Origin of the sequence: Dryocola clanedunensis subsp. sulfonylureivorans (genome assembly GCF_016756775.1) — a bacterium.
Lineage (GTDB): Bacteria > Pseudomonadota > Gammaproteobacteria > Enterobacterales > Enterobacteriaceae > Dryocola > Dryocola clanedunensis.
On sequence record NZ_JAERMU010000018.1, the window covers coordinates 56,276 to 100,568 of the forward strand.

Genomic DNA, 44,293 nt, shown 5'->3' on the forward strand with positions numbered 1-44,293 from the left:
CATGAGGCGATAACAATACACAGGCCAATCGGGGCGCTCATCGCCAGCAGGATGACAAAAACCGCAATCAGCATGCAGGAAGCTAAGACTGGATCAATCATGGTGATTCTCCACTGGCAGCGCCGCCGGGGATGAGAGGGAACGCAGAGTTTGCATAATGTTGAGCGCGCTATAGACGATAATCAACACGCCTGAGACGGGCAGGGCGTAATAGATTTTCCCCATCGGAATGCCCAGCGCGGGGGAGATTTGCAGCATAGATATCGAGGATATTTTCAGGCCGCCGATGATAAGCACCCACGCGGAGAAGGCGATAAACACCAGCTGCAGGCAAACTGTCCACCACGCCCGCACGGTGGGTGGAACTTTGTCGACCAGAATCGTCAGGCTGATATGCTGCTGTTTTCCGGCGACATAGGCCATGCCCAGCATGGAAAGCCAGACCAGCGAAAAGCGCAGCAGCTCTTCGGTAACGGTGCTGGGAACGCCCACCACATAACGGCTGATGACCTGCCAGCAGGAGACGACCACCATCATCGTCAGTACAAAACAGCAGACGCCTTCGAGCAGCCTGTCGAGTCCCTTTCTAATTGTTTCCATAAATTTTTCCCGTATCCGTTTATTTTGCGGCCTGAATGGTTTGATACAGCGCGTCCAGCTGCGGCGAGTTTTTCAGTTCTGCGTAAATAGGCTGCACGGCCTGCTGGAACGGCCTTTTGTCGATGTCGAAAAACTCGACGTTAAATTTGTCGACCGCCTCCCGCTTCGTTTTTTCTATTTCGGCATCCCAGGCGGCCTTTTCAAATTCGATGGAGGCTTTGACCGCCTCGCCGACTGCTTTTTGCTGGCCGGACGTGAGCTTTTCGAGGGCCAGCGAGCTCATCAGGAGAATGTCAGGGATGCGGGTGTGCATATCGTAGGTGTAAAAGTGGGCGACCTCGCCGTGGCGGGCGATGGTCAGTGCAAATTCGTTATTCTCTGCGCCGTCAAGGATGCCCTGCTGCAGAGAGGTGTAAACCTCGGCCTGGCTCATGGCGATGGGAGAAGCGCCGAGCAGCTTCAGCGTGCGGATTGCCGTCTCGCTTTGCATCACGCGGATTTTCTTGCCCTGCAGATCCTCAATGCGGCGAATGGGGGCTTTGCTCATATAAAAGCTGCGTGCGCCAGAATCGTACCAGCCGACGCCGATAAACCCCTGCGCGGCGGTAGAGTGATAAACCGGCCCCATGACCTTCTCGTTATCCATCACCCGGTAGTATTCATCTTTATCCGCAAAGAGATAGGGCAGCGAAAACACGCCGTACAGCGGTGAGAAGCTTTCCATTAAGCCTGACGAGACTTTGGTGATGTCTACCACCCCGGCTTGCGTCAGTTCAACCAGCTCGCGCTCACCGCCAAGCTGGCCGTCCGGGAAATAGACAACCTTAACCTCGCCGGCAGTCTTTTCTTCTATCTGGCGGCCCAAAAAGCGCAGCGCATCTTTAACCGGTTGGCTATTTTCAGCATAGGCGAGACGTAAAACGGTGGCAGCGGAGGTAGTCAAAGGAATAAAGGTAAGACAAAGCAAAAAAAGTAAGACTGTCCTTATTATTTTCATACGAGCCTCATCATGAGTTAGTTTCACGAGGAAACTACGGGAGATGGGCCTGATAAACCTTTGAGCTTTTGCCACCGGAAAGGCAAACGTGGCAGTGGGAAGAACATATCAAAAGGCCGGCTCACAAATTCAGTACTCTTTCTGAATGGGCTACATTTGTTCAATAATTATGCAGGCAGTGGTTTCAGGCAGGATTAATTAGAAATGAATTATCGCTTGATGGTCCGAAAGAGGTTGCATAATCCCCGGCTGGAGGCGAGCCTGAGCTATCACACTGCTATGACCGCTATCGGCAATCAAGGAGGGGCAGATGCACTATCCGCTACAGGTTTATATCGGCAAAATTCGTGAATATGAAGGCAGCAGGCCGAGCGCTATCGGCAAATATCAGGTCGACGGCGAGCTAAAACTGACCGAGCTGGGGCTGGAAGGCGATCAGCAGGCCGAAAAGGTCATTCACGGCGGCCCTGACCGTGCCCTGTGCCACTATCCTCGCGAACATTATGCCCACTGGGTACAAGAGTTCCCCGAGCAGGCAGAGCTGTTTACAGCGCCAGCGTTTGGCGAGAATTTTTCAACGGTTGGGCTGACGGAACAAAATGTATTTATCGGCGATATCTTTCGCTGGGGCGACACGCTGATTCAGGTCACACAGCCTCGCTCACCCTGCTTTAAGCTAAATTATCATTTTGGTGTTAGCGATATGGCATCGCAGATGCAGGCGTCAGGCTATTGTGGTTGGCTGTATCGCGTGGTCATGGCGGGTAAGGCATCGACGGAAACGCCGCTTGAGCTGGTTTCCCGTGTCAGTGACGTCAGCGTAGCGGAGGCTATCGGCATCGCCTGGCACATGCCGTTTGATGATGAGCAGTTTCACCGCCTGCTGTCGGCGGCAGGGCTTTCAACAAGCTGGACGCGCACCATGCAGAAACGACGACTTTCCGGAAGGATTGAGGATAATTCGCGGCGGCTGGTGGGCAAGTAGCGCTTAGCGAAAACGCCAGTCCCAGAAACGAAAAAACCCGCCAGAAGGCGGGTTTTAGAATTTTTATTGCTTAAGTAGCAATTACAGGCTGGTTACGTTACCAGCTGCTGGACCTTTAGCACCACTTTCGATGGTGAAAGATACTTTCTGACCTTCGTCCAGGGACTTGTAGCCATCGTTCTGGATAGCAGAGAAGTGTACGAACACATCTTTAGAGCCATCGTCAGGAGTGATGAAGCCGAAGCCTTTGTCAGAGTTGAACCACTTAACCAGACCAGTCATTTTAGCAGACATTGATATTACCTTTTAAATAGAGTTTGCCTTACGGCGTATTGGTATGCTTTACAGATTTTTGAAGCGGTAAGGAGAAACTCACTTTGAAAGGTATCTACGATAACTTCGGATGGAGGACTGCTTTGCTTGAAAGGTCTGTACGTCAAACCGATGAAGGCATTAACGCACATTTAACCAGCCACTGACAAGTACTATTTCAGCCATCCACATGGCCAGAGGTCAGGAGGGCTGAAAATTCCCCGCCGGGAGGCGGGGAAATCACATCATTGCATGCTGTTTTGCGCGCTTGAATAAGCCTGCATAAACGCCTGATGCTGTGATGCCAGAGGGCCGATCAGCGAGTTGTACTGGCTGGCCTGCTGGGAGGTCGGGAACTGGATGCCGCCGGCGGTGAAGCCCACCTGAGTACCCTGCTGCTGAATGAAATCGCCTACCTGAACCAGCTGCTGGGTAAAGGTCTGAGCTGCCGGTATCAGCGGAGCCATAGCGTTTGCCGGTGTGGTCACCACTTTCTGGAAGACCTGGTCATAAACGGTTTTCAGATCGTCCGGCTGCTTCAGCGCAGAATGCGCACCATCGGCCTGCATTTTTGCGTTCTGCACCTGCTGGCCCAGCACGTTAAGAGACCCGTTCGCCTGACGCAGCGGATCGCGCTGGGTCAGGTAATCCTGCGGCACACGAATGCTGTTCACGCTGTCGACAACAGGCTTCATGCCTTCGTCCATCGCCTGGCTAATCTGCTGCGAGAAGCCGTAGAGAATCGCATAGTCAGACACCAGTGGACCAAACTGTTTTTTCTGATCGGTCGTCAGCGTCGGCAGACGTTCACCGCTGCGCATCACCGTGTTCTGCAGAAAATCGATAAATGCCTTACGCTGATCGCCTTCTTTATCGAAGCAACCGCTCAGACTGACCACCATCAATAACGCCGCGAACGACGCAATCCAGCGAGAGCAGGACTTACCTGTCGCCATCTTTCTACTCCTTCAACCAAACAATACAAATGCGCAAATGCGTACCCGATAATGCTGCTAAGGATAGTCCAAGCCGTGCCCGCAAGATACCCTTTAACAACAATCTCTTCAGACAAAGCCCCTGCTGATTATCAGCCATCGTGATAGCGGATGTTAAGCATTTGTTATCCCCCTCACAAATCCGATGGCTGTTTGTCACCCGCAAACTCTCTCCAGTCTATTAATATTTAAGAACTAATTTTGGACAGGCACGGCGTCTCTCTGTGTGCCGTACGATAATCGCACACATACACCTGACGGATGATTGCCGTAACGGTCGTGGAGTGGTTTGCTTTAACGAACGATTAACGAATTTTCGTTCGATAATCGCACATTTCCGTTATCCGCCAGGGCATGTCTTATGACACAAACAACGACTGATATTCAGACATTTATTAATGAAAGCCGCTTCTCCAGGTTCCAGTGGCTGATTCTTGTCCTTTGTTTTATCACCGTCGCGCTGGACGGTTTCGACACGGCCATCATTGGCTTTATCGCCTCCGATCTGGTGCAGGAGTGGGGCGTGCAGAAATCCGATCTCGGCCCGGTGATGAGCGCTGCCCTCGTCGGACTTGCGTTTGGCGCATTGACCGCAGGCCCGATGGCCGACCGCATCGGCCGCAAAAAAGTGCTGGTGCTGTCCATTCTGGTCTTTGGCGGCTTCAGCCTGCTGACGGCATTCGCCAACAGCCTGACGACGCTCGCGCTGCTGCGTTTTCTTACCGGGCTTGGCCTTGGCGCAGCCATGCCAAACGCGGCGACGCTGATGTCCGAGTACGCGCCGGAGCGCAAACGCGCGCTGCTGGTGAACCTGATGTTTGTCGGCTTCCCGATTGGCTCGTCGATGGGCGGATTTATCTCCGCCTGGATGATCCCGCATCTGGGCTGGCAGAGCGTATTGGTGCTGGGGGGCGTGATGCCTTTAATTCTCAGCGTTGTGCTGATGATCTGGCTGCCTGAATCCGCTCGTTACATGGTGGTGAAGAAGAAACCGCAACAAGAGATCGCTGATATCCTCAAACGCATAGCACCCTTGCCGGCAGGGGAAAACGTTCGCTTTGTGCTTAACGAAGCAGGCGGCCACATCAAAGACAAAACGGCGCTGGGCGTGATTTTCTCTCCGCGTTATCTGGTCGGCACGCTGATGCTGTGCCTGACCTATTTCATGGGCCTGCTTATTTTCTATCTCCTGACAAGTTGGCTGCCGCTGCTGATCCGTGAAACGGGTGCGACGCTTAGCCAGGCGTCAATCGTTACCGCGCTGTTCCCGCTGGGGGGCGGCATTGGGGTACTGGTTATCGGTGCGCTGATGGACAAGCTGAATCCGAACAAGGTTGTGGCGGTGGGCTATCTGCTGACGGGGCTGTTCGTCTGTCTGGTGGGCTTCTCGACATCAAGCCTGGTCTTGATGGGGGTGATGGTGTTTATCGCCGGCACCATCATGAACGGCGCGCAATCTTCCATGCCGGCGCTGGCGGCAGGCTTTTATCCGACGCAGGGACGGGCGACAGGCGTGGCGTGGATGCTTGGGCTTGGGCGCTTCGGCGGTATTCTCGGTGCCTTCAGCGGGGCATTTTTGATGCAGGCGGAGCTCTCTTTTAAAACCATCTTTATGCTGCTCGCCATTCCAGCCGTGCTGTCCGCAATCGCTCTGCTGGTAAAATCCTGGGTCGGTTTACGCGCGCCGCACGTGAACGAAGCGGCTAATCACGATCTGGATAAAGCTACGCAGAAAGCATGATGGCAAAACCCGCGACCAGCGCCGGGCGTTGGTCGCGAATTGCATAACCATTTACAAATTTATACTAAGTACCCCGGCTTGCCTGCTTTTCAATCTCTTACACCGCTTAATCTTTCAGCTGAAACGCATAAGCAGCGTGCCGCGCAAAAATAGTTTTTCCCTCAATCATCAGCACGCTTTTTTTCGGGCTACTCTTAAAAGGCTTCTTACCCTTCACGAGGTCAATGTGTGATTTATGAGGAGTTCTCAATGGAATATAAAGATCCAATGTTTGAACTGCTGAGTAACCTTGAGCAGATAGTTTTTAAGAACGAACAGACAGTATCAACACGGCAAAAACCTAACGCCTTTTCCGAATTCGAGCAGCTCCGCAAGAGTACGGGTCTAAAAATAGACGATTTTGCTCGCGTGATGGGGGTTAGCGTGACGATGGTACAGGAGTGGGAATCAAAACGAATCAGACCCTCCAGTACCGAGCTGAAGCTGATGCGCCTGATTCAGGCGAATCCAATGCTTAGCAAACAGCTGATGGAATAATTTTGTACGTTTTAGTCCGACCGCTTGACTCAAAACCCCGCTAAGTGATGCGGGGTTTTAGATTGCTGACAAAGAAGGAAAAAGCGTGGTTTTTCCTTCTTTGTGATAAGCAGGCGAAAACCAATGAATTGATTTTCCTTGTTATTTATTCGGTGAGATCTTTGCGAAACGCATTCGCTTCAGGTTTGTCATCCGTCTGAAACCCGCTTAAGGATGCGGGTTTGTTGTTTTTAGCCCCTGCAATTTTCCCGCCATGTGACGGGAAACCCTGATCCAGATCAATTTTATAAGCATTTAATTTACAAATGAACAACATATATTTACAAAGCTAATTTTAAATTTAAATATTTAAAATCAATTGGATGGTGTGCTTTTGTTGCTGTAATGTTACCGATAACGCCAAAAACCTCGCGATCTTATCCGCACTTTTCTGCATTGCATTCAGCTCAAAAAAGGTTAGTTTCTTTTGTATAACAAAAGAACCCTTAGCAGGGTAACTAATTTGAGTTACCCCTTTGGTACAAGCTGACAGGAAGCGTTATGAGCAACAATGGAAACGAGGATGTCCCCTCAAGACGTCGTTTTTTACAACAAACCCTCTCACTGATCCCACTGGCTGCGGCTGGTAGCGGTCTGGTGTCACTGAGCAGCGCGGCTGCGCCTGGTAAAACAGAAGGCGTGAGCGCGCACTATGTGCCGACCTTCTTCAACAATGACGAATGGGCGTTCGTGCTTGCGGTAACTGACCGTTTGATCCCTGAAGATGAAAATGGGCCCGGTGCGGTCAGTGAAGGCGTGCCGGTATTTATCGATAAGCAGATGGAACTCCCTTACGGCTACGGTCATCTGTGGTACATGCAGGGGCCGTTTGCCACTGCGGAACCCGAGCTTGGCTATCAGTCCAGCCTGGTGCCACGCGAAACATGGCGACGCGGCATCAAGGCGGTGAACGCCTGGTGCAAAAAAGAGTTTCAGAAAAGCTTTGCTGAACTCAGCCATCAGCAGCAGGAAGATGTCCTGCATCAGCTCGAAGGCGGCAAACTGACCTTTGAAGAGGTGCCGGGTGGCCTGTTCTTCACGCAGATGCTGGAGAACACCAAAGAAGGCTATCTGGCCGATCCGCTCCACGGCGGCAACCAGACGCTGGCATCGTGGAAAATGATTGGTTTCCCGGGCGCTCGCGCCGATTACCAGCAGGTGATGGATAACCCTAATAAACCGTATCCGCTCGGGCCGGTCAGTATTTCAGGGAAGAGGAGCGTATAACCGTGGCGATTAAAAAAGAACCCGTAGATGTGGTGATCGTTGGCTTCGGCTGGACCGGATCGCTGATGGCGATGGAGCTGGCCGATACAGGGCTTAAAATTCTGGCACTGGAGCGCGGAGAAGCGCGCGACACCTACCCTGACTTCGCTTACCCTCGTATTGCTGATGAGCTGACCTACGGCATTCGTCTGAAGCTATTCCAGAATGCTTCTAAAGAGACGGTCACCGTGCGTCACAAACAATCCGACACCGCGATGCCGTACCGTCGTTTTGGCTCTTTCCTGCCAGGCGACGGCGTCGGCGGTGCGGGTTCGCACTGGAACGGCATGTTGTGGCGTCCGCTAAAAGCGGATATCAAAATGCGCAGCACGGTGATTGAAAAATATGGCGCGGATTTCATCCCCGCGGATATGACGGTGCAGGATTATCCCTTCAGCTATGAAGAGATGGAGCCTTTCTTCGATAAATTCGAGAAAATTTGCGGCACGGCGGGCCAGGCAGGGAACGTGCAGGGCAAAATCCTCGAAGGCGGTAACCCGTTCGAGGCCGAACGCCAGAATGCCTATCCAACCAAAGCGCTCAAGCAGCAGTATGCAGGCATGTTATTCAGCAAGGCGGCAAAAGAGCTGGGTTACCATCCTTTCCCGGTGCCGGCTGCTAACTGTAGCGAACCCTGGACCAACCCGTACGGCGTCCAGCTTGGCGTCTGCAACTACTGTGGTTTCTGCGAGCGCTTCGGCTGCTTTAACTCATCCAAAGCGTCGCCGCAATCCTGTGTTATCCCCGCGCTTAAGCGACACGATAATTTCGAGCTGCGTACCCAGTCGCATGTGCTGCGTGTTAACACTGACTCCACGGGTACCAAAGCCACAGGTGTGACCTACATCGACGCCAACGGGCAGGAGGTCGAGCAGCCGGCGAATCTGGTCGTGCTGAGCGCCTTCCAGCTGCACAACGTCCGTTTGCTGCTGCTGTCACAGATCGGCAAGCCTTACGATCCCGTCACGGGTGAGGGTGTGGTAGGGCGTAACTACGCCTATCAAATGAACGGCGGTATCTCGCTCTATTTTGGTAAAGACACTGACTTCAACCCGTTCGCCGCGACCGGCACCACCGGCATGTATATCGACGAATTTAACGCCGAGAATTTCGACCACTCCGCGCTTGGCTTTATCGGCGGGTCGACCATTTCCGCCACCACGACCGGCGGACGCCCGATTCAGCAGATGAATACGCCAGCGGATGCGCCGAAGTGGGGTTCAGGCTGGAAAAAGGCCATCAAAGACAGCTACCTGCATACCATGAGCGTCGGCGCTTCCGGGTCGGTCATGCCGTACAAGCAGTGTTACCTTGACCTCGATCCGACCTATAAGGATCTGCATGGCCAGCCCCTGCTGCGAATGACCTTCGACTGGCAGCCAAACGAACTGAAAATGACCCACTTCACCGGGATGAAAGCGGAGGAAATCGTTAAACAGATTAACCCGCCGCGCTACCAGATGGGCTTTAAATGGATGGATGCGCATTACGATGTGCGGCCTTATCAGTCCACGCACACCACCGGCGGTGCGGTCATGGGGGACAATCCAAAAACCAGCGTCGTGAACAAATATATGCAGAGCTGGGACGTGCCGAACGTCTTTGTTCTGGGGGCATGCTGTTTCCCTCAGAACCTTGCGTACAACCCAACCGGGATTGTCGGCGCCACCGCACTGTTTGCCGCTCACGCGATTCGCACGCAGTATTTAGCTAATCCTGGACCATTGGTTCAGGCCTGACAGGGAAGGATGCAGATGAAATTTCAATGGAAAACGCGACTTTCTTTGTTGGCTCTGGCTACGCTTTGCAGCGCAGCGGCACACAGTGAAGCGCCCGCCACCGGGCAGCAGCTGGCGGCAGCAGGTGACTGTATTGCCTGTCACACGGCCACCGGCGGTCAACCATTTGCCGGGGGGCTGAAAATGTCCACGCCGGTAGGGGCGGTTTACTCTACCAACATCACGCCGGACAAGCCGACCGGTATCGGTGAATACAGCTATGACGATTTTGTGAAAGCTGTGCGGGGCGGCGTGGCGAAAGATGGTCATAACCTTTATCCGGCAATGCCGTACACATCGTTTTCGAAAATATCCGATGAGGATATGCACTTGCTGTATGACTACTTTATGAACCAGGTTAAGCCAGTGAACCAGGCCAATAAAGACAGTGATATCCCGTGGCCGCTGAACATGCGCTGGCCGCTGTCGATGTGGAATCTGGTCTTCCATAACGACGATGCGTTCCAGCCTGAGAAAGGGCAAAGCGCACAGTGGAATCGCGGGGCCTATCTGGTGCAGGGGCTGGGGCACTGTGGTTCCTGCCATACGCCGCGCGGCATCGGTTTCCAGGAAAAAGCGCTCGATCAGCACGATGATGCCTGGCTGACAGGCGGTACGCTGGAAGACTGGCATGCGCCGGATCTGACGGGTAACGTTAAAGATGGGCTGGGCCGCTGGTCTGAACAAGAGATAGTTGAGTTCCTGAAAACCGGCCACACGGATGGCAGTATGGCGTTTGGTTCGATGAGTGATGTGGTGGTCGACAGCACTCAGCATCTGAGCGATGAGGATCTTAAAGCGATAGCGGTCTACCTGAAGTCGCTTAAGTCTTCCGATCCGAAAGCAGTGGCGCCGCAGGCGGACACCGCGACGGCCATGGCGCTGACGAAAGGAGACATGAGCAAGCCGGGGGCGCAGGAATATATGGATAACTGTGCCGCCTGCCACCGTATCGACGGCAAGGGCTATGCCAAAACCTTCCCGGCGCTGGCGCACAACTCCGCCGTGCTCAGCGATGACCCGTCATCTCTGATTAGCGTAGTGCTGCGCGGCGGTAAGGCACCAGTAACCGAAGGGGCGGTAACCGGTCTGGCGATGCCTGATTTTGCCTGGCGTCTGGATGACAAGCAGATGGCAAATCTTTTAACCTTCGTGCGCAGTGGCTGGGGTAACAATGCACCAGCGGTGACCGCAGAACAGGTTAAAGATATCCGTAAAAATCTGCCGGCGGTGGAAGACAAAGGTGTAGCGAAAGCGCAGTAACTCGCCTGAATCAGCGACTTTGACTAACAACAAACCCCACATCGCGTGGGGTTTATTTTTTTAGGAGCTGCAGATTTGTAACACGGAGGGTTATTCACACGACGAGTGTGATTATTATTTTACTTTGATGGAAAAAATACGCTTAATTATTAACGTATTGATAACGTAAAGGGCGGGAGAATAGATGAAAAATATTATTGTCAGATAAAATAATTAAAAAAATCTGATCGGCTAGAGTTCCCTTCTTAATCATGCTGTACTTCCGCCATCATTTCCTTTGCTGTCCGCTCTCTAATGTTCCAGTATTATCTCATAAACGACACCGTTGAATTCTGGCCTGAACGACATCAGCTTATTGTCAAAGCTCCTGTGCCCAGGACGCTGAACCTGAATGTACCGACAAGCCGCTGCCTGCTGCTCCTTATCGAGCAGAGACCGCAGGCTGTCATGCAGCGAGATTTTTACAGCTATGTGTGGGGAGAGCAGGGGCGAAAAGTATCGGTAAACGCGCTATATCAAAACATAGCCTTACTCAGGAAGCACTTCCGACTCCTTGATATCGCCCTGGAAAATATTGTCGTCACCTTACCTAAGCAGGGTTTCCAGTTAAATGAAACGCTGGAAATAGAAGAAATCACGATTGTTGAAGAAGACATATCAACGGCGCTGTTGGACCACGTTAATGACGCTGTTCAATCACCCGTATTGGAAAAGGTTGAACGCTTTCCTGGACGCCAGATTGCTTATGTCATCGCTATACTGCTGCTGATTCTTCTGCTGAGCGTAACGTTCATTTTGGGTAACAAAATTGGCTTCGAAATTTCTACGCCGCGCTACCATACTGAATATTTTAATTTGACGACAAAAAATGGCTGCCATTACTTTATTAACAAAAAAGACGGCTCATTTGACCTGAACAGTATTAATAAAAGCATCGAAGCGCAATGCAATACCAATCCATATGTTTATATATCGTTAAATGAATACAGCGCTGCGAGTTCTGTTCTGGTATGTAAAAATTCAATCAATGATGATGAACCTGATTGCAGCATCTATACATTTATCAAAAGGTAACGCGTGATGAAGAAGAGGGTGTTTATTACGGTCGTTATTTTTAACGTTATCTTGATGGCATATATTGCATTACTTTCACTTCATCAGTATCGAAGTACCCATTTGTCATGTCAGGGCGAGTTTTCAGGTTTTAATGATGGCGACTTTATTAAAAACAAATTGTATCTTAACTTCTTTGGCGATAGAGGGAGCAACTTCCTGGATGGCGAACTGACCAATGGGGCTGGCGAAAAAAAGAAAGTCCGTCTGTATTATAAGTTTCAACTAATCCGTAAAGGGAATAATTACTCTGTCATTAAGCAGACACCGGCATCTCTTGCGGGTAACGAAGTTAACGAAGCTTCTCTCAAACCTCTTTTCCCGGAGTATATGACCGGAGAGGATAAGGATGGAATTATCACGCTGTATCGCGTTTCAGCGTCATCTTTTATCATCAGTAACTCCTATTTACCGGTATTCTATTGTCATATCACTGAATAGCATAGCTGACATGTGCCTTGCGCTATACCTTCCTGTGTCATACCACGGCTGTCTGTAGCAATGTGGATGCTGCGTTGTCAGCTTCGCTATAGGTGGTCAATATTAATTTGATAAACGATAGCGTAACACCGTCCGAAACTGTCCGTAAATGGCTATCGATCTGGCATTGAGCTTCGTCAGACCTAATTTTTGCAGCGCATTTTTTTTATGTGCACTGACGGTTATTTCAGAAATCTCCATCTCCCGGGAGATGAGTTTTTTGTTTTTCCCCTCCAGTAAACTGTTCATTACCTCCATTTCCCGGGCGGTCAACCCTTTAAACCATGATATTTCTCTCACCCGCAGTGTTTTTATAATCCTTGGTAAATAATGTAGCGCAATGTTTTTAGGAACAATGCCATGCGCCCACATCAAATGATTATATTGACCCACTGCGGCATCAATAAAGTAGATACAATTGAGACGGTGTTTATATGTCGTTAAAATGATTTGCTGTGCGGCCAGGGTATCGCTGACTGAAATCAGAGTGATCTCATTATTTAAAAAGCAGAGATCATCTTCAGTGACAACAGCTTTCACAGGATCAATTACGTGGATGTCATAACCCAGTAGCGAAAGGCATGCTACCGTGCCCAGGAAGAAATAGCTGTCGTCAGAAAATAGAGTAATCATATTCGCTACTGCTTTCCTGAAATGATTTTGCAACACCGTAACCCGGCACAAGAAAGAGTGTCAGAAAGCTACCGGCCAGCATTTTCATCCTGCTGTCATCGGCGGGTACGAAGGTCGCAAATGAAAATACTGGAACATACGCTGTTCAGCATGGCGATTTGATGAAGGATAGGGCAGAAAAAGCAGGCGCTAAAGCTAATGTAATGTAATCAGTAATTGATTAAATATAAAAAGTTTCGGGGTGTACTGTGTTCCAGACATCTTGTGCCTTAACAAGGCAATGTCTTCTTATTTAATCCTTATGAATCAGCCGGGTATGAGTTGATTGCAGATTATTTCTTGGGCCGTTAATGAAGGCTTTATGTTAGAGGGGGCGAAGGCTCAGGCTGAGAGGGGAGAGATCTTAATCAACAATTGAAATCTATTTTAATATTTTAAAAAGAGTATGAACAAACTGAAAGCCTGGCTCCCAGGAGCGTATCAGCGGCATAACGTTGTAGTAAAAAGTTACGCGATTCACCTGCCCGCTGTGCTCAGGCTTAAAAAAACCCGCCGAAGCGGGTTCTTTAACTGAGACAGCTTATTGCAGCAGGGAGATATCCGCTACCTGCAGGAACAGCTCGCGCAGCTTGGAGAGCAGCGTCAGGCGGTTGATACGCAGGTCTTTATCTTCTGCGTTAACCATCACCTTCTCGAAGAACTCATCAACCGGCTCACGCAGGTTAGCTAACTCTTCCAGTGCTTCCTGGTAGCGGCCTTCTGCGAAGAACGGCTCCAGCTTATCGCGCAGCACAACCAGGTTGGTGGCCAGGCGGATCTCTTCAGCCTCTTTCAGGACGGACGCGTGGACATGGTCATTCAGCTGTTCGTCAGACTTCGCCAGAATGTTGGACACGCGCTTATTAGCGGCTGCCAGGGCTGCTGCCGCTTCCAGAGTACGGAAGTGGGAGACAGCCTTCATGCGGGCATCGAAATCGGCTGGCTTGGTTGGACGACGTGCCAGCACGGCCTGGATGGTATCCACGCTGTGGCCCTCTTCCTGATACCAGGCGCGGAAACGGCCCAGCATAAAGTCGATAACCTCATCCACCACCTTCTCGTTGGTCAGCTTGCTGCCGTACAGGCGCACGGCCTCTTCGGTCAGGGTCTGCAGATCCAGCGGCAGGTTCTTCTCAACGATGATGCGCAGCACGCCGAGGGCGGCACGACGCAGAGCAAACGGGTCTTTGTCGCCTTTAGGGTGCTGGCCGATGCCGAAGATACCCGCGAGGGTGTCCATCTTATCGGCGATAGCCACGGCGCAGGCAACCAGGTTGGACGGCAGCTCGTCACCCGCGAAGCGCGGCTGATACTGTTCGTTCAGCGCAACGGCTACGTCTTCCGCTTCGCCGTCGTGACGCGCGTAGTGCATGCCCATCACGCCCTGGGTGTCGGTGAACTCGAAGACCATATTGGTCATCAGGTCGCACTTGGACAGCAGGCCCGCGCGGGTTGCGTGGTTCACGTCAGCGCCAATCTGTCCGGCAATCCAGCCGGAAAGGGCTTCGATGCGGTTGGTCTTGTCGCGCAGCGTACCGAGCTCTTTCTGGAACAGAACGGTTTCCAGACGCGGCAGGTTGTCTTCCAGACGCTTCTTACGGTCGGAATTAAAGAAGAACTCCGCATCCGCCAGACGTGGGCGCACAACCTTCTCGTTGCCGGAGATAATCTGCACCGGATCTTTCGACTCGATGTTGGCCACGAAGATAAAGTTTGGCAGCAGCTTGCCGTCGTTAGCGTATACCGGGAAGTACTTCTGGTCACCCTTCATGGTGTGAACCAGCGCTTCCGCAGGCACGGCGAGGAATTTCTCTTCGAATTTTGCCGTCAGCACCACTGGCCACTCAACCAGCGAGGTCACTTCTTCCAGCAGGCTTTCGCTCAGATCGGCATTGCCGCCGATTTTGCGTGCCGCTTCTTCAGCACCCTGCTTGATGACCGCTTTACGCTGTTCGTAGTCGGCGATGACTTTGCCGCGCTCCAGCAGGATCTGCGGATACTGGTCAGCGTTATCGATGGTGAATTCTGGCTCGCCCATAAAGCGGTGGCCGCGAATTACGCGATCGGATGCGATGCCGAGGATAGTTGCCGGGATAACTTCTTCGCCCAGCAGCAGGGTCACGGTGTGAACCGGACGCACGAACTGAGTCGTGTTATCGCCCCAGCGCATCAGTTTTGGAATGGGCAGCTTGCCCAGCGCGGTGGTAATCATCGCTGGCAGCAGCGCCTGAACGCTTTCGCCTTTGACGTGCGCGCGGTACATCAGCCATTCGCCTTTGTCCGTTACCAGACGCTCGGCCCGATCGACGGTGATGCCGCAGCCGCGAGCCCAGCCTTCTGCGGCCTTGCTCGGCTTGCCTTCGGCATCAAACGCAGCGGAAATGGCCGGGCCACGCTTTTCAACTTCGCGATCCGGCTGGGAAGCGGCCAGGTTAGCGATTTTCAGCGCCAGACGACGCGGAGCCGCAAACCATTTCACTTCGCCGTGGGCGACGTTAGCCGCATCCAGCTCCGCCGTTACGTTCGCAGCAAAGGATTCCGCCAGGCTGCGCAGGGCTTTTGGTGGCAGCTCTTCAGTGCCGATCTCCACCAGAAAAGTTTTTTCAGACATGCCTGCCTCTTAGTTTTTCTTATTGCACATCGGGAAGCCAAGCGCTTCACGGGAAGCGTAGTAGGCTTCGGCCACGGCTTTGGTCAGCGTACGAATACGCAGAATGTAGCGCTGACGCTCGGTTACCGAGATGGCTTTACGCGCATCCAGCAGGTTAAAGCTGTGAGCGGCTTTCAGAATGCGTTCGTAAGCAGGCAGCGGCAGCGGGTTTTCCAGCGCCAGCAGATGCTGGGCTTCTTTCTCATACTGCTCGAAGCAGGAGAACAGGAAATCCACGTCGGCGTGTTCGAAGTTATAGGTTGATTGCTCAACTTCATTCTGGTGGAACACGTCGCCGTAGGTGGTTTTACCCAGCGGGCCGTCGCTCCACACCAGATCGTAAACGCTGTCCACGCCCTGAATGTACATGGCCAGACGCTCTAAGCCGTAGGTGATTTCGCCGGTAACCGGCTTACACTCCAGGCCGCCAACCTGCTGGAAGTAGGTGAACTGCGTCACTTCCATGCCGTTGAGCCACACTTCCCAGCCCAGACCCCAGGCACCCAGCGTCGGGTTTTCCCAGTTGTCTTCAACGAAGCGAATATCATGGATGGTTGGGTCCATACCCAGCTCTTTAAGAGAACCGAGGTACAGCTCCTGAATATTGTCCGGGGACGGCTTAATCACCACCTGGAACTGATAATAGTGCTGTAAGCGGTTCGGGTTCTCACCGTAGCGGCCGTCTGTTGGACGACGTGATGGCTGCACATAAGCAGTCGCCATCGGCTCCGGACCTAAAGCCCGCAGGCAGGTCATAGGGTGAGAGGTGCCGGCGCCAACTTCCATGTCCAAAGGTTGAACAATGGTGCAGCCCTGGCGGGCCCAGTAATCCTGTAAGGTCAGGATCAGGCCTTGAAAGGTCTTGGTATCAAACTTTTGCATGTTGATTTCGCACGCGTTCGAGTGGGTTTAAAGTGAAGCGGCCAGTATACCCGTTGACCGCAAGATATACAGCCTGAATACGCGCGCAAATCGGGGCTGTTTGCCAACGGTTGCGGCTTTATGCCGTCGAAAGGTGTAAGAATTGACCACTTTGGTCAAAGGAGCAGGTAAAACCTTCCTGCCGAACAGTACTGCCTTTTATCTCAAAACTCCCCTGATACTGCTTAATATCCCGCAGGTTGATGCGTTGTTCACGCGTATTATAACGGTACGCCGCCTCCTGTTTGCAGGCTTCAAGCATCGCACTGCTTTGTGCCAGGGGCGGATGGGCCCGCTGGGCAAACTGAGGATGGTTCTCTTTCGTGCTACAGGCACTCAGCAGGAGCACCATCAGGGCGATTACCCAACAGCTATTTTTATTTTCAGGCATCATCATTCACTATCAGTACGTTAAACTTATTGTTGTTATTAACAATTTATTGTCGACAGGCATTCTGCAAACCCGGTCAGCAGAAGGCAAGGTAGCGAGTAGAAACTCAGAAAAAACCATTTCAATAATGGTACAGAGGAACGAATGCAGCAAAAAATTAACTGGATAGATAATCTGCGCGGCATCGCATGCCTGATGGTGGTGATGATCCATACCACAACTTGGTACATCACGAATGCGAACGTGGTCACTCCATTTAGTTGGGATTTGTCGAACGTGCTGAATTCGGCCTCGCGCGTTAGCGTGCCGCTGTTTTTTATGATTTCCGGCTACCTGTTTTTTGGTGAGCGCAGCGCGCAGCAGCGTCACTTTGTCCGCATCGGCCTCTGTCTGCTGTTCTATAGCGTGATTGCGCTCATCTATATCAAGCTTTTCACCCCTATTAGCGTCGGGCTTTCGCTGCGCTACATCCTGCAAAAACCGATCTTTTACCACCTGTGGTTCTTCTTCGCGATCATCGTCATCTATCTGCTTTCCCCACTTATTCAGGTTAAAAAGACTAATGCGATGGTCGTGCTGGGGCTGATGGTTTTACTGGGCGTAATCGCCAATCCGAACACCGTTCCACAGACGATCGGCAACATGAAGTGGCTGCCCATCAACCTCTACATTCGCGGCGATACCTTCTATTACGTGCTTTACGGTCTGCTGGGCCGGGCGGTCGGCATGCTCGACACGCAGAAGGGGTGGATTAGCGGACTGGCAGCGGGATTGTTCGCGCTGTGCGTGGTGTCTATTTCACTGGGGACACATATGCAGCTGGAAATAAACGGCAATTTCGCCGACACCTTCTACGTTTACTGCGGCCCGCTCGTCTTTATTGCGGCAATCAGCCTGTTCGTGGTGGTTAAAAACTGTCTCAATGCCGGAGCCGTGCCCGGACTTGCGCTGATTTCGCGCTATTCGCTGGGGATATACGGCTTCCACGCGCTGATCATCCACTTCCTGCGCACCCACGGCTACCAGGTTACGGCCTGGCCGGTGCTGGATATTCTGTGGATCTTCGGGGCCACGCTCGCGGGCAGCCTGCTGCTTTCCATGGGGCTGCAGCGTCTCGATACCAGAAGGCTGGTGAGCTAAACGATATTGCGCGCGCGGGCGCGGTGGAGCTGGCGGGGGGAAGAAAACCCCGCCGCCACCGCCGCCTGTTCCATGCGCTGCCCCTGCAATAAACGCTGCTCGGCGACCGCCAGCCGCAGCTGTTCCAGATAGTCCCGCACCGATATCCCCAGATGCTGCTGGAAAAGCCGCGATAAATGCCGCGAACTGACGTGGACCCGCCCGGCGATCTCCTCCACTCCCCAGGCTGACTCCGGCGAGGCCGACAGCAAATCCTGAGCGCGATGCACCGCGGGATGAATATGGTTACGGTAGCGCAGCCACGGTGAAAGCTGCGGGTCGTCCCCCGAGCGGCGGAACCAGACCACCATCTCCCGGGCGACGTCGAGCGCCGCTTTTGGCCCGCAGTAGCGGTTTATCAGGTGCAGCGACAGGTCGATACCGGAGGTGATCCCGGCGCTCGTCCAGATGCCCCTGTCCTCAATGAAAATCCGGTTGTCCTTAACCTGGGCGGCAGGCGCTGCGGCGCGCAGTCTTGCCAGCACGTCATGATGGGTGGTGCACTGTATGCCGGTGAGCAGCCCGGCCCTGGCGGCGAGCAGCGAACCGGAGCAGACGCACATCAGGTTGATCTGCTGGCTGTGGATCTGCGGCTGCAGGCGGGTGAGCCAGCGGCGCACGGCTTCCGCCTGCGGGGTATCGAAGAAATGATTAGAATCGCTGACGCCCGGCAGCACCAGCAGGCTGCCGGGGGGCAGGCTCTCCGGCAGCGGTTCAATGCCGCCGAAGCTAAGGCCGATAGAGGTGGCGACCTGCGGGTCCGGGCCGATAAAGCGCAGGTGGAACGCATCCCCCGCCAGCACCAGCGTCTCCGCCGGGCCGGTCAGATCCAGCGATAAAACACCGGGCAGCACCACGAACCAGACCCCAATACTCACGATAAAGACTCCAGGCACTCGGCGACGGTTTGAACTTCGGCAAAGCGCCCCGCCAGCACCGTTTCGGTACGGTGGCGCAGGGTCGCGGCATCCAGCGTAACGCCTTTCCAGCGCATCGGGAAGGTGAGCATCGCCTCGCTGACAAAAGAAACCCGGTAGCCGAGATCTGACGCAACGCGGGTGGTGGTTTCACAGCACTGCTCGGTGCGAATGCCGCAGATAATCAGGTGACTGATATCCCTTGTGCGCAGCCAGTGGTCGAGGCCGGTATCCGTGAAGGCGTTATGCACGTGCTTCCGGAAGGTCACTTCAGCCGTATGGTGTAAAAAAGGCATCGCCTGAACGTGGCCGGAGGCCAGCGAGAAAGGCCCCTGCTCATCAACGTGAAAGATATCTACTACCGGCAGGCGCAGGTCCTGGCAGCCCGCAATCAGCCGGGTTATCGCCTGCTGAAAGGTGGGAACGTCATCTTCCTGCCAGTAGTCGCGATGAAAAAAGGACTGTTGGGTATCAATGTTGATCAAAGCGCAACGGGACATTTTCGGACTCCTCATCGGTGGGTATGAAGCCATTGTTGCAAGGGATGAGGCGGCTGCTAATACCAAAAACGGACAGGATAAGGGTGGTTTGGGACGTGTATTAGTCGGATTCAAGTCGGATGACGCTGCGCCTGGCCGACCTGTAAACGGGTGGATAAGCGCAGGCGCCATCCACCGTGTGAAACAACTCAGGACATCAGCGGCAGCAGCTGCTGGTAAATCTGGTTAAACACCTGGCGACGCCCGGCATATTTCTGGTGGCGCGCCATATCCGGCCGGTGCTGCTGCTCAAGGGGAAGCTGCGGCAGCAACGATTGCAGCGGCTGCCCCGGTGACATCGCAATCTGTGCCAGCCGCGCTGCGCCAAGCGCCGGGCCGACGTCGCCGCCGGTGCGGTAATCCAGCGTTTGCCCGCTGATATCCGCCAGCATTTGCCGCCAGTAAGGGCTGCGCGCGCCGCCGCCGATAAGCGTTATGCTCTTCGGCGTAATGCCGCAGGAGTGCACCACGTCCATACCGTCTGCCAGCGCATAGCCCACGCCTTCAAGCACCGCACGGGCTAACTCCGCCGGGCCGTGCTGATGGCTCAGGCCAAAGAACACGCCCTTCGCCTGCGGGTTGTTGTGCGGGGTGCGTTCCCCGGAGAGGTACGGCAGGAACCACACCACGCCAGCATCCTCATTGGCCTGTTCCGCCGCGGCAAGCAAAGCGGGAACGCTGCCCAGCCCGGTTAATCTGGCTGCCCAGTCCAGGCAGGAGGCCGCGCTGAGCATGACCGACATCAGGTGCCAGCGGTTTGGCAAGGCGTGACAGAAACTGTGAACCGCGCTTTCCGGTTTGCTGCGGAAGCCGTCGCTGACCGCAAAGTAAACGCCGGAAGTCCCCAGCGACAGCATGGCCTGGCCCGCATCGACCATGCCGACGCTGACGGCACCCGCCGCGTTATCGCCGCCGCCCGCCACTACCGGCACGGCGGGCATCTTCCAGGCACCGGCAACGTCTGCCTTCAGCACGCCGGTAATCTCGCTGCCTTCGAAAAGCTGCGGCATATGCTGGCGGCTAAGGCGACAGGCATCGAGCATCGTGTCGCTCCAGTCGCGCTTTGCCACGTCCAGCCACATCGTACCCGCCGCGTCGGACATGTCGCTTGCGAACTCGCCCGTCATGCGCAGGCGCAGATAGTCCTTCGGCAGCAGGACTTTGTTAATTTGCGAGAAAATTTCCGGCTCGTGGCGTTCCACCCACAGCAGTTTTGGCGCGGTGAAGCCCGGCATCATCAGGTTGCCGGTGAGCTCGCGGGAGCCTTCAACGTTGGCTTCCAGCAGCGCGCACTCTTCGCCGCTGCGGCCGTCGTTCCATAAAATCGCGGGGCGTAAAACCTGCTGTTTGCTGTCCAGTAATGTTGCGCCGTGCATCTGCCCGGCAATGCCCATGGCTTTTACGCCCTGCAAAGAGTGCTGCTCACCAAGCGCTTTCATCGCCCGGTCCGTTGCCTGCCACCAGGACTCAGGATCCTGTTCCGACCACAGGGGATGCGGACGAGAGACGCTCAAAGGCTCCGTGCGGGATGCCAGCACCTCGCCGTTCTCGCCGAGCAAAATCGCTTTTACGCCCGAGGTACCAAGGTCGATTCCGATGTACATAGTGGCAGTTCCTTATTGCAGCGCCACGGTGCTCGTGGCGCAGACGGGGTGGAAAAACTTACTTATCGAACAGATAGTGGTTAACCAGGTTTTCCAGCAGCTCCTGATGGCCGCTCTGGTGCTGCGGTGCCAGGTTGTGCTGCTCAGCGTACTGCGCAATCTGCGCCAGCGACATCTGTCCCTTCAGAATTTGCTGGCCCAGTTCACCATTCCAGCCCGCGTAGCGTTTTGCCACGCGTTTATCCAGCTCGCCGTCTTCTATCATGCGGGCCGCGATTTTCAGGGACAGCGCCATGACGTCCATGGCACCAATATGGCCGTAGAACAGATCGTATTTGTCGGTGCTCTGACGACGAACCTTGGCGTCGAAGTTCAGCCCGCCGGTCGCAAAGCCGCCCGCCTTGAGGATTTCGTACATCACTAAAGCGTTTTCTTCCACGCTGTTCGGGAACTGGTCGGTATCCCAGCCCAGCTGCGGGTCGCCGCGGTTGGCATCCACGGAGCCGAAGATGCCCAGAGCGATGGCGCTGGCGATTTCATGGTGGAAAGAGTGGCCCGCAAGCGTGGCGTGGTTAGCTTCGATGTTTACCTTGATCTCTTTTTCCAGGCCGAACTGCTTCAGGAAGCCGTAAACCGTGGCGACGTCGTAGTCGTACTGGTGCTTGGTCGGCTCCTGCGGTTTTGGCTCTATGAGCAGCGTGCCGCGGAAACCAATTTTATGTTTGTGCTCAACCACCATCTGCATGAAGCGGCCGATTTGCTCGCGCTCCTGGCGCAGGTCGGTGTTCAGCAGGGATTCGTAGCCTTCACGCCCACCCCACAGCACGTAGTTTTCACCGCCCAGCTGGTGCGTTGCGTTCATGGCTGCCACAACCTGAGAGGCCGCCCAGGAGAACACTTCCGGGTCCGGGTTGGTGGCGGCGCCTGCGCCGTAGCGCGGGTTGGTGAAGCAGTTTGCCGTGCCCCACAGCAGCTTAACGCCCGTCTCCTGCTGCTTTTGCGCCAGCAGTTCAGTCATCTGCGCGAAGTTGTTCAGATACTCTTTTAAGGAGGCCCCTTCCGGGGAGACGTCGACATCGTGGAAGCAGTAGTAGGGCACGTTCAGCTTGTGGAAAAATTCGAAGGCGACGTCGGCCTTACGTTTTGCCAGCGCCAGCGCGTCACCGGCCTGCTGCCACGGGCGCTCGAACGCGCCAACGCCGAACATATCTGCCCCGTTCCAGCAGAAGGTGTGCCAGTAGCAGGCGGCGAAGCGCAGATGCTCCTCCATGCGCTTGCCCAGCACCAGCTCATCAGGGTTGTAGTGGCGGAACGCCAGCGGATTGGTGGATTTAGGGCCTTCAAAGCGAACTTTATCTAACTGGTCGAAATAGGCTTGCATAATGAACTCCGTAATCAGGAAAACGAGCGACCGGGCGAATGGAATGTCCGTTTATCCTAGATTTTCCGCGGCGGATGCTCAATTACGTTATTTCACACTGCGCTTTAGAGAATACCCAAACGTGCGCCACCTCGCAAAAAATGCTGAAAAATAATCAGCGAAATCATTCGAGGCCTATTCCATAAATTATGAGAAACAATGAGCGGGCTAATTTAAAAGAAGATCCCCATCATAAATTGACAATTAAACCAAAAAGCGTAATGGGAAAATAAAAATCTGTAATTGATGATTATTCAAACAGCGTCAACAATTCCCTGCGTCTGCACCCGTTCATCCTTCTTTAATCCGAATAATCACCACCCTACAGGTAACAATAATATGAAGATTAAGAACCTCTTACTGACACTATGTGCATCGCTGGTACTCACCAGCGTGAGCGGCATCGCCAAAGAAGTTAAAATCGGTATGGCCATTGATGACCTGCGCCTTGAGCGCTGGCAGAAAGACCGCGATATCTTCGTGAAGAAAGCGGAATCGCTGGGGGCGAAGGTGTTTGTCCAGTCAGCCAACGGCAACGAAGAGACCCAGATGTCGCAAATTGAAAACATGATCAACCGCGGCGTGGATGTGCTGGTCATTATTCCCTACAACGGACAGGTATTAAGTAACGTGGTCGCCGAGGCGAAACGTGAAGGCATAAAAGTATTAGCTTACGACCGCATGATTAATAATGCGGATATTGATTATTACATCTCTTTCGACAATGAGAAAGTCGGCGAACTTCAGGCGCAAAGCATTGTTGATAAAGTGCCTTCCGGTAATTATTTCTTAATGGGCGGCTCGCCGGTTGATAATAACGCCAAGCTTTTCCGCGCCGGGCAGATGAAAGTCTTAAAACCCTATATTGATAGCGGGAAAATAAAAGTGGTGGGCGATCAGTGGGCGGACGGCTGGCTGCCGGAAAACGCGCTGAAAATTATGGAAAATGCCCTGACGGCGAACAACAACAAAATTGATGCCGTCGTCGCCTCAAACGATGCCACCGCAGGCGGGGCCATTCAGGCTCTTAGCGCGCAAGGGCTGGCGGGCAAAGTGGCTATTTCCGGTCAGGATGCGGATCTGGCGGGGGTGAAGCGCATTATGGCGGGTACGCAAACCATGACGGTTTATAAGCCGATCACCAAACTGGCGAATACCGCAGCGGAAATTGCCGTGGAGCTGGGCGAAGGCAAAACGCCGGCTTCGGACGCCAGACTCAATAACGGCCTGAAAGATGTCCCTTCCCGTCTGTTAACGCCAGTCGAAGTCGATAAGGCCAATATCGACAGCACCGTGGTGGCGGACGGCTTCCACAAGAAGAGCGAGCTGTAACCTTTTCGCCCGTGGCACGCTGCGGGCGGCAACCTTTAGCCAGACGGGGGAAGGGTTATGCCTTACTTGCTGGAAATGAAACAGATCACCAAGGCTTTTGGCGTGGTGAAGGCGGTGGATAACGTCAGCCTGTCGCTCAACGCCGGGGAAGTGATGTCCCTGTGCGGAGAGAACGGCTCCGGAAAATCCACGCTGATGAAAGTGCTGTGCGGCATTTACCCCTACGGCAGCTATGAGGGCGAAATCTGGTTTGCGGGAGAAAAGCTCCAGGCCGCCCACATTCGCGACACCGAACGCAAGGGTATCGCCATCATCCACCAGGAGCTGGCGCTGGTGAAGCACCTCACTATTCTTGAGAACATTTTTCTCGGCGCTGAAATCACCCGCTTTGGCGTGCTGGACTACGAAAGCATGACCCTGCGCTGCCAGAAGCTGCTTGCGCAGGTCAGCCTGAATATTTCCCCTGACACGCGAGTGGGCGAGCTGGGGCTGGGGCAGCAGCAGCTGGTGGAAATCGCCAAGGCGCTGAATAAACAGGTGCGGCTGCTGATTCTGGATGAGCCAACGGCCTCGCTCACCGAACAGGAAACGGCCATTTTACTGAGAATTATTCGCGATCTTCAGGATCACGGCATCGCCTGTATCTACATCTCCCACAAGCTCAACGAGGTGAAAGCGATCTCCGACACCATCTGCGTGATCCGCGACGGGCAGCCGATAGGCACGCGGGATGCGGCCCAGATGAGCGAGGATGACATTATTACCATGATGGTGGGTCGTGAGCTGACGGCCCTCTATCCCAGCGAGCCGCACCAGACCGGCGAGGAGATCCTGCGCGTTGAGCATCTCACCGCCTGGCACCCGGTTAACCGGCAGATCAAACGGGTGAACGACGTGTCGTTTTTCCTGCGTAAAGGGGAGATTCTGGGCATTGCCGGGCTGGTCGGGGCAGGGCGCACCGAGGCGGTCCAGTGCCTGTTCGGCGTCTGGCCGGGCAGGTCGGAGGGACAGATCTACATCGACAACAGGCCGGTAAAAATCAGCCGCTGCCAGCAGGCTATCGCACACGGCATCGCCATGGTGCCGGAAGACCGCAAAAGAGACGGCATCGTGCCGGTGATGGCGGTGGGGCAGAACATCACGCTGGCCTCGCTGGGGCAGTTTTCCGGCGCGTTATCAAGCCTGGACGACGCCGCCGAACAAAACTGCATCCTGCAGTCCATTCAGCGGCTGAAGGTGAAAACCTCCTCGCCGGAGCTGGCCATCGGTCGCCTGAGCGGCGGCAACCAGCAAAAGGCCATTCTTGCCCGCTGCCTGCTGCTCAACCCGCGCATTCTTATCCTTGACGAGCCCACGCGCGGCATTGATATCGGGGCCAAATACGAAATCTACAAGCTGATAAACCAGCTCGTGCAGCAGGGCATAGCGGTGATTGTCATCTCCTCTGAGCTGCCCGAGGTGCTGGGGCTGAGCGACCGGGTGCTGGTGATGCACGAGGGGCGTATCAAAGCCGATTTGATCAATAACAACCTGACCCAGGAACAGGTTATGGAAGCCGCACTGAGGAGTGACCACCATGTCGAAAAGCAACCCGTCTGAAATCAAACTGGCGGCCCCGCTGGCGACCCTGTTTGCCGGCCTGAAGGCGATGAATCTGCAGGTGTTTGTGATGATTGCCGCGATTGTGGCCATCGTGCTGTTCTTTACCTGGACCACCGACGGCGCCTATCTGAGCGCGCGTAACGTCTCTAACCTGCTGCGCCAGACGGCCATTACCGGCATTCTGGCGGTGGGCATGGTGTTCGTGATTATCTCGGCGGAAATCGATCTCTCCGTCGGCTCGATGATGGGGCTGCTGGGGGGCGTGGCGGCAATCTTTGACGTCTGGCTGGGCTGGCCGCTGCCGTTAACCATTGTGGTTACGCTCGCGCTCGGCCTGGTGCTCGGGGCGTGGAACGGCTGGTGGGTTGCCTATCGCAAGGTGCCGTCGTTTATCGTCACTCTTGCGGGCATGCTGGCGTTTCGCGGCGTACTAATCGGCATTACCAACGGCACCACGGTTTCGCCGACGAGCGCGGCCATGTCGCAAATCGGCCAGAGCTACCTGCCGGACGGCATCGGCTTTGGCGCGGGCGTGCTGGCGCTGGTGGCCTTTGTCGGCTGGCAGTGGCGGCTGCGAATGCGCCGTCAGGCGCTGGGGCTGGTCACGCCAGCCTCCACCGGCGTCGTGGGGCGGCAGGCCATCACGGCTGTGATTGTGCTGGGGGCGATATGGCTGCTCAACGACTACCGTGGCGTCCCCACGCCGGTGCTCATTTTGACCCTGCTGCTGCTGGCGGGGATGTTTATGGCTACCCGCACCGCCTTTGGCCGCCGCATCTATGCCATTGGCGGCAATATCGAAGCGGCGCGGCTTTCCGGGATTAACGTCGAGCGCACCAAGCTGGCGGTCTTCGCTATCAACGGCCTGATGGTGGCCATTGCCGGGCTGATCCTCAGCTCGCGCCTGGGGGCCGGTTCGCCTTCTGCGGGGAATATCGCCGAACTGGATGCCATCGCCGCCTGCGTCATCGGCGGCACCAGCCTTGCCGGGGGCATCGGCAGCGTCGCCGGGGCCGTCATGGGGGCCTTTATTATGGCTTCGCTGGATAACGGCATGAGTATGATGGACGTGCCGACCTTCTGGCAGTACATCGTTAAGGGGGCCATTTTACTGCTGGCGGTGTGGATGGATTCCGCCACCAAGCGCCGGGCGTGAGAATGTGCAGGCGATCACAATGCCGGGGAACGAAACCCCGGTTTTGCACACGGCTATGGTATTCAAATACCGGGTAATTTCAGGAATCTTTAGCATGTTTGAGAAGCGTCATCGCATTACGTTGTTATTCAATGCCAACAAAGCCTACGACCGTCAGGTGGTAGAGGGTGTGGGTGAATATTTGCAGGCGTCTCAATCAGAATGGGACATCTTTATCGAAGAAGATTTTCGAGCGCGTATAGACAATATTAAGGAGTGTTTAGGCGACGGTGTGATTGCCGATTTTGACGATGAAGAGATCCAACGATTACTCCACGGGGCCGATGTGCCCATCGTGGGCGTCGGCGGCTCCTATCACCTGGCGGAAAACTATCCCCCGGTGCACTACATCGCCACCGACAACTTCGCGCTGGTGCAGAGCGCCTTTTTGCACCTGAAGGAAAAGGGCGTGAACCGCTTTGCGTTCTACGGGCTGCCCGGCTCCAGCAACAAGCGCTGGGCAGTTGAGCGGGAACATGCGTTTCGCCAGCTGGTGGCGGAAGAGAAGTACCGCGGCGTGGTTTACCAGGGCATAGAAACCGCCCCGGAAAACTGGCAGCACGCGCAGAACCGCCTGGCGGACTGGGTGCAAACACTGCCGCCACAAACAGGTATTATCGCCGTGACGGATGCCCGCGCCCGCCATTTGCTCCAGGTATGCGAGCATTTGCATATTCCGGTGCCGGAAAAACTGTGCGTGATTGGCATCGATAACGAAGAGCTGACGCGCTATCTCTCCAGAGTCGCCCTGTCTTCCGTGGCGCAGGGAACGAGGCAAATGGGCTATCAGGCCGCGAAACTGCTGCACCGCCTGCTGGACAAAGAAGCGCTACAGCTTCAGCGTGTTCTGGTACCGCCGGTACGCGTGGTAGAACGCCGCTCGACGGATTACCGCTCGCTGCATGACCCAGCGGTCATTCAGGCCATGCACTACATCCGAAATCATGCCTGTAAAGGCATTAAGGTGGAGCAGGTACTGGATGCGGTGGGGATCTCACGTTCGAATCTTGAAAAGCGCTTTAAAGAAGAGGTGGGTGAAACTATCCATGCGGTGATTCATGCGGAAAAATTAGAAAAGGCACGCAGTTTGCTGATCTCTACTTCATTGTCGATAAACGAAATTTCACAAATGTGCGGCTACCCTTCACTGCAATACTTCTATTCAGTATTTAAAAAAGAGTATGACGCCACGCCAAAAGAACACCGCGAACGCTTTAGCGAAATTTTAGTTTAGATTTATTGGGAATAAAAAACGCCTTCGAATGAAGGCGTTTTAAAATACATTCGATTAACGGCTAATTAACAAATTAATTAGCAACCATTAAACGCTGATTGCTCTCATACATTGCAAACAGAAAATTGTTATAGCTGCGGCCGCGGGTGGAATACCCTTTCAGCTTATGAATCATATTGCTGGCCGTCACTTCCTGATCCGCTTTGCGCAGCTGCGCGCGAGATTTACGGAATGACTTGTAGGCCGGGTGCGTATTCAGATTCACCACATAGGCGTCTACACCTTCTTTCACCGAATCAAAGTGCTGGTAGCCTTTCACCTTGCCAGAACCACTGTTGCAGTGGCGTCTGCTGCACTTCATGCCGAACAGATTGTTATTGTTACGGGCAAGTTTCGATGTACCCCAACCGCTCTCTGCCGCCGCCATAGTCGCTACCATCTTGGTAGGAATAATGTCGACTTTTTCCATCAGCGAATTCCACGGCACACGTTTGGTGTTGCCGTTCCACGCGATTTTATAGCGTTTGGTGATGTTTTTTAAACGCGTGCGCTCAGACGGTGACCAGCGCTGCTCGTACTGCTTAGAAACCAGCCAGTTACGATCGGCAGTGATAGCAGCATTCTGACTGGTAATGTATGGCATGACCGTCCGGAGAAACGCCTTTTTCCTGGGTGTTCCGGAAGGGTATTTTCGCAAATCAGGGAGAGATGCCAGTTCACTATTGCGAGAATACTCTTTCTTACTACTTGCCAACTTATTACTTTCAGTCTTGTTGCTTACTAGCTTGCTACTTTTTGTCAGAGGGGCTTTATGCGATTTTGGCTCATGGCTACTTGCTATAACCCCAGCTGAAAAACTGAAGGTGAGTAGCATGAGTATCGCAGCCCCAAATCGTCGGATTGGGGTTGATATCATTAGATCTCCTGGGCGGATCGCTGCGTGTCTGGTGCCTTAATTGTCAAAGGATTCGAACAAATTAAACGCGAATATTAGCAAAAATAACCTGCCAGGGCATCAAAAGAAATAGTACGAATCTGAAACGATGTCACGTACGAACTTCTTATGACGGCGAAAAGTAGCGCTATTTGCGGGAGTTATCGCATATTTCAGCAAAATGTTATCACCATCACTCACCCGGCGTTCTCCTCCCTCTCATCCCTGCCAAAGGATGAATATCCTTTTTAAAAACAATGCCAGACTGTTTAAAAGACGCTCAAGGGCAAAAATAATGAAAAAAATTCCTCTGTTGCTTTTACTGTTCCCTGGTCTGGCGATGGCAAACTGGTCGGCAACGGGTCTTGCAGCCTTTGATGAACAAAGCCCCGGCCTGTTTGTCAGCCAGTCAAAGCTCGCGAAGGGTACGCTGCCTTTGAATCTGAAACTTGACCAGACGTGCTGGCAGCCCGCCGAAACCATAAAACTCAACCAGATGCTGTCTCTGAAGCCCTGTGAAGGCGCGCCGCCGGAGTGGAAATTGTTCCGCGACGGTGAGTATCAGGTGCAAATCGACACCCGCAGCGGCACGCCTACGCTGATGCTGAGCGTGAAAAGCGCAGCCACCGCCGCGCCGGTTGATGTTACCCGCCAGTGCCCGAAATGGGACGGCAAACCGCTAACGGTGGATGTGAGCAAAACCTTCCCGGAAGCCAGCGAAGTGCGGGACTTCTACAGCGGACAGACCGCAACGGTCAAAGATGGGAAAATTACGCTGATGCCTGCGGCTAACAGCAACGGCCTGCTGCTGCTGGAAAACGCTGCCACCGAGAAAACTGCCGCATTCAACTGGCACAACGCAACGGTTTACTTTGTGCTGACCGACCGCTTTGAGAACGGCAACCCCGCTAACGACAACAGCTATGGCCGCCATAAAGACGGTATGCAAGAGATTGCCACCTTCCACGGAGGCGATCTGGCGGGGCTGACCAGCAAGCTGGACTATCTGCAAAACCTCGGCGTTAACGCGCTGTGGATAAGCTCGCCGCTGGAGCAGATCCACGGCTGGGTGGGCGGCGGCACCAAAGGGGACTTCCCGCACTACGCCTATCACGGCTACTACACTATGGACTGGACGAATCTCGACGCCAACATGGGCAGCGAGGACGACCTGCGTAAGCTGGTGGACGAGGCGCATAAGCGCGGCATCCGTATCCTGTTCGATATCGTCATGAACCATACTGGCTACGCGACGCTCGCGGATATGCAGGAATATCAGTTTGGCGCGCTGTACCTCAAGGGCGACGAGATGGCCAAAACGCTCGGCAAGCGGTGGACTGACTGGAAGCCAGGCCCGGGGCAGAGCTGGCACACTTTTAACGATTACATCAACTTCAGCGACAAGGCCGCCTGGGACAGCTGGTGGGGCAAAAACTGGATCCGCACCGATATCGGGGACTACGACAACCCCGGCTTTGACGATCTCACCATGTCGCTGGCGTTCCTGCCCGACCTGAAAACTGAATTCACCGGGGTAGCCGGGCTGCCGGTATTTTACCGCCACAAGCCGGATACCAACGCGAAAGAGATTTCCGGGTACAGGGTGCGCGATTATATGACCCACTGGTTAAGCCAGTGGGTGCGGGATTACGGTATCGATGGTTTCCGTGTCGATACGGCTAAGCACGTGGAGAAAGCGGCCTGGCAGCAGCTCAAAGCGCAGTCCGTGGAAGCGCTGGCGGCATGGAAGAAGGCTAACCCTGACAAAAAAATGGACGATACGCCATTCTGGATGACCGGGGAGGCCTGGGGCCACGGCGTCATGAAGAGCGACTACTACAGCAGCGGCTTCGACGCGATGATCAATTTTGACTACCAGGAGCAGGCGGCAAAAGCGACGGACTGCCTGGCGAATATGGATCTGACCTGGCAGCAGATGGCGGAAAAGTTGCAGAGCTTTAACGTGCTTAGCTACTTATCCTCGCATGATACCCGCCTGTTCCGCGAAGGCGGTCAGCGCGCCGCCGAATTATTATTGCTGGCCCCGGGCGCGGTGCAGATCTTCTACGGCGATGAGACGGAGCGCCCGTTCGGCCCAACCGGCTCAGACCCGCTACAGGGAACGCGCTCCGGGATGAACTGGGGTCAAAACCCCGCCACCCTGGCGCACTGGCAGAAAATCAGCCAGTTCCGCGCGCGCCACCCTGCTATTGGCGCAGGAAAGCAAACGACCTTAAGCATGCAAGAAGGATACGGATTCAGCCGCCGGACGGCAGACGACAAGGTGATGGTGGTCTGGGCCGGGAACCAGTAGCCAGCGGCAACCACACCCGTAGGCCGGATAAGCAAAGCGCCATCCGGCGTGATCTACACCCCAGCATTAAATGCTATCCATCTGCATAATGGCAGCATATTGCCAGGGTCGGGCTATCCTTAATGCGTTTGCACCATGGCATCTGCGGCGTTATGGTTAGCCTCTTTCTGACAGCAAGCGACAGACCCACGTTATGACGTTTTCACTTTTCGGCGACAAATTTACCCGCCATTCAGGCATTACGCGCCTGATGGAGGACCTCAACGACGGTTTACGGACGCCCGGTGCGATCATGCTCGGCGGCGGTAACCCGGCGCAGATCCCCGCGATGAACGATTATTTTCAGAATCTGCTGGCCGAAATGCTGGCGAGCGGGAAAATGACCGATGCGCTCTGTAATTACGACGGTCCGCAGGGGAAAAGTGAGCTGCTTGACGCGCTGGCCGGCATGCTGCGTAACGAATTAGGCTGGGATATCGAGCCGCAGAATATTGCACTGACAAATGGCAGTCAGAGCGCATTTTTCTACTTGTTTAATCTGTTTGCCGGTCGCCACGCGGACGGCAGCACTAAAAAAGTGCTTTTTCCGCTGGCACCGGAATACATTGGCTATGCCGATGCTGGCCTCGAAGAAGATCTGTTTGTCTCTACGCGCCCAAACATCGAACTGCTGCCGGACGGCCAGTTTAAGTACCACGTCGACTTCGAACACCTGCAAATCGGCGAAGATACCGGCATGATTTGCGTTTCGCGGCCGACCAACCCAACGGGTAATGTCATTACTGACGAAGAGCTAATGAAGCTCGACGTTCTGGCGCACCAGCACGGTATCCCGCTGGTTATCGATAACGCCTACGGCGTGCCGTTCCCGGGCATTATCTTTAGCGAAGCGCGCCCGCTGTGGAATCCGAACATCGTGCTGTGCATGAGCCTCTCGAAGCTGGGCCTGCCGGGAAGCCGCTGCGGAATCATCATCGCCAACGACAAAATCATCTCCGCCATTAAAAACATGAACGGCATTATCAGCCTTGCCCCCGGCGGGATCGGGCCAGCCATGGCCGCTGAGATGATCAAGCGTAACGACCTGCTGCATCTGTCTGAAACGGTAATCAAACCGTTCTATTACGAGCGCGTTCAGCAGACAATCGGGGTTATTCGCCGCTATTTGTCAGAAGATCGCTGCCTGATTCACAAGCCGGAGGGCGCAATATTCCTCTGGCTGTGGTTTAAAGACCTGCCGATCACTACCGAACTGCTTTATCAGCGCCTGAAAAAACGCGGCGTGCTGATGGTGCCGGGAGATTATTTCTTCCCGGGCCTGGACAAGCCGTGGCCGCACACGCATCAGTGTATGCGCATGAACTACGTGCCGGAGCCGGAGAAAATCGAAGCGGGCGTGAAGATCCTGGCCGAAGAGATAGAGCGCGCCTGGGCCGAAGCAAAGTAAAAGTTAAACGACGCGGTGTCGGATGACGCTGCGCTTATTCGACCTACAAACTCCGCGTCTGGTTTTGTAGGGTGGATAAGCGCCAGCGCCATCCACCAAAGGTTTAGCGCACAACCAAAGCATTTGTAGGGTGGATAAGCGCCAGCGTCATCCACCAAAGATTTAGCGCACAACCAAAGCATTTGTAGGGTGGATAAGCGCCAGCGCCATCCACCAAAGATTTAGCGCACAACCAAAGCATTTGTAGGGTGGATAAGCGCCAGCGTCATCCACCAAAGCTTTAGCGCACAACCAAAGAGTCGTACCCCTTCCAGCGGTAGTTGAGCATCGAAATTCCCCAGCAGGCGATAAACAGTCCGACGACCACAAAGCCCGCGTTGCCGAGGTTTTCGTTCAGGGCGATGACCCACTGCCAGGCACCCGTATGCAGATCGAACTTATCCGCCAGCAGCCCCAGCGCCTCCAGGCCGCCGATGAACAGCGCGACGACCACCGAAGTACCGGTGATGGTCATGTTGTAGTAGAGCTTGCGCTGCGGTTTGTTAAACGCCCAGCCGTAGGCGCCAACCATAATCACGTTATCGAGCGTATCGACCAGCGCCATGCCGCTGGCAAACAGCGCCGGGAAGACCAGAATCGACCAGATGGACATGCCGCTCGACGCGCTGGCGGCGGAGATGCCCAGCACGCCAATTTCCGTTGCGGTATCAAAGCCTAAGCCAAACAGGAAGCCGACAAAATACATATGCCAGCTTTTGCCGATCAGGCGGAAAATGGAGCGGAACAGCCAGCTCATGACGCCGCCGCCGTTAAAATCGGTCGCGTCCACTGTCTGCGGCTCGCCGTTTTTCAGCTGGCGGAAGCTGCGCCAGACGCCGCGTAAAATAACCAGGTTCACCAGCGCCATCGCCAGCAGGAAGCAGGCGGAGACCGCCGTGCCAATCACGCCGCCCACGTCATGGAACCAGCCCATCCTGCTCTGGAACGCCGCGGCGGTGGCGGCTATGGCGATGGAGGCCAGAATCACGATGCTCGAGTGGCCCAGCGAGAACCAGGCCCCGATGCCAAACGGGCGTTTTCCCTGCTGCATCATTTTGCGCGTCACGTTATCGATTGCCGCGATATGGTCTGCGTCCACGGCGTGGCGCAGGCCGTAGCACCAGGCAAGCAGGCTTGCCGCCATCAGCGCCGTGCTGTGATGAAACGAAACCAGCGCCCAGGCCCAGGCGGCAAGGTTAGCGCCGACCAGCCCCGCCAGCAGGACGGCGGCTCGTGGGTTGTCTCGCAAAACTCGTACAAACATCTTTTTATCCTTTTGATGCAGTTAACAGACGGGAGGCCACAACAACAGCCTGCCCCAGAGAAAGGGCACCGTCGCCCGCGGGCAACCGTGTCGGGAAAAGCAGAGTGAAATCTGCGAGATGGTGCGCAAACCGCTCGCGCATCAGGCGGTTATGCAGGACGCCACCGCTGAAAACAATCGTCGTGATACGCAGCCGCTCCGCGTGCAGCCTCGCCAGATCGGCAAAGCCTTTAGCCAGCGCATCGTGGAACGCCCAGGCGCGGGCCGGGGCAGGTTCATGCCAGGCCAGCCACTGCCGCCAGAAAGTCCGGAGGTCGGGCTGGTCGTCCTTCAGCGGCAGAGTGACCGGATGCGCGCAGGAGGGGCTTTGAGCCGCCAGGGCTTCGAAACGGCTGGCTGCTTCCCCTTCGTAGCTTTGTGTCAGAGGCGTGCAGTTCAGCGCGCAGGCGGCGGCGTCGAACAGCCGCCCCGCCGAAGAGGCCAGCGGCGAGTTGATTCTGCGTCCAACCGCTCTAGAGAGGAGCTGCCACGCCTGCTGACGAACGGCGGCGGTTTCGGAACGCTGCCGCCAGTCCGGCACATAGGCCAGACAATGGGCGAGCAGATTACGCCACGGCTGATGCGCGGCAAGATCGCCACCCGGCAGCGCCACCGCTGGCAGCCCGCCCAGGCGCTCACAGCGCTGATAGCTGACCCGCAGGCATTCGCCGCCCCACAGCTCGTTATTTTCGCCGAAGCCGATGCCGTCGAGCGTCAGGGCAATTACCTCGCCGCCGTCCAGCGGCCAGGCGTGCTCCGCAAGGCAGGCCGCGGCGTGGGCGTGATGATGCAGGACTTCACTGACGGGCAGCCCCATTTCGCGTCCCAGCAGGGCGCTGCGGTAGCCGGGGTGGGCGTCGGTTGCGATATGCTGCGGCGTAAAGTCGTAGGCCTCGCACATCAGCTTACGCGCCCGCAGCCACTGCTCCTCAACGCCTTCCTCCGACAAATCTCCCAGATGCTGGCTAAGCACGGCCTGATTTCCACGCAGCAGGCAGAAGGTATTTTTCATGTCCGCGCCTGTGGCCAGAATCGGCGGCAGATCAATAAAGCCAGGCGGCAGCGGCAGGGCGTCCGGCACGAAGCCACGGGCGCGGCGCAGCATCTCTCCGCTGGCCCGGATAACGGAATCATCCATGCGCTGCACGATATCGCGATTGTGCAGCAGCCAGCCGTCGGCTATCCCGGCGAGATCGCAGAGCGCCTGTTCGTTGGTCAGGGCGGGAGGCTTGCCGTTCAGGTTGCCGGAGGTCATCACCAGCGGCGCGCCGAAGTCCTGCATCAGCAGGTGCTGTAGCGGACTGGACGGCAGCATCACGCCGATTTCCGTGAGGTGCGGGGCGATGCCGTCGCTCAGGCCGCGCAGCAGGGTTTTGTCCATCAGGACAATCGGGGCCGCGGGCGTAACAAGCTGCGAGCGGACTCCGTCAGGTAACGGCGTTGCCTGCGGCAGCATCACCGCCAGCGGTTTACCCGGACGGCGTTTGCGCTCGCGCAGGCGTGCCACGGCGGCATCGTTGCGGGCGTCTACCGCCAGATGAAAGCCGCCGAGGCCCTTGATAGCGACAATTTTTCCGGCCTTCAATGCCATAACGGCGGCGAGCAGCGCAGGCTCGCGCTCCAGATGCAGCTTACCGGCCTGCCAGCTAATCTGCGGCCCGCAGTCGGGGCAGGCAACGGGCTGGGCGTGGAAGCGGCGGTCCGCCGGATCCCGGTACTCTTTTTCGCACTCCGGACAGAGCGGGAAGCCTGCCATCACCGTTTTCGGGCGGTCATAAGGCATGCCGTGGATAATGGTGAAGCGCGGGCCGCAGTGGGTGCAGTTAATAAACGGATAGCGGTAGCGTCGGTCTGCCGGATCGTTAAGCTCGCGCAGGCATTCCGGGCAGGTCGCCGCGTCCGGCACAATCTGCGTGTCCATCGCGCAGCCGTTGCTCTGGCGGATGGTGAAACCCGCAGGCAGCGTATCCCAGACCATTGCGCTTTGTTCGACGGCGTCGATGCGGGCCAGCGGCGGGCAGTGGGCGTGCAGCCCGGCAATAAACTCGTCGACACCCGTGGCCAGGCGCACGACTACCCCGGCACCGTCATTACAGACGTCGCCGCAGAGGTTAAGCCGCTGGGCAAGCTGCCAGACGAAAGGCCGGAAGCCAACGCCCTGTACTTTGCCGCGAATACGCAGAATTACGCCGTTAAATTCCAAAATCTATCTCACAAATTAAAAAATTGCCGGATGGCGCTGGCGCTTATCTGACCTACGGGTTGTAGGGGGGATAAGCGAAGCGTCATCCACCGTTTTAAGCGCAGGCTTCCACCGCCTGCCGCAGCCGCGCCTTCATCTCGCTGTAGGTCGTCTGCGCGTAGCTTTCAGCCCACTGCTGGTCGGCAATGCCGCTGACGTTTACCGCGCAGTATTTGGTTTCCGGCGTTTTGGATACCGGATCCAGATTGTCCTGCGTCAGCTCGTTGCAGGCGCCGATCCACCACTGGTAGGTCATATACACCGAGCCTTTATTGATGCGCTCGCTGACGTCCGCCCGGCTGATAACTTTGCCGCGGCGCGAGCTGACCCACACCAGCTGCTGGTTTTTAATGCCCAGCCGTGTCGCGTCTTCCGGGTGCATCTGCACGAAGCCGGGCTCATCCGCCAGGGTTTGCAGGGCGGCGCAGTTGCCGGTCATGGAACGGCAGGAGTAATGGCCCACTTCGCGTACGGTACAGAGCACCAGCGGATAGTCCGCATCCGGCACTTCCGCAGGCGCGCGCCACGGCGCGGCAAACAGCTGGCCTTTGCCGGTTGGGGTGTCGAACCTGCTGTCTTTATAGAGATAAGGCGTGCCGGGATGGTCGAGCGTCGGACACGGCCACTGCACGTGGCCCATGTCGCCCATTTTTTCGTAGGTGACGCCGTAGAACAGCGGGCACAGCTCGCGCATCTCGTCCCAGATCTGCTGGTTGCTGTCGTAATCCATCGGGTAGCCCATTTCGCTGGCGATCAGGCTGATGATTTCCCAGTCGCGCTTAACGTTGTACTTCGGCTCTATGGCCTTCTCAAAGCGCTGGAAGCCGCGGTCGGCGCAGGTAAAAACGCCGCCGTGCTCGCCCCAGGAGGTGGCGGGCAGCAGCACGTCGGCTACCTCGGCGGTTTTGGTCATAAAGATGTCCTGCACCACCACGAAGTCGAGCGCCTCGAAGCCGCTGCGCACCAGGCCGAGGTCCGCTTCCGTCTGGAGCGGATCTTCACCCATGATGTACCAGGCTTTGATTTTGCCCTCCAGCGCCAGGTGCGGCACCTCGGTGATGCGTACGCCGACCCTGTCGTCCATATCGTCCGCGTTAACGCCCCAGGCATCGGCGAATTTTGCTCTTACCTGCGGGTCCTCCACGTCCTGATAGCCGGGGAACTGGTTGGGCAGCACGCCCATATCACACGCACCCTGCACGTTATTCTGCCCGCGAACCGGGCCGACGCCGACGTTTTCACGGCCCAGGTTGCCGGTCAGCAGCGCGAGGCTGGACAGCCCTTTTACCACGTCCACCGCCTGGCCAAACTGCGTAACGCCCATGCCCCACATGATGGTAGCGGAAGGCGCGGCGGCGAAGGTGCGCATTGCCTGACGCACCTGCTGCGCGGGCACGCCGGTCAGATGCTCGACGTCTTCAGGCGCATAGCCTTTAACGATTTCCCGGTAGGCTTCCAGCCCTTCGGTATGCTTCGCCACGTACTCTTTATCGTAGAGATTCTCTTCCAGCAGCACGTGGGCAAAGGCGTTAACCAGCGCCATATTACAGCCGTTTTTCAGCTGGAGGTGCCGATCGGCGATGCGGGCGGTTTCGATACGACGCGGATCGCAGACGATAATCTTCGCGCCGTTTTCCTTCGCTTTAAGGACTCTTCGCGCCACGATCGGGTGTGAATCGGCACAGTTGTAGCCAAACACCAGCAGGCATTTTGATTTTTCGATGTCGCCGATGGAGTTGCTCATCGCGCCGTTGCCCAGCGTCTCCTGCAAACCCGCTACGGATGGCCCATGGCAGACGCGCGCGCAGCAGTCCACGTTATTGGTTTTCAGCACGCCGCGAGCGAATTTCTGCATCACATAGTTGGTTTCGTTGCCCGTCCCGCGAGACGACCCGGTGGTCATGATGGTGCGCGGGCCGTACTGCTCTTTGATGGCCTTCAGGCGCTTAGCGGTGTAGCTAATCGCCTCCTCCCAGCTCACCGGCTGAAGCTTGCCGCCTTTTTCGTAGCGGATCATCGGCTGGGTCAGGCGCGGAGTCAGCAGCTTAGTGTCATTCAGGAAATCCCAGCCGTAATAGCCCTTCAGGCACAGTTCGTTCTGGTTGGTGACGCCTGGGGCGGCCTCGGCGCGGACAATTTTGTTTTTATCGACAACGAGCCTGAGCTTGCAGCCCGCGCCGCAGTATGGGCAGACGCTGGTAATTTTTTTCATCAGTAACAGACCTGTTAAAAGTTGAAATTCACGAGTTTAGAAAAGCAGGGATGTGCTGGCATCAAGCGCGGCGCGACGACGCTTTTCAGCGCTCATCTGCTCAAGCTTGTTGCGGTCAACGCAGATAATGGCGTTGGTCGGACAGGCCGCAATACAGGCCGGGCCTGTTTCCTGGTGGTGGCAAAGGTCGCACTTGTTGGCCTCGGCCTTTTCGGCCATCACGTTCAGGCCCGCGCCGCTGTTGCGGACAACCGGACGCACGACGACCTCCATCGCGCCATAGGGGCAGGCGACCACGCAGGTTTTGCAGCCGATGCAGCGTTCCTGCATCACGTTCACAAAACCGTGCTCGCGGCTGATGGCCCCGTTAGGACAGACGTTGGCGCAGGGCGCGTCTTCACACTGGCGGCACATCATGGCGGTAGAAACGTTCACGCCCTTAATGACGTGAATGCGCGGCAGGAAGGCCTGCGGCGTTATGGTCGCGCAATCCTGATCCTGCTGGTGGGACACGACGCAGGCCACTTCGCAGGTGCGGCAGCCAATACATTTGCTCGAATCGGTAATGATGAAGCGGTTCATCACAAGCTCCCGGATGGGTTAATGATTATCGCCTTTGCTATACATAAAACGTGCCAGGTTTTAACCTACTGTTATTCAAGGAATTGATTGGAGCGGAGAGTAAGAAGACAGTGACGTCGACACTTATGACGATGTCATTTGCAGAAAATGACAGGCGGTGGAACGCACCTTGTTATGAAGCTATTGTAGAAATATTCACTGGATATATTTTTAATAGCCTTACAAATGATGAAGGAATTGGTGGCACATCTCGATAGTATTCCGGCGTATGGCAAACTAAATCAATAACGATATATTATCTATGCAAAGTATAGGGTTTGTCTTGTGCCTTATTATTCGCAATGAAATATAAGGTCTGAAGTATCGTCATCATTCTACCGCAACGGGTAGAAGCAGAAGAATATTACCCACTCTAATTCTGTGATTATTGACAAAAAACTTCACGCTTGACGGAATAATTGTGGGTGAATTCAAGATAATATATGCATTTTTCATAATGAGATTAATCCTAATATTTAAATTGCAGAGCAAGGCGAGACGGGGGGGAGGAACTTATTTCCCTATTGTTTACTGGCTTCTTGCTTGCCGTTCTTAATATTTATTTCTAGGCTCTTTGTGCACGCAGATATCAGCAGCAATGAAACAGATATCTGCCAGTGCATTATTATTTTTCTTTTTTTCTACAGACCGAATAATACCTGTTCGTTACTATTCTGGAGGGTTATATGACCGTTTCACCTGCGTGGTCCGGATGTGTCGATGCGAAATCGGCTACCGGTATTAATACCGGATTGAGCCTTAAAGCCGGACAAAAAATAACTATTCTTGCCGATGGATGGGTTAAATACGGACGAGAAGAATATGTCCTTGCTGCCCCATTCGGCAGGGTAAAAGAGGGGCTGGTCACTAAAGCGGATAAGGTATTAAAAGCCCGTTTCAGTGCTTCCGGAAAAAGTTATGACGTTGGCAGCGGTGTCTACCAGTGGTCGGTACCTGAAAGCGGTGAGTTGATTCTGCTCGTCAGTGACTCTTCCCACAGCGATAACAGCGGTTCTTTCAATGCCGTCGTCTACCTCTCTGAAGAGGCGACAAAAGTGCCGGTGAAACAAGGTGAGTGGAAAGGCCATGTTCCGGCAACCAGCAGCAACTGGATTGAGACCGATGTATCTGTGCGCAAGGGAGACACAGTGATGTTGATTGCGGCTGGTACAGCACAGTACGACAGCCGCGGTCGCAGTTTCGGGCCAGATGGTGACAGTCAGCATCCGTCAGCACAAAAACCGGACCCGACTTTTGTTTTACCAGAAGCCCTCGCAGGGAAATTACTCATCAAAGCTGGCGAGCACCTCCACGGTATCGGCAGTGGCGGTACCGACTGGCAAGTGCCAGCAGATGGAAAAATCTCATTGATTTTTAATGATACTAACTCTGCGTCAGAGTATGCCAACAACACGGGTGGTTATGACGTCCGCTTCGTTGTTCTCGGCTGAAAGTCTGCGGGAAGGTCGCGTGCAGATGGCAACCTTCCTTGCCCATTGAGTAGGAAAATAAATATAACTTCTGATGGAGCACCTTACATGAGCGTACAGGACAACAAAAAAGTTGATCTGGTTTTTGTTATTGATAGCAGCCTTTCAATGCAGGATGAAGCGGAGGCCCTCAGTGCAAGGCTGGATGCAGCAATTGAAGAGGCCAGAAAAGCCTGCCCTTCTGATTTGCGCACTGAGTTTCTGGGTATTGAAGGCGTTTTTGCGGGAACGAAATTTAATCAAACCGTCCGTCAGTATCTGACGGATAAAACCGGAACCCATTCCGCAAACCTGAAAGGCAGGGAGCAGATTAAAGAGGGAAATCCCGCACAGGAAGATGTTGCCCCGGCAGCAGAAGATGTGATCCGCTTTTACGACTGGCGGGACGGTGCCGAAAAGAATGTCTTCGTTCTGGGTGACGAAAGTCTGAAGGGGGGAGAAATGACCCTGGACGCTGACCGGATTAAAGCCTGCGACGAAGCCATTGCCACCGCGCTGCAATATAACGTCAAGGTCCACTCCTATCTGGGAACGCCACATGCCACGTTACCTTATCCGACACCGGAAGATGAAAAGGCGATGATCGGCGAGTACAAAAGGCTGGCACTTCGCACCGGGGGTGAACATTATATTTACACGTCAGGCATTGCGGATTTCGCAACGGTTCTGAAAAAAACCATCTGCGCCAGCAAGATACCGCAACAAGACAGCGTGGCGGACAAAAAAGAGGAAGCGGATGCGCTTGAGGGTAAAACCCCTGCAACTTCCGATAAGGGCAGCGATCTTTGCAGTCAGGTACCTGAGATTGTCCGGGCAGTTAATACACTCGCCGATGTTCTTAAATCCCTGATTGACGTCTGCGGCAATGGGGGAGGCGGTGAGAAGCATAAAAACACCTGCGGATGTCAGAAGCAACACCCACAGCCAGCCCCGGTTGCTCAGGACGTTCCGGCAACCCCCGCCACTCCCGCACCAGCGCCCAGGCCTATTTCTGATGTGACAGATTTTACCAATAACAACCTGAATAACTGGTTGTTTGGTCCGGCAACACCTGAACACGAGTTTTACTCAGAAGGTGGGACCAGCATGATCCGTTTTCCAACCACCAACGTTAAAGGGCAGACACATAACGGCGTGCTGCTTTATAAAGAGTATACGGAACTGCAACTAGGTAAACGCTATAGCTTTAGTATCAAGGCTCGCAGGGACAATGACTACAAGGTTGTTCCGGAGCTGTCACTCAGGGTGGCGGGCCAGGATATTACCCCGGTCACAGCGCTGGCAGCAAAGGGCGAATGGGTAACGCTGTCAGGCGAATTCACGGCGGCCGAGGGGGATAATCTGCTGGAGATCTTCAGTCATAAAGCCAGTGGTGATGGCAATGACTTCAGTATTACCGGAATTACAGTAAATTCAGCTAATTGAGCTAAGTTCTGATCATCGAGTCTGTACATAAAGTTGTGCCATTGCCTGCTTTTGATATGTTCGCTCCAGCGTCAAAAGCAGGCTATTTTAGGGACGAATAACAGTGACAGGCGCTGGATAATGAACTGACCTAAAATCTCCAATCCCTAAAATCAAACAAACACAGGAACTTCCAGCCTTTCGAATCCGCCTTCGCCCTGCCAGCTTGCCAGGCGCTGGTAGACCGTATTAACGGCCTCTTTTACCGCGTCGGTCATCGGGTAGTAGAAGCCAACGATATCCGGCTGAATGCCCAGGAAAATCACTTCGCCGATGTCATCTTTTAGCTGATCGACCAGGTAGTTCAGCGGCATGTTATGGGTGGTCATCATGAACATCTCGGCGATATCGTCCGGGTTAACGAGGCGGATTTCACCAGGATTCAGCCCCATGTCCGTGGCGTCGACGATCAGCAGGCGCTGCGGGCGCAGTTCCCGGATTGCCACCACGTCATTTTCCGGCGCGGTGCCGCCGTCGATAACCACCCAGTCGCCCTGCGGCGTAGCCTGGCACAGCTCCGCCAGCAGCGGGCCTGCGCCGTCGTCGCCCATCATGCTGTTGCCGACACAAAGTAAAATATTAGTCATAGCGTCTCCTGACCATCAGATAGATGGCGGGTTCAAGTTGAATGGCCTGCAGCATATCGAGTAGCGCCTGGCTCCAGCGCTGCTGCGCCGGGGTCTGGGTGGGCTTTGCCGCATCTAAGGCTCTGGCGAGCAGGACGACGTGGCTCTGGTCGATAACGATTTCGCCATAGCGCGGCACGCCTTCCATTTTCCGCCGCGCTTCGCCGCCCTCTTCGAGCGTGGCAATCCACGCCCGGTAGTCATCAAACGGGCAGACCAGGTTCTCTTTCAGGCAGTCGATGACGCCCAGATGGTGGCCAATGGCCAGGCTGTAATAGACCACCTGCTGCGCGTCGGCCGGGGTGTTGTCGTTCTCATCGACGAACTTGCGGCTGAGCTGGCAGAACACCACCGATTCGCTCATCACGCGCGCTCCTGCTGCACCAGGCTTTCCAGATTAGCGACAATCTCGTTGAGGCGCGGGTCGGCCTCTTTCGCCAGCCACCGCTGCACGGCGTCGCCGCCTGCGGTGAGGTTGTTCATGTAGCTGTCGGCAATCTGGCGGCCATAGCGGTAGCCCGCCAGGCGGCGAGCTTCGCGGTCGATGCGCACGCGCAGCGGCTGCACCATATCCGGATGCAGGATCTGCGCGGGCTGCGCGTCGAGCTCGCTGGCGTCGCGGGCGTGGATTTTCTGCTCCAGCAGGCCAAGCGCCATCGCAAAGCCGTACAGCGTTGCGGCAGGCGTCGGCGGGCAGCCCGGAATATAAACGTCCACCGGCACGATTTTGTCGGTGCCGCCCCAGACGCAGTACAGGTCGTGGAAGATGCCGCCGCTGTTGCCACAGGCGCCGTAAGAGATGCAGATTTTCGGGTCCGGCGCGGATTCCCAGGCGCGCAGCGCAGGGGAGCGCATGGCGCGGGTCACGGCCCCGGTGAACAGCAGAATATCCGCGTGGCGAGGTGACGGAACCACTTTGATTCCGAAACGTTCTGCGTCGAACAGCGGCGAAAGCGTAGCGAAAATCTCGATTTCGCAGCCGTTGCAACCGCCGCAGTCCACGCGATAAACATACGCGGAACGCCTGATGTTTTTCAGCAGCGACGCCTTCATGCTGGCGATGGATTCGTCCACCGTCATCGGCACCGGCATGCCGTTGTGGTCGCGTGGGCCTAATAAATTGCTCATTAGCTGGCCTCTCTCATCTGGCGGCTAAAGTTAATCTGGTCTGCCGACGTCAGGCTTTGCTGGCGCTTGCACTCCGGGCAGGTTTCAAACGAGGCGCGGTGCGCTTCGGCACGTTCGTCACCGTTGTGCTTAAGCAGCGCGATGGCGTAATCAATCTCTTTTTGCACCGCGTACGGCCTGCCGCATTCCCGGCAGTTGCAGATGTCGAAGCGCGCCTGCTGCAGGAAATCGGCTTTGTTCCACACCGCCAGCTCGTACTGCTGGGAAAGGGTGATGGCGGCGGTTGGGCAGACCTCTTCGCAGCGTGCGCAGAAGATGCAGCGCCCGAGGTTGAAGCGCCAGGCCAGCTGTCCGTTAACCAGATCGGTTTCCACGCTCAGGGCGTTAGACGGGCAGGCGTTGACGCACGCCGCGCAGCCGATGCACTGCTGCGGGTTGTGCTCCGGCTTGCCGCGAAAATTCGCATCCACGGCTATCGGCTGCAGCGGGTAAGACTCGGTGGCCACGCCGCCCTTAATGGCTTTTTTGATGAACTTAAACATGGACGTTCCTTGGTTGTGCCTTCCACCTTTTGTCGTGTCGGATGGCGCAACGCTTATCCGACCTTGTATTATTCCCCCTGTTCAGAGTAAACCGGCCAGTTTATTCTGAACGCAGTCCGGACGTCGTATCCGACCTTAGGCTCTCAAGTCTGTGGTGTAGATTTTAACG

The 44,293-nt window shown here is 55.2% G+C and carries 39 protein-coding genes (1 of these 39 only partly in view); 17 read left to right on the top strand and 22 right to left on the bottom strand.

The annotated features are described in order from the left end of the window. The 3 genes in view from HYQ67_RS17650 to HYQ67_RS17660 are tightly spaced (at most 19 nt apart) and all read right to left on the bottom strand, a layout consistent with a single transcriptional unit that may run on beyond the window. A protein-coding gene (locus HYQ67_RS17650; RefSeq protein WP_202305631.1) for a TRAP transporter large permease crosses the window boundary here: on the bottom strand, positions 1 to 101 show its 5' end (the start). The gene continues 1,207 nt to the left of window position 1, outside the view; the window shows 101 of its 1,308 coding nt (coding positions 1–101); the start codon lies at positions 99 to 101; the stop codon falls past the left edge of the window. After that, entirely contained in the window at positions 94 to 600 is a 507-nt protein-coding gene (locus HYQ67_RS17655; protein WP_202305633.1) for a TRAP transporter small permease, read from the bottom strand. The genes HYQ67_RS17650 and HYQ67_RS17655 overlap by 8 nt, the downstream gene beginning before the upstream one ends. 19 nt (positions 601 to 619) lie before the next feature. Then, complete coding sequence (locus tag HYQ67_RS17660; protein ID WP_202305635.1) at positions 620 to 1,597, bottom strand: TRAP transporter substrate-binding protein DctP; 978 nt, start codon at positions 1,595 to 1,597, stop codon at positions 620 to 622. A 310-nt stretch (positions 1,598 to 1,907) separates the two neighbouring features. On the opposite strand from HYQ67_RS17660, the gene yiiM reads away from it, so the two are divergent. Then, positions 1,908 to 2,582 (top strand): 6-hydroxyaminopurine reductase, encoded by a 675-nt coding sequence (gene yiiM / locus HYQ67_RS17665; RefSeq protein WP_202305637.1) that lies wholly within the window; start codon positions 1,908 to 1,910, stop codon positions 2,580 to 2,582. A gap of 81 nt (positions 2,583 to 2,663) precedes the next feature. On the opposite strand, the gene cspE is transcribed toward yiiM, so the two are convergent. Together cspE and HYQ67_RS17675 are read right to left on the bottom strand one after the other, a co-directional pair. Further along, positions 2,664 to 2,876, bottom strand: a complete 213-nt coding sequence (cspE, locus tag HYQ67_RS17670; RefSeq protein ID WP_121264842.1) for a transcription antiterminator/RNA stability regulator CspE — start codon at positions 2,874 to 2,876, stop codon at positions 2,664 to 2,666. Between the two features lie 263 nt (positions 2,877 to 3,139). After that, a complete protein-coding gene (locus HYQ67_RS17675) occupies positions 3,140 to 3,850 on the bottom strand; it encodes a DUF3053 domain-containing protein (protein WP_202305639.1) in 711 nt (236 codons plus the stop codon). Positions 3,851 to 4,250: 400 nt separating this feature from the next. Here HYQ67_RS17675 and HYQ67_RS17680 point away from each other — a divergent pair, with 400 nt between their 5' ends. The 7 genes from HYQ67_RS17680 (at position 4,251) to HYQ67_RS17710 (ending at position 12,067) form a co-directional block, all read left to right on the top strand. Further along, a complete protein-coding gene (locus HYQ67_RS17680; RefSeq protein ID WP_202305641.1) occupies positions 4,251 to 5,630 on the top strand; it encodes an MFS transporter in 1,380 nt (459 codons plus the stop codon). Between the two features lie 249 nt (positions 5,631 to 5,879). Next, a complete protein-coding gene (locus tag HYQ67_RS17685) occupies positions 5,880 to 6,167 on the top strand; it encodes an HTH-type transcriptional regulator (protein WP_202305643.1) in 288 nt (95 codons plus the stop codon). 540 nt (positions 6,168 to 6,707) lie between these two features. After that, the gene (locus tag HYQ67_RS17690; RefSeq protein ID WP_202305644.1) at positions 6,708 to 7,433 is read left to right on the top strand and encodes a gluconate 2-dehydrogenase subunit 3 family protein; all 726 of its coding nucleotides are present in this window, start codon (positions 6,708 to 6,710) and stop codon (positions 7,431 to 7,433) included. A gap of 2 nt (positions 7,434 to 7,435) precedes the next feature. Beyond that, a complete protein-coding gene (locus HYQ67_RS17695; protein ID WP_202305645.1) occupies positions 7,436 to 9,211 on the top strand; it encodes a GMC oxidoreductase in 1,776 nt (591 codons plus the stop codon). A gap of 15 nt (positions 9,212 to 9,226) precedes the next feature. Then, complete coding sequence (locus HYQ67_RS17700) at positions 9,227 to 10,513, top strand: c-type cytochrome (RefSeq protein ID WP_202305646.1); 1,287 nt, start codon at positions 9,227 to 9,229, stop codon at positions 10,511 to 10,513. 294 nt (positions 10,514 to 10,807) lie between these two features. After that, positions 10,808 to 11,587 (top strand): winged helix-turn-helix domain-containing protein, encoded by a 780-nt coding sequence (locus HYQ67_RS17705; protein WP_202305647.1) that lies wholly within the window; start codon positions 10,808 to 10,810, stop codon positions 11,585 to 11,587. A gap of 6 nt (positions 11,588 to 11,593) precedes the next feature. After that, complete coding sequence (locus HYQ67_RS17710) at positions 11,594 to 12,067, top strand: hypothetical protein (RefSeq protein ID WP_202305648.1); 474 nt, start codon at positions 11,594 to 11,596, stop codon at positions 12,065 to 12,067. Between the two features lie 102 nt (positions 12,068 to 12,169). Here the strand turns inward: HYQ67_RS17710 and HYQ67_RS17715 are convergent, their stop codons facing one another. The 4 genes from HYQ67_RS17715 to HYQ67_RS17730 all read right to left on the bottom strand — a co-directional run bounded on the left by HYQ67_RS17715 (position 12,170) and on the right by HYQ67_RS17730 (position 16,746). After that, a complete protein-coding gene (locus tag HYQ67_RS17715; protein WP_202305649.1) occupies positions 12,170 to 12,739 on the bottom strand; it encodes a LuxR C-terminal-related transcriptional regulator in 570 nt (189 codons plus the stop codon). 580 nt (positions 12,740 to 13,319) lie between these two features. Then, positions 13,320 to 15,389 carry a glycine--tRNA ligase subunit beta gene (gene glyS / locus HYQ67_RS17720; RefSeq protein WP_202305650.1) on the bottom strand — a complete coding sequence of 690 codons (2,070 nt, stop codon included), beginning with the start codon at positions 15,387 to 15,389 and terminating at the stop codon, positions 13,320 to 13,322. A 9-nt stretch (positions 15,390 to 15,398) separates the two neighbouring features. After that, a complete protein-coding gene (gene glyQ / locus HYQ67_RS17725; protein WP_202305652.1) occupies positions 15,399 to 16,310 on the bottom strand; it encodes a glycine--tRNA ligase subunit alpha in 912 nt (303 codons plus the stop codon). Between the two features lie 118 nt (positions 16,311 to 16,428). Beyond that, entirely contained in the window at positions 16,429 to 16,746 is a 318-nt protein-coding gene (locus tag HYQ67_RS17730; protein ID WP_237391308.1) for a YsaB family lipoprotein, read from the bottom strand. Positions 16,747 to 16,884: 138 nt separating this feature from the next. On the opposite strand from HYQ67_RS17730, the gene HYQ67_RS17735 reads away from it, so the two are divergent. After that, entirely contained in the window at positions 16,885 to 17,880 is a 996-nt protein-coding gene (locus tag HYQ67_RS17735) for an acyltransferase (RefSeq protein ID WP_202305654.1), read from the top strand. On the opposite strand, the gene HYQ67_RS17740 is transcribed toward HYQ67_RS17735, so the two are convergent. The 4 genes from HYQ67_RS17740 to xylA all read right to left on the bottom strand — a co-directional run bounded on the left by HYQ67_RS17740 (position 17,877) and on the right by xylA (position 22,360). Further along, positions 17,877 to 18,797 (bottom strand): helix-turn-helix domain-containing protein, encoded by a 921-nt coding sequence (locus HYQ67_RS17740; protein ID WP_202305656.1) that lies wholly within the window; start codon positions 18,795 to 18,797, stop codon positions 17,877 to 17,879. The genes HYQ67_RS17735 and HYQ67_RS17740 overlap by 4 nt on opposite strands. Continuing rightward, on the bottom strand, positions 18,794 to 19,336 hold the full coding sequence (locus tag HYQ67_RS17745) for an isochorismatase family protein (protein ID WP_202305657.1): 543 nt from the start codon (positions 19,334 to 19,336) through the stop codon (positions 18,794 to 18,796). Before HYQ67_RS17745 ends, HYQ67_RS17740 begins: the two co-directional genes overlap by 4 nt. Positions 19,337 to 19,524: 188 nt before the next feature. Then, positions 19,525 to 20,979 (bottom strand): xylulokinase, encoded by a 1,455-nt coding sequence (xylB, locus tag HYQ67_RS17750; protein ID WP_202305658.1) that lies wholly within the window; start codon positions 20,977 to 20,979, stop codon positions 19,525 to 19,527. Between the two features lie 58 nt (positions 20,980 to 21,037). Next, entirely contained in the window at positions 21,038 to 22,360 is a 1,323-nt protein-coding gene (gene xylA, locus HYQ67_RS17755) for a xylose isomerase (protein ID WP_202305659.1), read from the bottom strand. A 378-nt stretch (positions 22,361 to 22,738) separates the two neighbouring features. Here xylA and xylF point away from each other — a divergent pair, with 378 nt between their 5' ends. From xylF to xylR, 4 genes are all read left to right on the top strand, one after another. After that, positions 22,739 to 23,731 carry a D-xylose ABC transporter substrate-binding protein gene (gene xylF / locus HYQ67_RS17760; protein ID WP_202305660.1) on the top strand — a complete coding sequence of 331 codons (993 nt, stop codon included), beginning with the start codon at positions 22,739 to 22,741 and terminating at the stop codon, positions 23,729 to 23,731. A 57-nt stretch (positions 23,732 to 23,788) separates the two neighbouring features. After that, positions 23,789 to 25,330, top strand: a complete 1,542-nt coding sequence (locus tag HYQ67_RS17765; protein ID WP_202305661.1) for a xylose ABC transporter ATP-binding protein — start codon at positions 23,789 to 23,791, stop codon at positions 25,328 to 25,330. Next, positions 25,308 to 26,489, top strand: a complete 1,182-nt coding sequence (gene xylH, locus HYQ67_RS17770; RefSeq protein WP_202305662.1) for a xylose ABC transporter permease XylH — start codon at positions 25,308 to 25,310, stop codon at positions 26,487 to 26,489. The genes HYQ67_RS17765 and xylH overlap by 23 nt, the downstream gene beginning before the upstream one ends. 94 nt (positions 26,490 to 26,583) lie before the next feature. After that, entirely contained in the window at positions 26,584 to 27,762 is a 1,179-nt protein-coding gene (xylR, locus tag HYQ67_RS17775) for a D-xylose utilization transcriptional activator XylR (RefSeq protein ID WP_202305663.1), read from the top strand. A gap of 73 nt (positions 27,763 to 27,835) precedes the next feature. Here xylR and HYQ67_RS17780 read toward each other — a convergent pair whose 3' ends face one another. Next, a complete protein-coding gene (locus HYQ67_RS17780; protein WP_202305664.1) occupies positions 27,836 to 28,678 on the bottom strand; it encodes a protein bax in 843 nt (280 codons plus the stop codon). A gap of 313 nt (positions 28,679 to 28,991) precedes the next feature. Between HYQ67_RS17780 and HYQ67_RS17785 the strand changes: the two genes are divergently transcribed. Then, positions 28,992 to 31,010 (top strand): alpha-amylase, encoded by a 2,019-nt coding sequence (locus tag HYQ67_RS17785; protein WP_202305665.1) that lies wholly within the window; start codon positions 28,992 to 28,994, stop codon positions 31,008 to 31,010. A gap of 193 nt (positions 31,011 to 31,203) precedes the next feature. Further along, a complete protein-coding gene (avtA, locus tag HYQ67_RS17790) occupies positions 31,204 to 32,457 on the top strand; it encodes a valine--pyruvate transaminase (RefSeq protein WP_202305667.1) in 1,254 nt (417 codons plus the stop codon). Between the two features lie 280 nt (positions 32,458 to 32,737). Here the strand turns inward: avtA and HYQ67_RS17795 are convergent, their stop codons facing one another. The 4 genes from HYQ67_RS17795 to hydN all read right to left on the bottom strand — a co-directional run bounded on the left by HYQ67_RS17795 (position 32,738) and on the right by hydN (position 38,835). Beyond that, positions 32,738 to 33,760, bottom strand: a complete 1,023-nt coding sequence (locus HYQ67_RS17795; RefSeq protein WP_202305669.1) for a HoxN/HupN/NixA family nickel/cobalt transporter — start codon at positions 33,758 to 33,760, stop codon at positions 32,738 to 32,740. A 4-nt stretch (positions 33,761 to 33,764) separates the two neighbouring features. Next, on the bottom strand, positions 33,765 to 36,005 hold the full coding sequence (gene hypF, locus HYQ67_RS17800) for a carbamoyltransferase HypF (RefSeq protein WP_202305693.1): 2,241 nt from the start codon (positions 36,003 to 36,005) through the stop codon (positions 33,765 to 33,767). 91 nt (positions 36,006 to 36,096) lie between these two features. After that, entirely contained in the window at positions 36,097 to 38,253 is a 2,157-nt protein-coding gene (gene fdhF, locus HYQ67_RS17805; protein ID WP_202305671.1) for a formate dehydrogenase subunit alpha, read from the bottom strand. A 36-nt stretch (positions 38,254 to 38,289) separates the two neighbouring features. Beyond that, positions 38,290 to 38,835 (bottom strand): electron transport protein HydN, encoded by a 546-nt coding sequence (hydN, locus tag HYQ67_RS17810; protein WP_202305672.1) that lies wholly within the window; start codon positions 38,833 to 38,835, stop codon positions 38,290 to 38,292. Between the two features lie 725 nt (positions 38,836 to 39,560). On the opposite strand from hydN, the gene HYQ67_RS17815 reads away from it, so the two are divergent. Both HYQ67_RS17815 and HYQ67_RS17820 read left to right on the top strand, forming a co-directional pair. After that, complete coding sequence (locus HYQ67_RS17815) at positions 39,561 to 40,325, top strand: LecA/PA-IL family lectin (RefSeq protein WP_202305673.1); 765 nt, start codon at positions 39,561 to 39,563, stop codon at positions 40,323 to 40,325. An 87-nt stretch (positions 40,326 to 40,412) separates the two neighbouring features. After that, positions 40,413 to 41,789 carry a carbohydrate binding domain-containing protein gene (locus tag HYQ67_RS17820; protein ID WP_202305674.1) on the top strand — a complete coding sequence of 459 codons (1,377 nt, stop codon included), beginning with the start codon at positions 40,413 to 40,415 and terminating at the stop codon, positions 41,787 to 41,789. Positions 41,790 to 41,941: 152 nt separating this feature from the next. On the opposite strand, the gene hycI is transcribed toward HYQ67_RS17820, so the two are convergent. From hycI to HYQ67_RS17840, 4 genes are read right to left on the bottom strand one after another with little or no spacing between them, the layout of a single operon-like run. Beyond that, positions 41,942 to 42,415: a hydrogenase maturation peptidase HycI gene (gene hycI / locus HYQ67_RS17825; RefSeq protein WP_202305675.1), complete on the bottom strand. Its 474-nt coding sequence runs from the start codon at positions 42,413 to 42,415 to the stop codon at positions 41,942 to 41,944. Beyond that, positions 42,408 to 42,818, bottom strand: a complete 411-nt coding sequence (locus HYQ67_RS17830; protein ID WP_202305695.1) for a formate hydrogenlyase maturation HycH family protein — start codon at positions 42,816 to 42,818, stop codon at positions 42,408 to 42,410. Before HYQ67_RS17830 ends, hycI begins: the two co-directional genes overlap by 8 nt. Beyond that, positions 42,818 to 43,582: an NADH-quinone oxidoreductase subunit B family protein gene (locus tag HYQ67_RS17835; RefSeq protein WP_202305679.1), complete on the bottom strand. Its 765-nt coding sequence runs from the start codon at positions 43,580 to 43,582 to the stop codon at positions 42,818 to 42,820. The genes HYQ67_RS17830 and HYQ67_RS17835 overlap by 1 nt, the downstream gene beginning before the upstream one ends. Next, entirely contained in the window at positions 43,582 to 44,124 is a 543-nt protein-coding gene (locus HYQ67_RS17840) for a formate hydrogenlyase complex iron-sulfur subunit (RefSeq protein WP_202305685.1), read from the bottom strand. Before HYQ67_RS17840 ends, HYQ67_RS17835 begins: the two co-directional genes overlap by 1 nt. Between the last annotated feature and the right edge of the window lie 169 nt (positions 44,125 to 44,293).

Bases quoted from the DNA above. Each gene is read 5' to 3' on its own strand.
- HYQ67_RS17840 (WP_202305685.1), bottom strand. From the start codon at position 44,124: ATGTTTAAGTTCATCAAAAAAGCCATTAAGGGCGGCGTGGCCACCGAG.
- HYQ67_RS17700 (WP_202305646.1), top strand. From the start codon at position 9,227: ATGAAATTTCAATGGAAAACGCGACTTTCTTTGTTGGCTCTGGCTACG.
- HYQ67_RS17715 (WP_202305649.1), bottom strand. From the start codon at position 12,739: ATGATTACTCTATTTTCTGACGACAGCTATTTCTTCCTGGGCACGGTA.
- HYQ67_RS17655 (WP_202305633.1), bottom strand. From the start codon at position 600: ATGGAAACAATTAGAAAGGGACTCGACAGGCTGCTCGAAGGCGTCTGC.
- HYQ67_RS17795 (WP_202305669.1), bottom strand. From the start codon at position 33,760: ATGTTTGTACGAGTTTTGCGAGACAACCCACGAGCCGCCGTCCTGCTG.
- xylR (WP_202305663.1), top strand. From the start codon at position 26,584: ATGTTTGAGAAGCGTCATCGCATTACGTTGTTATTCAATGCCAACAAA.
- xylA (WP_202305659.1), bottom strand. From the start codon at position 22,360: ATGCAAGCCTATTTCGACCAGTTAGATAAAGTTCGCTTTGAAGGCCCT.
- HYQ67_RS17835 (WP_202305679.1), bottom strand. From the start codon at position 43,582: ATGAGCAATTTATTAGGCCCACGCGACCACAACGGCATGCCGGTGCCG.
- fdhF (WP_202305671.1), bottom strand. From the start codon at position 38,253: ATGAAAAAAATTACCAGCGTCTGCCCATACTGCGGCGCGGGCTGCAAG.
- HYQ67_RS17675 (WP_202305639.1), bottom strand. From the start codon at position 3,850: ATGGCGACAGGTAAGTCCTGCTCTCGCTGGATTGCGTCGTTCGCGGCG.
- hycI (WP_202305675.1), bottom strand. From the start codon at position 42,415: ATGACTAATATTTTACTTTGTGTCGGCAACAGCATGATGGGCGACGAC.
- avtA (WP_202305667.1), top strand. From the start codon at position 31,204: ATGACGTTTTCACTTTTCGGCGACAAATTTACCCGCCATTCAGGCATT.
- HYQ67_RS17765 (WP_202305661.1), top strand. From the start codon at position 23,789: ATGCCTTACTTGCTGGAAATGAAACAGATCACCAAGGCTTTTGGCGTG.
- HYQ67_RS17705 (WP_202305647.1), top strand. From the start codon at position 10,808: ATGTTCCAGTATTATCTCATAAACGACACCGTTGAATTCTGGCCTGAA.
- HYQ67_RS17690 (WP_202305644.1), top strand. From the start codon at position 6,708: ATGAGCAACAATGGAAACGAGGATGTCCCCTCAAGACGTCGTTTTTTA.
- HYQ67_RS17660 (WP_202305635.1), bottom strand. From the start codon at position 1,597: ATGAAAATAATAAGGACAGTCTTACTTTTTTTGCTTTGTCTTACCTTT.
- HYQ67_RS17745 (WP_202305657.1), bottom strand. From the start codon at position 19,336: ATGTCCCGTTGCGCTTTGATCAACATTGATACCCAACAGTCCTTTTTT.
- HYQ67_RS17820 (WP_202305674.1), top strand. From the start codon at position 40,413: ATGAGCGTACAGGACAACAAAAAAGTTGATCTGGTTTTTGTTATTGAT.
- xylB (WP_202305658.1), bottom strand. From the start codon at position 20,979: ATGTACATCGGAATCGACCTTGGTACCTCGGGCGTAAAAGCGATTTTG.
- hydN (WP_202305672.1), bottom strand. From the start codon at position 38,835: ATGAACCGCTTCATCATTACCGATTCGAGCAAATGTATTGGCTGCCGC.
- glyQ (WP_202305652.1), bottom strand. From the start codon at position 16,310: ATGCAAAAGTTTGATACCAAGACCTTTCAAGGCCTGATCCTGACCTTA.
- HYQ67_RS17780 (WP_202305664.1), bottom strand. From the start codon at position 28,678: ATGATATCAACCCCAATCCGACGATTTGGGGCTGCGATACTCATGCTA.
- HYQ67_RS17830 (WP_202305695.1), bottom strand. From the start codon at position 42,818: ATGAGCGAATCGGTGGTGTTCTGCCAGCTCAGCCGCAAGTTCGTCGAT.
- glyS (WP_202305650.1), bottom strand. From the start codon at position 15,389: ATGTCTGAAAAAACTTTTCTGGTGGAGATCGGCACTGAAGAGCTGCCA.
- HYQ67_RS17785 (WP_202305665.1), top strand. From the start codon at position 28,992: ATGAAAAAAATTCCTCTGTTGCTTTTACTGTTCCCTGGTCTGGCGATG.
- HYQ67_RS17685 (WP_202305643.1), top strand. From the start codon at position 5,880: ATGGAATATAAAGATCCAATGTTTGAACTGCTGAGTAACCTTGAGCAG.
- HYQ67_RS17730 (WP_237391308.1), bottom strand. From the start codon at position 16,746: ATGATGATGCCTGAAAATAAAAATAGCTGTTGGGTAATCGCCCTGATG.
- cspE (WP_121264842.1), bottom strand. From the start codon at position 2,876: ATGTCTGCTAAAATGACTGGTCTGGTTAAGTGGTTCAACTCTGACAAA.
- HYQ67_RS17710 (WP_202305648.1), top strand. From the start codon at position 11,594: ATGAAGAAGAGGGTGTTTATTACGGTCGTTATTTTTAACGTTATCTTG.
- HYQ67_RS17815 (WP_202305673.1), top strand. From the start codon at position 39,561: ATGACCGTTTCACCTGCGTGGTCCGGATGTGTCGATGCGAAATCGGCT.
- HYQ67_RS17680 (WP_202305641.1), top strand. From the start codon at position 4,251: ATGACACAAACAACGACTGATATTCAGACATTTATTAATGAAAGCCGC.
- xylH (WP_202305662.1), top strand. From the start codon at position 25,308: ATGTCGAAAAGCAACCCGTCTGAAATCAAACTGGCGGCCCCGCTGGCG.
- HYQ67_RS17735 (WP_202305654.1), top strand. From the start codon at position 16,885: ATGCAGCAAAAAATTAACTGGATAGATAATCTGCGCGGCATCGCATGC.
- xylF (WP_202305660.1), top strand. From the start codon at position 22,739: ATGAAGATTAAGAACCTCTTACTGACACTATGTGCATCGCTGGTACTC.
- yiiM (WP_202305637.1), top strand. From the start codon at position 1,908: ATGCACTATCCGCTACAGGTTTATATCGGCAAAATTCGTGAATATGAA.